Origin of the sequence: Hydrogenophaga intermedia (assembly GCF_023715105.1) — a bacterium.
In the GTDB taxonomy this organism is placed as follows: domain Bacteria; phylum Pseudomonadota; class Gammaproteobacteria; order Burkholderiales; family Burkholderiaceae_C; genus Hydrogenophaga; species Hydrogenophaga intermedia_A.
In genome coordinates, this window is the sequence record NZ_JAMBNO010000004.1 from 169,461 (window position 1) to 219,578 (window position 50,118).

A 50,118-nucleotide genomic window follows, 5' to 3' on the forward strand; every position below is an offset into this window, starting at 1 on the left:
CGACGGCGCGCGCGCTGAGCCAGCCGATGAGAAAGGCCAGCGCGTCGTGAATCGCCACGGCCACGATCACCAGGCCGACGTAGTCGAGGAAGTAGCGCCAGTTGCCCGCGATGGCGCCGATGATGAAACCGATGAGCGCGAGGAAACTGAGGATGCGCACCGGCTTCTTGAAACGCGCGGTGAGCGCGGGGAAGCGGTGTGCCACCCACAGGCCCAGCGCGAACGGCAGGCCGATGATGAGCAGGATGTGGCCCACCATCTGCACCGGGTCGAGCGCGATGGTCTTGAGCAGCACCGACGCCGTGGGGTGCATGCCGCCCCAGAACGCGAAGTTGAGCGGCATGGCGACGATGGCGATGGCGTTGGAGACCGCCGTCATCGACACGCTGAGCGCGACATTGCCGTTGGCGCGGTGCGTGAGGATGTTGCTCACGTTGCCCGGTGGGCAGCAGGCCACCAGGATCATGCCGAGCGCGATGCTCGGCCCCACGCCCAGCAACAGCGTGAGCGCGTAGGTGATGGCGGGCAGGAACAGGAACTGCGCCACGATGCCGACCGTGAAGGCCAACGGCATGCGCGCCACGCGCTTGAAATCCTCGATGCGCGTGTCCAGCGAGATGCCGAACATCAGGAAGGCCAGCACCGCGTTGAGTACCGCGAGCGACGCGGGGTTGAAGTTCAGGCGGATCTCGTCGATGGGCAGCATGATCGTGTTTCCTCGGGGTGATCAGCCGAAGGCCCTGGCGGCTTCGCGCACGGCTTTGCGGTAGGTGTCCTTGTGCACGTAGTACGCCATGCGTTCGAGCTTGAGGTAGCGGTAGCCGCCGGAGAGGTCGGGCCAGGTGCCGGGCCCGCCGGCCTTGGCGGCGCTGAGCGCTGCGGCCTGCGGTGTGCCGGCGTCCAGCGACTTGAAGTAGCGCGCGACCAGTTCGGCCTGCTCGTAGCGGCCCTGCCAGCCCAGGCCGCTGGCCTCCACCATGCCGAGCACGGCCAGGCGGTGAAAACGCGGCGCGAAGATGTTGAGGTACAGCCGCGGCGCCATGCCCTGCCAGTTCAGCAGCGCGTGGTCGATGAAGGGGAAATGCAGCTTGTAGCCAGTGGCCGTGAGGATGAGGTCGTACTCGCCGCTGCGGCCGTCCTTGAAGTACACGGTGCGGCCGTCGAGCCGCGCGATGTCGGCGCGCACGCCCACGTCGCCGTGACCGATGTGGTACAGGATGAGCGAGTTCACCACCGGGTGCGATTCGTACATCCGGTAGTCGGGTTTCGGAAAGCCGAAGCGCACCGGATCGCCGGTGAACCACTTGAGGATGGTGCTGTCGATGCGCTGCTTGAGCCAGGGCGGCAGCGTGATCTTGCCGCCCACCGAATCGGCCGGTTGGCCGAACACGTACTTGGGCACGAAGTAGTAGCCGCGGCGCACCGAGATGTCGATGCTTTTCGCGTGGTGCACCGCATCGACCGCGATGTCGCAACCCGAGTTGCCCGCCCCCACGATGAGCACGCGCTTGCCGGTGAGCTGCGTGGCCGCCTTGTACTGCGCGGTGTGCCAGACCTCGCCGCTGAACGCGCCCTCGAAGCGCGGCCGGTTGGGCTCGGCCAGCGTGCCGTTGGCAATCACCACGCCTTTGTAGAGCGCGGTCTCGGGCGCGGCCTCGCTGGTCTGCGTGGTCACGCGCCACAGGGTGTCGGGCGCGTCGCTCACCGGCTCGGCCTTGAGCACACGCGTGTGGAATCGGTAGTGCGCGCGCAGGCCGAAGTGATCGGCGAAGGCGCGGAAGTAGTCGAGCAGCTCCCGGTGGCTCGGGTAGTCGGCCACCTGCGCGGGCATGGGGAATTCGAGGAACTCCGTCATGCGCTTGCTGGAAATCAGGTGCGCCGATTCGTACACCGTGGAGCGCGGGTTGTCGATGTTCCAGAGGCCGCCCACGTCGCCGTGCGCTTCGAAGCCCTGGAAAGCGACGCCGTGTTTCTGCAGGCAGCGCGCACCTGCCAGGCCCGAGGGGCCGGCGCCGATGAGGGCGATCTGTTGTTCCGTGGGTATGGTCATTTCAAGCCGGGGATGTCGGTCGATCCGGGTTCGCCGGCGCGCGGTTTGCGTGGCTGGCCCAGCAGTAGGCGGTCGTGCAGTGTGCCGGGCAGGAGATTGAGCGCGTGCGAGAGCCAGCCGATGCGACGCGGCAGCACGATGTGTTCGGTGCCCGCGGCGACGCCCGCGAGCAGGCGGCGTGCGGCCTCGTCGGGCTCCAGCAAGCCGGGCATGGCAAAGCGGTTGCCCGCGGTGAGCGCGGTGCGCAGGTAGCCCGGGCTCACGGTGTGCACGGTCAGGCGCGTGCTGCGCAGTTCGGCACGCAGGCTTTGCAGGTAGGCGATGAGACCGGCCTTGCTCGCGCAATACGCGCCGTTACCCGGCATGCCCCGCCAGCCCGCGATGCTGGCCACGCCCACCAGCGCGGCCGGGCGCGCCACTTCCTGCATGGCGGGCAGGAAGGGCGCAAAGGTGGTGGCCACGCCCAGCAGGTTGATCTCCAGCATGCGGCGCATCACGCGCAGGTCTTCCGCACGCGCGGTGTCGAAGCCGCCGGCCACGCCGGCGTTGGCGATCACGAGGTCGGGCACGCCCTGGCGCACGATCCAGTCGCGCGCCATCGCGGCCATGGCGTGCTCGTCGCTCACGTCGGGCGTGTAGGCGATGCAGCGTTCGGGCGCGAGCGCCACCAGCGCGTCCAGCGTGGCGGCGTTCAAACCGACCAGCGCCACCTGTGCCCCGCCCGCGATGAGCTCGCGCGCCAGCGCCTGGCCCAGGCCGCCGCAGGCGCCCGTGATGACGGCGTTGTGGAATCGCAAGAGCGGCTTCTCCTCGTTTTCGTGGTTGGCGGGGACTGTAGGTGGGCCTACATTCCGTCTCGAAAACTTTTGCGGATTTGTCTCGGATTCCGAGATATGAGCGATTCCATCGACAACACCACCCCCGGCCTGCGCCTTATGGACCTGCTCGAGCGCCTGGTGCGCGAGGGCCGGCCGCTGAGCCTGCCCGAGGCGGTGGCCGCCTGCGGCTGGCCCAAGCCCACGGTGCACCGCATGCTGGTGCAGCTGGAGGCAGGCGGCTGGTTGCAGCGCGAACCGGACGGCCGCCGCTACGCGCTGGCGCCGCGCCTGCTGCGCCTGAGCGAAGACACGCTGGGCGCGAGCACGCAGCACGGCGTGCGCCACGCGGTGCTGCGCCAGCTGGTGACCGAGCTGGGCGAGAGCTGCAACCTCACCGCCCTCTCGGGCGCCGAGGTGGTCTATCTGGACCGCGTGGAGTCGGCCTTTCCCTTGCGGCTGGAGCTGCGGCCGGGCACGCGCGTGCCGCTGCACTGCTCGGCCAGCGGCAAGCTGTTCCTCGCGCACCTGGGTGCCGCACGGCGCCAGGCCCTGCTGGACGGCCTGGAACTGAGCCGGCACACCGCCACCACCCTCACGCGGCGCGAGGCGCTGGAGGCCGAGCTCGCGACCATCCGCCGCCAGGGTCACGCCTTCGACGCCGAGGAGTTCGTCGATGGCCTGGTGTGCATTGCGGTGCCGGTGCGCGCGCACGGCGAACGCGGCGTGCGCTGCGCCCTGGCGTTGCAGGCACCGTCGGCCAGGGTGGCGCTGGCCGAACTGCCGCAGTTCCTGCCACGGCTCACGCAGGCCGCGCAGGCGATCGCCCGCACGCTCTGAGGCGCGCCCGGCCCGGTGTCGACCCGCGGTTGCCCCAAAAGCCGACCATCGGTTCATACTGTTTGCACTTGCTGGCGACGAAGCCGCGGGTGCGGTGCCCGGGCCACGCCAGCCGGAGGTGGCAATGATCGACACGCAAGCGTCCATGGTCGGCATCGACTCCCTCATTCACGCCACGGGGCACGCGCTGCCCGGCACACCGCCCCCCGCCGGCGCCGATGTGCAGGCCCTGCGCGACGACGTGCGGGCAGCCATCGTCGAGATCTACTGCGATCACGACGACAAGGCAGCGCGGCGGGTCGAGCATGCGCGCGAACTGGTGCGTGAGGGCGCCGCCGAAGGCAGCGCGCCTTCGATGCATCTGGAAGAAGCCGCCTACCGTTTGCGCCAGCACCAGCCCTGGGAGGCCCTGGGCGCGCTGCGCCAGGCGGGCGATGCGCTGCTGTCGGTGCAGCTCGAACGCAGCGCGCGCAACTGAGGCCGCGCCTCAGCCGTTCAACGCCGCCGCGTGGTGGGCGACGTGCTCGCCCACGAAGCTCTGGATGAAGAAGTAGCCGTGGTCGTAGCCCGCATGGCGACGCAGCGTGAGCGGCTGGCCCGCCGCGGTGCAGGCCGCCTGCAGCCGCTCGGGTGCGAGTTGTTGCGCGAGGAATTGATCGTCCAGCCCCTGGTCGACCAGCAGCTGCGGCGCACGCGCGCCACTCTCGATGAGCTTCACCGCGTCGTGTTGCGCCCAGTGGCTGCGGTCTTCGCCGAGATAGCCCGCGAACGCCTTGTGGCCCCAGGGCACCTCGGTCGGGGCGCAGATCGGCGCGAAGGCCGACACGCTGCGAAAGCGCCCCGGGTGGCGCAACGCCAGCGAGAGAGCGCCGTGCCCGCCCATGGAGTGGCCGGTGATGCCGACGCGATCTGCATGCACAGGAAAGTGCTGCGCCAGCACCGCGGGCAGCTCCTGCATCAGCCAGCTTTCCATGCGCCAGTGCTTCGCGTAGGGCTCGCGCGTCGCGTCCAGATAGAAGCCCGCGCCGTGCCCGAAATCCCAGTGCGCATCGGCCTCGGCCACGCCGGTGCCGCGCGGGCTGGTGTCGGGCGTGACCAGAATGAGGCCGTGCTGCGCCGCGTGCTGCTGCGCACCGGCCTTGATGGCAAACGTTTGTTCGTTGCAGGTGAGGCCGGCCAGGCAGAGCAGCACCGGGCGCGGCCCGGCTTGCGGCGGCGCGAACACGCCGAAGCGCATGGGCAGGCCGATCTCGGCCGAGGCGTGTTCGTAGAAGCCTTGCACGCCGCCGAAGCAGCGGTGTTCTTCGAGCGTCTTGAGTTCACCCATCTCAGAACTCGACCACGCTGCGGATCGACTCGCCGGCCTTCATCAGATCAAAGCCCTTGTTGATGTCCTCGAGCTTGAGCTTGTGCGTGATGAGGTCGTCGATGTTGAGCTTGCCTTCCATGTACCAGTCGACGATCTTCGGCACGTCGGTGCGGCCGCGCGCGCCACCGAAGGCCGAGCCTTCCCACTTGCGCCCGGTGACGAGCTGGAACGGGCGGGTGCTGATCTCGGCGCCGGCCTCGGCCACACCGATGATGATGCTGCGGCCCCAACCCTTGTGCGTGCACTCCAGCGCCTGACGCATCACCTGGGTGTTGCCGATGCACTCGAACGAGTAGTCGGCACCGCCGTCGGTGAGCTGCACGATGGCGTCGACGATGTTGGCGTGCTCCTTCGGGTTGAGGAAGTGCGTCATGCCGAACTTGCGCGCCATGGCTTCGCGCGCCGGGTTCAGGTCGACGCCGATGATCTTGTCGGCACCCACCATCTTCGCGCCCTGGATCACGTTCAGGCCGATGCCGCCGAGGCCAAACACCACCACGTTGGCGCCCGCCTCCACCTTGGCGGTATAGATGACCGCGCCCACACCGGTGGTGACGCCGCAGCCGATGTAGCAGACCTTGTCGAACGGCGCGTCCGGGCGGATCTTCGCCAGCGCGATCTCGGGCGCGACGATGTGGTTGCTGAAGGTGGACGTGCCCATGTAGTGCAGGATGGGCTTGCCACCGAGCGAGAAGCGCGAGGTGCCATCGGGCATCAGGCCCTTGCCCTGCGTGCCGCGGATGAGCTGGCACAGGTTGGTCTTGCGGCTCAGGCAGAACTTGCACTGGCGGCATTCGGGCGTGTAGAGCGGGATCACGTGGTCGCCCGGTTTGAGCGAGGTCACGCCCGCGCCGACCTCGAGCACCACGCCCGCGCCCTCGTGCCCCAGCACCGCGGGGAACAGGCCCTCGGGGTCGGCGCCCGACAGCGTGTAGTAGTCGGTGTGGCAGATGCCCGTGGCCTTGATCTCCACCAACACCTCACCGGCGCGCGGACCCTCCAGGTCCAGTTCTTCGATGGTGAGCGGGGCGCCGGCCTTCCAGGCCACGGCTGCACGGGTTTTCATGGTCTTCTCCTCGGGCAACGGTTCAAAAAAACGGCCCGCGGGGGGCGCACTGAAGTCACCGCCTGCGGGCGCAGCCATCCTAAGGCAAGAGCCCCTGCCGCCCGGAAGCCAGGGGCATTGCTGGCACACTCGCTCGTTCTTCAGAACCGATCGACGCGAGGCCCTCGCCCCGTTCCAGCCACGTGGGCGCTTGCGCCGCCCGCTGCCCAGCATGCCCCCCTCTCCCGCTTCAGCGCCGCCACGCGGCTGGCGCGCTTTTGCGCAGCGCCTGCTCGCTGAACTCGCGCTCTCGCTGCGCGCGCTGTGGCCCGCCGCCTTGAGCATCGATGCGCGAGAAAAATGGCGCGCCTGCATCGGTGCGGGTCTGGGCATCCTTGTGGCAGCGCTGGGTGCGGCGGCGTTCGCGCCCGCAGGCGTGGGTGGTGCGCCGAACGCGCTGGCTGCCGCGCTGGTGGCACCGCTGGGTGCCAGTGCGGTGCTCGTTTTCGCAGTGCCCGCGAGCCCATTGGCGCAACCCTGGTCGGTGCTGGCCGGCAACAACTTGTCGGCGCTGGTGGGCGTGGCCTGCGCAACCTGGGTGCCGCAACCCGCGTTGGCCGCGGCACTGGCGGTGGCGTTGGCCATCGCGCTCATGATGGCGCTGCGCTGCCTGCACCCACCCGGCGGCGCGTCGGCCCTGCTGATGGTGCTCACCGGCAGCCACGATGTGGCTGTGGCGCTGCCGCCGATCGTGCTCGACTCGGCACTCATCGTGCTCGCGGGCCTGGTTTACAACAACCTCACGCGCCGGCGCTGGCCGCATGTGCATCACACGGCGGCGGTGGAGCCCGGCGGTGCGCGCTTCACGCGTGGCGATCTCGACGCGGCGCTGGCGCACTACAACCAGGTGCTCGACATCAGCCGCGAAGACCTGCAGGACCTGCTGCAGCACGCCGAAGCGGCGGCCTACCGTCGCACCATGGGCGAGTTGCGTTGCGCCGATGTGATGACTCCCGACCCGGTGGTGGCGCGCGCCGACATGCCACTGCGCCAGGCCTGGGCGCTGATGCGCAAGCACCGCGTGAAAGCGCTGCCGGTGGTGGACCAGCAGCAGCACCTGCTGGGCATCGTGACGGTGGCCGACTTCATGCGCCAGGTGGACATGGACGTGCACGAGGGCGTGAGCTACCGGCTGCGAGCCCTGTTGCGCCACGCGCGCTCACGCACGCCGATGGCGGTGCACACGGTGGGCGAAATCATGACGCGTCAGGTGCGCGTGGCCAGCAACGATCGACTGCTGATCGACCTCGTGCCGGTGTTCTCCGACGGCGGGCACCGGCACATCCCGATCATCGACACGCAGCGCCGCCTGGTGGGCATCGTCACGCAATCGGACCTGATCAAGGCGATGTACGCCGCGGTGCGGGCATGACACCGCCCCACGGCTTGCGGTCGCTGCAAACGCTCGCTCAGGCTTCCACCGGCTCCAGCAGCGCGTCGATTTGCGCCTCGGCCGCTTGCAGGCCCTTGGCGCGCGGCTCATCGCCCATGGCCAGGCCTTCGGCGTGCACGAACCGCACGTCCGTCATGCCCAGGAAGCCGAGGAAGTTGCGCACGAACGGGGTCTGCGTGTCGTGCGGCAGGCCCTGGTACAGGCCACCGCGCGCGGCGAACACGATCACCTGCTTGCCCTTGACCAGGCCTTCGGGGCCGCTGGCGGTGTAGCGGAAGGTGACGCCGGCGCGCGCCACGTGGTCGAAGTACGCCTTGAGCGTGGACGGGACGCCGAAGTTGTAGAGCGGCAGGCCCAGTGCCACGACATCGGCGCCCTGCAGCTCGGTGATCAGCTCGTCGGACTGTGCGACCAGCACCTGTTGCTCGGGCGTGCGGCGCTCGGCCGGGGTGGAATACGCGCCCACGCGCGCCAGGTCCAGGTGCGGCAGCGGGTTCTCGGCAAGGTCGCGCACGATGACGCGGCCTTCGGGGTGCGCGTTCTGCCAGGCAGCGGCGTAACGGTCGGCCAGGCGGTTGGACTGGCCGTCGCCGAGCAGGATGCTGGAGCGGATGAGAAGCAGGGTTTTCATGGCGGGGTTCCGTGTGGAGGGGATGCGCCATTGAAACATCGGATGAATGGATGAAAAAGCGCAAAATCCTGCTCAAAACCATTCAATCATTCGATCAAACAACCCCCATGGCCCACCCACGCGTCACGCTCGATCAATGGAACGCCCTGGTGGCGGTGGTGGACGCCGGCAGCTACGCGAAGGCGGCCGAACTGCTGCACCGCAGCCAATCCTCCGTCACCTACGCGGTGCAGCAGATCCAGTCGCAACTGGGGGTGCAGGTCTTCACGCTCGAGGGGCGCAAGGCCCGGCTCACGCCGACCGGCGAGCAGCTCTATCGGCGCGCGCGCTACCTGGTGGCCGAGGCCGCCGCGCTTGAGGTGGCCGGCGCCTGCCTCTCGCTCGGCTGGGAGGCCGAGCTGAGGCTGGCGGTGGAGGTGATCTACCCCAACCGGCGCCTGTTCGATTGCCTGGAGCGCTTCGGCCAGAGCGCGGAGCACACGCGCGTGGAGGTGGTGGAGGCGGTGCTGGGCCACCGCAGCACGCTGCTGGAGGAAGGCGCGGTGGATCTGGCCATCTTCGGCACGGTGCCCACGGGCTACGAGGGCCAGCACCTGATGCGCGTGCGCTTCGTGCTGGTGGCGCACCCCGACCACCCGCTGCACCACCTGGGGCGCGCCATCACACTGCGCGACCTGCGCCAGCACCGCCACCTGGTGGTGCGCGAAACCAGCCCGCAGCGCGCCCACGAGCCGGCGGTGCAGACGCCGCGACGCTGGACGGTGAGCCACATGTCGACCTCCATTGAGGCCGCGCGGGGTGGTCACGGCTTCGCGTGGTTGCCCGAAGAGCTCATCCGACGCGACCTGGACGCCGGCACCCTGGCGCCGCTGCCCATGCGCCGCGGTGGCGAGCGCTTCACCGACCTCTACCTCGTCTTCCGCGACCGGGAGGCCGCGGGCCCCGCGGCGCAACGGCTCGCCGACATCCTGATCGCCGACGCGCGCGGCACGGCCTGAACGCGGCTCAGACCAGGGGCTTGTCCGGCACCGGCGCGTGCATGCCCACGCACAGCCGGTTCCAGGTGTTGATCTGCGCGACGGTCCAGGTGAGCTCGACGGCCTCCTGTTCGCTGAAGTGCTCGCGCAGGGTCTCGTACGCGGCGTCGTGGCCGGCGTGGCCATCCGGCAGGCGTGTCAGCAGCTCGGCCCAGGCCAGCGCGGCGCGCTCGCGTTCGCTGTAGAGGACCGTTTCGCGCCAGGTGCACAGGCTGTTCAACCGCTGCCAGCCCTCCCCCAGGTGGCGCAGCTCGCGCGCGTGCATGTCGACGCAGAAGGCGCAGCCATTGATCTGCGACACGCGCAGATCCACCAGCGACATCAGCACCTGGCCGAGCGTGGAGCGTGCGTAGGTGGTCTTGACGGCGGCCATGGCCTGGTAGGTCCTGGGCGCGATCTCGGTCCAGGGAAGTCGGGGAGCGTTCACGGAAATGCCTTTCACGAAGAGAAGGTGAAGAAGAGCCTTCACCCCTCAAGACGTGGAAGCCCCGGGCTTTGTGACGTCGTACTGCGTGACCGAAGGATCGAGCAGCGCGCGGCCGCGCGCCTCGGCGATGCGGCGCAGCTTGTCGGGGTTGCGCTGCACGTGCAGGCCGCGGATGCGTCCGTCATCGATCTGCAGGGACTGCGCCGACTCGAGCGCGCCGTCGATGAAACGCAGCAGCCCCCACTCGCCATTGATCGCGGCCAGCTCGTACTGCACGCGGCCCGCGAAGCGCAGGCTCACGGCCAGGTAGAGCTGGGCGATGCGAGGCCCACCGAGCAGCGGGACCCCGAAGCTGGGCACCTTGCCGCCACCGTCGCTGATGAGCTGCGCATCCTCGGCCAGCGCCGCCTTCAGGCCGGCCATGTCACCACGCGCGGCCGCGCCGGCGAACGCGCGCAGCAGGCGCTGCTGTTCCTGCGGGGTCACCACGTGGCGCGAGCGCCCGCTGTCGATCAGCGTGCGCGCGCGGTGCACCAGCTGGCGGCAGGCCGCTTCGCTCTTGCCCAGTGCCGCCGCCACCTCGCCGTAGTCGGCGTCGAAGATGTCGCGCAGCAGGAAGGCCGCGCGCGCTTCGGGCGCCAGGCGTTCGAGCACCGCGAGGAAGGCCACCGACAACTGGTCGGCGCGCTCCAGCATCTGCTCGGGCGTTTGCGGCGCGTCGGCCTCGGTGAGGATGGGCTCGGGCAGCCAGGTGCCCACGTAGTCTTCGCGCCGCGTCTTGGCCGTGCGCAGGCGATCAATGGCCAGCCGTGTGGTGACCGAGACGAGCCAGGCCTCGGCGTTCGTCACCGCGGTGGTGTCGGCTTCGTGCCAGCGCAGCCAAGCGTCCTGCACCACCTCGTCGGCGTCTGCGGCGCTGCCGAGCATGCGATAGGCGATGCCACGCAGCCGCGGGCGAAGCCGCAAGAAAGGGTCCGGTGCGGGGTCGTGGTTCATGCGCGTGTAGACGCAGGGCGCGCACCGATTGTGACGCGCGGGCGACCAACGGCTTGCCCGATGCAACGAATCGCTTGCCCGATGCAACGAATCGCTTGCCCGATGCTGCAAACGGCTTGCGCACATGACCCCTCGATGCCGTCGCCCTTGCGGCTTGGACGATCATCCCGTCGTTCACGATACCGAGTGGAGAGCCCCTTGCCCACGCCCACCGACGCCCTGCAGGCCATCAACGACGTCATTGCCCGATCCACCGAGACCGATGGCTTGACGCCGACCGCGATCGACCACCTGTTTTTCTCGCGGCAGAGTTCGCCCTCGCTGCCGCTGCACAGCGCCCAGTGGCCGTGCTTCGCGCTGGTCACGCAAGGCAGCAAGCGCCTCACGCTGGGTGAGGAGGTCTACCACTACGGCGCGGGCGACTGCCTGCTCGTGACGCTGGACCTGCCGGTGGTCTCGTGCATCGTCGAGGCCACACCCGAGCGGCCCAAGCTGGCGCTGGGCATGGCGATCGACAGCGCACGCCTGCAGGAGGTGCTCTCGCGCGTGAGCCTGCCGCCCGAGGCGCTGCGCAGCGACAACCCGCGCGGCGTGGCCGTGCACCGTGCGCCGGCCGAATTGCTGGACGCGATGTTGCGTCTGGTGCGGCTGCTCGAACGCCCGCAGGACATCGCGGCCATGGCGCCGCTGATCGAACAGGAGATCCTCTACCGGCTGCTCACCGGGCCGCATGGCCCCGCGCTGCTGCGCATGGCCACCGCCAACAGCCCGGCCAACAAGATCGCGCGCGCCATCGCCTGGCTGCGCCAGCACTACGCGCAGCCGCTGCGCGTGGACGCGCTGGCACAGCACGTGGGCATGAGCACGTCCTCGCTGCACCACCACTTCCAGCAGGTGACGGCCATGTCGCCGCTGCAGTACCAGAAGCGGCTGCGCCTGCAGGAGGCGCGCCGCCTGATGCTGGCCGAGGCGCTGGACGTGGGCAGTGCCGCCTACCGCGTGGGCTACCAGAGCCCGTCGCAGTTCAGCCGGGAGTACAGCCGCCAGTTCGGCCTCTCGCCGCTGCGCGACGTGGAGGCCGCACGCGGCCGCGCCGAGGGCTACGTGCCCCTGACGACGGCCTGAAGCCTCACGCCAGCTTGAACGGCAGGTCGCGCAAGGGCTTGCCGGTCAGATGCGCGATCGCGTTCGCGAACGCGGGCGCCAGTGGCGGCAGGCCGGGCTCGCCCATGCCCTTGGGCGGGTCGGCACTGGGCACGGTGTGCACCGCGAACTGCGGCATCTCGGTGATGCGCGCCACGCGGTAGTCGCCGAAGTTGCTTTGTTCGACCACGCCGTCCTTGAACGTGATGGCGGCGCCCGGCAGGCACATGCCCAGCCCCATGAGGGCCGCGCCCTGCACCTGCGCCTCCACCGTGCGCGGGTTGATCACCAGGTTGCAGTGCACGCCCGCCGTCACGTTGTGCAACACGGGCTCGCCGTCCTTCACCGAGGCCTCGACCACGTAGGCCACCACGGATTCGAAGCTCTCGTGCACCGCCACACCCCAGGCGCGGCCTGCGGGCAGCGTGCGCTTGCCATAACCGCTCTTGTCCACCGCGAGCTGCAGCGCCGCGGTGTGGCGCGGGTGCTTGTCACCGAACATGGCCAGCCGGTAGGCCACCGGGTCCTGCTTCGTCTCTCGCGCAATCTGGTCGATCAGGGTCTCCATCACGAAGGCGGTGTGGGTGGAGCCCACGCTGCGCCACCACAGCACCGGCACGTTCACCTTGGGGTGATGCACCGTGAGTCGCATCGGCACCGCATAGGGTTCGCGCATGCCTTCCACGGCGGTCGCGTCCACGCCGTTTTTCACCATCATGGACTCGAACGGGCTGCCGGCCACGATGGACTGGCCCACGATGACATGGTCCCAGGCCAGCACGCGACCACGTTCGTCAAAGCCGACTTGCGCGCGGTGAACGTGCATCGGGCGGTAGTAGCCGCCCTTGATGTCGTCCTCGCGGCTCCAGACGGTACGCACAGGCGCTTTCAGGCCGGCGGCCTGCGCCGCACGGGCGATGCCGCAGGCCTCGACCACGTAGTCGCTGGTGGGAATCGCGCGTCGGCCGAAACCGCCACCGGCCGATTGCACGTTCACCCGCACCTGCTCGGGCTTCAAGCCCAGCGTGCGGGCGGCGGCCATGCCGTCCAGCCCTGCCATCTGCGAGCCCACCCACAGCGTGGTGCCCTGCTCGCCGAGCTCGACCGTGCAGTTGAGCGGCTCCATCGGCGCGTGCGCCAGGTAGGGGAAGGTGAACTCGGCCTCGATGCGTTTCGGGGCCGATGCCAGCGGCGCCATATCAGCGTCGAAGTGCCTTGCGCCGGGTTGGCGCGCGAGCTCGCGGTATTGCGCGAGCAGGCGTTCGCTGTCGACCTTCTCCACCGCGTCGGTGGCCCATTCGAGCTTGAGCGCATCGCGCGCGGTTTTCGCGGGCCAGTAGCCATCGGCCACCACGGCCACGCCCTCGGCGCCGCGGTCCAGCGGCACGCGCAACACGGCTTTCACACCCTTGACCGCGCGGGCGGCCGTATCGTCCACGCTGCGCAGCTTCGCGCCGAACACCGGCGGACGGGCCACCACCGCGGTCAGCTGACCCGGGCGGCGCACATCGATGCCGAAGTCGTGCCGCCCGCTGCTCTTGGCGCGCGCATCCAGCCGCGTGGTGGGCTTGCCGATCAGTTTGAACTGCTTCGGGTCCTTGAGCACCACCGCCTCGGGCACGGGCAGCTTCATCGCATCGTCGGCCAGCTCACCGTAACCCAGCCTGCGCCCGCCCGGGCCGATCACGTGGCCGGTCTCGGTGCGCAGGCGCGCAGCATCCACCTGCCAGCGCGCCGCCGCGGCCGACACCAGCATGGCGCGGGCGCGCGCACCCAGCTCGCGGTACTGCGTGTAGCTGTGCTTGATGGAGTTGGAGCCACCCGTGAGGTGCATGCCGAACATGGGGTCGGCGTAGGCCATGTCGTTGGTGCCGAGCTGGCTGCGCACCCGGGCCCAGTCGGCGTCGAGCTCCTCGGCCAGGATCAGCGGCAGCGCGGTCTGCACGCCCTGGCCGAATTCGAGCCGGTTGACGGTGACCGTCACGGTGCCGTCGCGCGCAATGGCAACGAAGGCCGCCGGCTGCTGTTGTGGCTTCAGTCCGGGAGGCGCGGTGCCCTGTGCATGCACGTCCAGGGGCGCCACGCCGAGCGCAAAGCCGCCGGCCACGGTCAGTTTGAGGAAGTCGCGCCGCGGCAAGGCGGCGACGTCGGTGTGTTCCCGCGCCAGCATCAGCTGCAGGGCGCGGGGCATGTCGGCAGGGACGGTGGGAAGCAGCATGGTCGGTCTCCGTCGCTCAGACGATGGCGCGCGCGGCGTCGGCCACGGCGGCGCGGATGCGCTGGTAGGTGCCGCAGCGGCACACGTTGCCGGCCATGGCGACATCGATCTCGTCGGCTGTGGGCCGCTTGCCCTTGGGCAGCGACTTCAGAAAGGCGGTGGCACTCATGATCTGGCCGCTCTGGCAGTAGCCGCACTGCGCGACGTCGTGTTTCACCCAGGCCTCGCTCACCGCGCGGCCCACCGGATCGCTGCCTGCGGTCACAGCCTCGATGGTGGTGATGCGTCGGCCCTCGACGCTGCTCACCGGCGTGACGCAGGCGCGCGTGGCCTGTCCATCGACGTGCACGGTGCAGGCGCCGCACAAGGCAGCGCCGCAGCCGAACTTGGTGCCGGAGAGACCCAGCGTGTCACGCAGGGCCCAGAGCACGGGGGTGCCGGGGTCCACGTCGAGCGTGTGGTCGCGGCCGTTGACGTTCAGGCGGGTCATGGGTTCTCCCGATGGGCTTGGGTTGGCAAAGCACGATCCGAAGGCACGAGGCCATCGACGCTGCGCGAGTGTTCCGCGACGCCGTGGGCCAGCGTTAGCCCGATCCTGCGAATGCCTTGCACGATCCTGCAAGCAGCGCCGCGGCCGGACGCGCGCAAAGGCGCGCCGTGGATAGATGGCATACTTACCATCTCTGTCGGGGGCGCGTTCGCACGCGCCCCTTTGTCCTTGAACAACCCTGGAGACTTCCCGACATGGATCGCCGTTCCCTGATCAAGCACGCCGGCATCGCAGGCGTGCTGAGCGCTGGCGTTGCCCCCGCCGTTCACGCCCAGGCCGCTGTGCGCTGGCGCCTGGCCTCGAGCTTCCCGAAATCGCTGCCCACCATCTTCGGCTCGGCCGAGAAGTTCTCCGAGACCGTCAAGGCCCTGTCGGGCGGCAAGTTCGAGGTGTCGATCCATGCGGCCGGCGAGCTGGTGCCCGCCTTCGGCGTGGTGGACGCGCTGCAGGACAACACGGTCGAGATGGCGCAGACCGCCTCCTACTACTTCACCGGCAAGGACCCGATCTTTGCCTTCGGCTGCGCCGTGCCGTTCGGCCTGACCGCGCGCCACATGGACGCCTGGATGGAGCACGGCAATGGCCGCAAGCTCATGGACGAGTTCTATGCGAAGTTCAACATCGTCTCGATGAGCGCGGGCAATACCGGCACCCAGATGGGCGGCTGGTACCGCAAGGAAATCAAGACCGTCAACGACCTCAAGGGCCTGAAGATGCGCCTGGGCGGCGGCCTGTTCGGCGAGTCCATGGCCAAGCTGGGCGTGGTGGCGCAGAACATGCCCGCCGGTGAGGTGTACCAGGCGCTCGAAAAAGGCACGCTGGACGCCACCGAGTTCGTCGGCCCGTTCGACGACGAGCGCCTGGGCTTCAACAAGGTCGCGCCCTTCTACCACTACCCCGGTTGGTGGGAAGGCGGCGCCGAGCTGGAGTTCTTCATCAACAAGAAGGCCTATGACGCGCTGTCGGCCGAGAACAAGGCCATCGTGCGCGCGGCCGGTGCCGTGGCCGCCCGCGACATGACCGCCAAGTACGACGCCCAGAACCCGATCGCCCTCAAGCGCCTGGTGGCCGGTGGCACCAAGCTGGTGGCCTTCCCGAAGGCGGTGATGGACGCCGGCTTCAAGGCCGCGATGGAAGTGTTCGCTGCCCACGAGGCCAAGTCGGCCGACTTCAAGAAGATCCACCAGGACATGCGCGCCTTCCAGCGCGACCAGATCCTGTGGAGCCGCTTCTCGGAGTGGCGCTACGACAGCTACATCACCTCGGCCAAAGTGTGAGCCCCCACGCTCCGCCGCTGCGCGGGTCGCTGCCCCCCAAGGGGGCTGATCCGCCTTGGGGCGTCCCGGCGGCGGATCGTGCCTCGCCCGAAGAAGCCCGCCCCCGGCGGGCTTTTTTCATGGCGCGCCTTCACCGATGATCGGCACATGACCACCGAACGCCTGCTCTCCCCTGCGGCCACCGCCGCCGCGCTGCCCTACCCCGCGCTGGCCGACACCATCGCCACGTTGTTGCGCGACACCTCGGTACGCGTGCCCACGCGCACGGTGCTGCCGCTGCCGCAGGGTGGCAGCTTGTTCCTGATGCCTGCCACCGATGCGCAAGTGGCCATCACCAAGCTCATCACCTACGTGGCCGACAACGCTGGGCGCGGCCTGCCCGCCATCCAGGGCGACGTGGTGGTGTTCGACGCGCGTGACGGGCGGCGCATCGCCTTGCTGGACGGCCCGACGGTGACGGCGCGGCGCACCGCCGCCGTCTCGCTGCTGGCGGCGCGCACACTCGCGCCCCGCACCGATGGGCCCATGCTCATCGCCGGTGCCGGCGTGCAGGGCCGCGCCCACCTGGAGGCCTATGCCGCCGGCCTGGGCGTGCGCCAGGTGCGCGTGGCCTCGCGCAGTGCCGCCAGCGCCGACGCGCTGGTGGCGCATGCGCGATCGATGGGGCTCGATGCCGAGCGTGTCGACGATGCCGACGCCGCGCTCGCCGACTGCCCGCTGGTGGTGAGCGGCACGCCGGCGCAAAGCGTGGCGCTGCGCGGCGCGCCGCGCGACGACGCCTTCGTCGCCGCGGTCGGCGCCTTCACACCGCGCATGGCCGAGTGGGACCCAGCGGTGTGTCGCGACATCGCCGCGCGCGGCACGCTGGTGGTGGACACGCGCGACGCCGACCACGAGGCCGGCGACTTGCTGCAGGCCGGTATCGACGTGACGCGTGTGCCGACGCTGGGCGACATGCTCGATGCGCCACGCCCACGCGGGCCGGTGTTCTTCAAAAGCTGCGGCTGGGCCGGGTGGGACCTGGCGGCCGCGCGCCTGGCGGTGCTGGCGGCGCTGACGGGCTGAGGACTGCCGCCGCTTCACAAGCCCTCCAGGTTGCCCCAGCCGTCGCCGCCGTATCGTTGCGTCCATGTCCAGCAAGCCCGCCCTGCCCTCGGCCCTGGCCCCGTTGAGCCAGCCTGTCTTTCGCATGCTGTGGCTCACCTGGCTGATGGCCAACATGTGCATGTGGATGAACGACGTGGCGGCGGCGTGGATGATGACCTCGCTGACCACCACGCCGCTGTGGGTGGCGCTGGTGCAGACGGCGTCCACGTTGCCGGTGTTCCTGCTCGGCCTGCCCAGCGGCGCATTGGCCGACAACCTGGACCGCCGGCGCTACTACCTCGTCACGCAACTGTGGGTGGCGGTGGTGTCGGTGCTGCTGAGCGTGGTGGTGCTGTTCGGCACGATGACACCGGCACTGCTGCTGGCGCTGACCTTTGCCAACGGCATTGGCCTGGCCATGCGCTGGCCCGTGTTCTCGGCCATCGTGCCCGAACTGGTGCCACGCGCCCAGTTGCCCGCCGCGCTGGCGCTCAATGGCGTGTCGATGAACGCTTCGCGCATCGTCGGCCCGCTGTTGGCCGGGGCGATCATCGCCAGCGCGGGCAGTGCCTGGGTGTTCGTGCTGAACGCGCTGCTGTCGCTGGTGGCGGCGGTCATCATCCTGCGCTGGCGGCGCGAGCACACGCCGAACCCGCTGGGCCGCGAGCGGCTGTTCACTGCCATGCGCGTGGGCTGGCAGTACGTGGCGCAGTCGTACCTGCTGCGTGGCGTGCTGCTGCGCATCGCCATCTTCTTCTTCCACTCCACCGCGCTGCTGGCGCTGTTGGCGCTGCTCGCGCGCGGCATGGACGGCGGCGGGGCCGGCACCTTCACGCTGCTGCTGGCCTGCATGGGCGCGGGGGCCATCGTAGCCACGGTGTTCCTGCCGCGGCTGCGCGAGCGTTATTCGCGCGACGGCCTGGTGCTGCGCGGCGCGCTGCTGCAGGCCATTGCCATGGCGGTGATGGCCTGGACGCACAACCTGTGGCTTGCGGTGCCTGCCATGCTGCTCGGCGGCGCGGCCTGGATCACCACCGCCAACACGCTGAGTGTGTCGATCCAGATGGGCTTGCCCGACTGGGTGCGCGCGCGCGGCATGTCGATCTACCAGATGGCCATCATGGGCGCGAGCGCGGCGGGCGCCGCACTGTGGGGCCAGATCGCCACCTGGACCACCGTGCCCACGGCGCTCGGGATTGCCGCCGTGAGCGGACTCATCGCGATGGCCGCCGCCAACCGCTGGCTGCCCGACGCGGGCCTGGAAGACGACCTCACGCCCAAGCGCATCCTGCCGGCGCCGCGCATCGATTCGCCACCGCCGCAGGGGAACGTGATGGTGACGATCGAGTACCTGATCGACCCGGCCCGCGCCGATGAATTCCGCGAACTCATGTTCAACGAGAGCCGGCGCAGCCGGCTGCGCCATGGCGCACTCTCGTGGGAGCTGCTGCACGACATCGCCGACCCCGGGCGCTTTGTCGAGGTCATCGTCGATGAGTCCTGGATCGACCACCTGCGCCGCTTCGACCGCGTGACCGCGTCGGACGTGGCGCTGCGCGACCGAAAACTTGCCTTCCACCGGGGCGATGCACCGCCGCGCGTGACGCGCAGCCTGATGGAAAGCACGGTGCGCGGGGGCGGTGCCAGCGGGCGCTGATGCCCGTGCCCGCGGGTGAGCGGCACAACGATCGGCGCGCGGCGGGCGTGAACAGGTGCACAGGCCGATCGACAAACGCCGGCCTTGATCGAGAACTCCCGACAGACACCGGGGCGGGCCTTGCCGACCATGGCGACATTGCGCGTGTCCCACAACAATCGGTGCCATATGTCGCTCAACAGGGAAACCAGCATCCTGATCCTCGGCGAAAGCTCGGCCGACACGGAGGTGGTGTCCAGCGTGCTTCGCCTTGAATACCAGAACCTGAGGACCTGCAGCGATCCGGAGGCCTACTGCCCGATCTTCGACAAGGTCCGCCCGCGGGTGCTGGTGCTGACCTTCAAGTCGCTCGACACCTGCGAGAGCGTGTACCTGAACCTGCACCGCCGGTCGGCTGTGTTGCAGGGGCTTGTGCACAAGACCGTCGTGCTGTGCAGCAAGGAGCAGGTGAACCAGGCCTACAAGCTGTGTCACGAGGGAGTGTTCGACGACTACGTGCTGTTCTGGCCCCTGGTGCACGATGTCAAGCGCCTGCCGATGTCGGTGCACCTGGCGCTGACGGCGCTGGAGCACATGCAGGTCGCGCAGCCCTGGGAAGAGATGGCCGCGCTCGCGCGCAAGGCGGAGCAACTTGGCGATCGGCTGGCGGAGCAGATCAACAAGGGACGTGCCTTCACGGAAAGCGCACGCTCGATCGCCACCAGCGCCGAGAGCGCCATGTCCGGGGCACTCAACAAATTCGCGAAAAACTTCGTCGATTCGGTGATCGGCGACGCATCGCTCGTGCAGGATCACGACAGGGCCTCGCGCGAGGTCCGGCGCATTGGCGACGCAGTGATCGCGCCGGCCATGGAGCACCTGCTGGAAGCGCAGAAACCGATCCGCCGCTGGGTGGAGACCATCACGGATGAGCTGCAGGGGCCGCTGGATTCGGCCCGGCAACTGGCGCAATCCGCCAACCGCCTGCGGCAACAGATCCTGCTGGTGGACGATGACGAGTTCGTGCGCAGGATCGTGGCCCACATGCTGCGCCAGGCGAACCTCGAGGTGCACGCGGTGTCCACCATCGAGAGCGCCCGCCAGATGCTCAAGGTGTCGCGGCCCGATCTGGTGCTGCTGGACTACCTGCTGCCCGATGGCACCGGGGTGGACCTGCTCAAGGAGCTCAAGCAATCGGCGCCGCTGAACAAGGTGCCGGTGGTGATGCTGACCGGCCAGAGCGACCGCCAGGTCATCCTCGACTGCCTTTCACACGGCGCCAGCGACTTTGTGGTCAAGCCGGTGCAGCGGAACGCGCTGATCACGAAGGTGCGCGGCTTCGTCGGCCACTGATCGACGGCGCGGCGCCGGCGCGCCGAGGTCGGCTACATTTGCGTCGTCGATCGGGAGAGACCGTCGGGCCGCGGTGCGGCCCCGCGGCGCCGAAGGAGCAACCGCCCCGGAAACTCTCAGGCAAAAGGACCGTTCGATGCGCTTCACACTCTGAAGAGTGGCCAGGTTCGTCACCCGGCCCACCGCAGGAGCAAACCCGCTGCCGCAAGGCGGGTGAATCTCTCAGGTTCCAAACAGAGGGGGTCATGGCCAGCACGTGGTGTGCCGGCCGTGCCCATCCCTGTTTGACGGCACCTCACGAGAGATTCCCATGGCAAACATCATCGTCATCGGCGGCGGCATCACCGGCGTCACGAGCGCTTACGCCCTGGCCCGGCAGGGTCACCAGGTCACCCTGATCGAACGGCACCGCTATGCCGGCATGGAAACCAGCCATGCCAACGGCGGGCAGTTGTCGGCCTCCAATGCCGAAACCTGGACGCACCCGTCCACCCTGATCAAGGGCCTGAAGTGGATGCTTCGGCCCGACGCGCCACTGCTGGTGAACCCACGGCCCACCTGGCACAAGCTGAGCTGGTTCGCGGAGTTCGTCGCCGCGATCCCGAAGTACCGCCACAACACCATCGCCACCGCGCGCCTGGCCATCGAGGCGCGCGATCACCTGTTCTCGTGGGCGCAGGCCGAGGGCGTCGACTTCGATCTCGAGCAGCGCGGCATCCTGCACATCTACCGCGACCGCAATGGCTTCGAGCACGCTCGCGAGGTCTCGAAGCTGCTGGCCGAAGGCGGGTTGCCGCGTCGCGCCGTCACGCCCGATGAAATGCGCGCCATCGAGCCGAGCCTGCAAGGCGAGTACCACGGCGGCTGGTACACCGAGAGCGACAGCACCGGCGACATCCACAAGTTCACCCACGGCCTGAGCCTGGCCTGTGTGCGCCATGGCGTGCGCCTGCTCAACGGTCAGCAGGTCTCTCGCGTGCGCAGCACCGGCACCTCGGCGCAGGTGACGCTGGCCAGTGGCGAGGTGCTGGGCGCCGATGCGGTGGTGGTCTGCGCTGGCGTGCACAGCCGCGCGCTGGCGGCTCAACTGGGCGATCGGCTCAACGTCTATCCGGTCAAGGGCTACTCGATCACCGTGATGCTGCAGGACGCGAGCAGCCAGGCGGCCGCGCCGCGGGTGAGCCTGCTCGACGACGAGACAAAGCTGGTCACGAGCCGCCTCGGCGCGGAGCGCTTTCGCGTCGCCGGCACGGCCGAGTTCAACGGCTTCAACCTCGACATCCGCGCCGACCGTATCCGCCCGCTGGTGGATTGGGTCAACCGCTGTTTCCCGGGCGTGAGCACACGCCGTGTGGAACCCTGGGCCGGCCTGCGGCCCATGATGCCGGACATGATGCCCCGCGTCGGCCCCGGCCGCGCGCCCAACGTGTTCTACAACACGGGCCACGGCCACCTGGGCTGGACCTTGTCGGCCGTGACAGCACACCAGTTGAGCGCACACGTTGCGCGCTGGGATCAGCATCGCGCACCGCTGCGCCTGCGCGTACCGGCAACGGCCTGAGCAGGCACCCCGCCAGTTCAGCGCACGGGCGGGGCGGTGTGCCGCCCCCCTTGGTAGCCCGGGTGGCGACGGCCGCTCGCGGTCAAGGCATCCTCGACCCGATCGATCGCCTGATCGATCCCGAGGGCGCTGGGCAGGCTGTGCCTGAAAACGGGGTCGGCGATCTCACCAGCGCCAATGGCGATGACCGCGTCGCCCTGCGGACCACCGCGCAAGCTCGTGGCGCGGTGGCCGATGTGCATCACACTCGCATCGCCAGGGGGCGGGTTCATCACAGCGCCTGCGTCTCGCCCAGGCGCCGGGCGATGGCGTCGACCACCCGCGCATCGATGGCGTGGGCGAGGCCGGGAAAGCGGTCCAGGCTAGTCCTCGCGCCCAGTGCCCGCAAGTGCCGATCGGCGTCGACCGCCAGTGCCACCGGCATCACCCGGTCCTCGTCTCCATGCATCAGGTGAATGTTGGTCTCGGGTGGCCGTCGGCGCGGCGCTTGTGCAAAGCGTCCGGCGAGCGAGATCACCCGCCCGGCAAGGGCGGCGCCAGCCACCTGCGTGGCTTCCAGCGCCATGATGGCGCCTTGCGAGAAGCCAACCAGGGTTGTGTGCGCTGGATCGGCACCCGCCTCGCGCTGCCAGCAAAGTACCGCCGCCTGGAACGCGGGCATGGCCGCTGCCACGCGTGCCGGGCGGTTCTCTTCCGTCACGCCCAGCACCGAAAACCACTGCCAACCGGCACCCACGTCGGCGGGCGAAGGCGAGCGTACGCTGACGACCCAGTCTTGCGCACGTTGCGCCGCCAGCGCCTCGCCCAACGGGCGCAGATCCTCGGCGCGAGAACCCACGCCGTGAAACAGCAGCACCAGCCCGGCGCTGGGCGCCATCGGGTGCCGCGGCTTGTGGATGACGATGTCGGCCTGCCGGTCGTGCAACATGGTCATGCCGTCACCCCGCCCAGCCCGAAGGCAAACGAGTCCATCGACAGCACGCCATGCACGATGCCGCCTTCGAGCACGTGCACCGGCTGCGTGAGATCGGCTGCACCGGCCGCCACCAGCAGCGGCCAGAAGTGCTCCGCCGTCGGATGGGCGCGTTGCGCATGGGGCGCCTCGTCCAGCGTGCGCAGCAGGCGCGCGGCGTCGCCGCGCTCGACGGCTTCGCGAACCCAGGCTGCGAATTCGGCGGCATAGGCCTCTTCCCGGCCGTGCCCGCTGCGGAACTCGTACAGGTTGTGGGTGAGGCTGCCGGAGCCGACGATGAGCACGCCCTCGTCGGCCAGCGGTGCCAGCGCCTTGCCGAAGGCCCAGGCGCTGCGGGCGTCCAGCCGCGCGGGCAGAGAGACCTGAAACACGGGAATGTCAGCGTCGGGGTACAGGTGCATCAGGGGCACCCAGGCGCCGTGATCCAGCCCACGACCCTCGTCGGCGTGCGCGGCCAAGCCAGCTGCCTGGAGCAACTCGAGCGCGCGTTGCGCCATCGTGGCGTGGCCTTGCGCCGGGTAGTTCAGCCGATACAACTCGGGGGCGAAGCCCCCGAAGTCGTGGATCGTGGCGGGATGCGACGAAACGGCCACCCGCGGCGTGGGCGTCATCCAGTGCGGCGATACCACCAGCACGGCTTGCGGGCGCGGAAGTGCGCGGCCCAGGGCGGTCAGCGCCGGCCCTACACGCCCCGGGTCGAGAGCGAAGCTGGGCGCGCCATGCGATACGAACAAGGTGGGCAAACGTGACATGAGGGGGCTCCCATCGGGCAGTGGGTCCGTAGGCAGCGAACGGCCGGGACAGGGCTCACTTTAAAAGGCCTCGAAAAAGCGATAAATAGTCTTCACTTGAACTATTTATCCCGGTAATCGGGACAATACGGGAATGGACCGATTTCTGGAAATGCGTGCCTTCGTCACAGTCATCGACGCCGGCAGCTTCGTGCGGGCTGCCGACGCGTTGGATTTGTCCAAGACCGCGGTGTCCCGTCTGGTGAGTGACCTGGAAGCGAGGCTGGGCACCCGGCTGCTCCACCGAACCACGCGCCGGCTCTCGCTCACGCCGGAGGGTGAGGTGTTTCTGGAGCGATGCCGGTCATTGCTGGAGGGCGTGGAGTCGGCCGAGGCCGAACTGAGTACCCGAGCCGGGGAGGCTGTGGGACAGTTGCGCGTCAATGTGCCCGTGACCTTCGGTTTGCTGCACCTCGCACCGCTGTGGCCGGCTTTCATGGCGCTGCACCCCAGGGTGGTGCTGGACATCACGCTGTCTGACCGCTTGGTGGATCTGGTGGACGAGGGCTACGACCTCGCGGTGCGCATCGCGCAACTGCAGACATCCTCGCTGGTGAGCCGGCAGCTCACCTCGACACGGTTGGTGCTGTGCGCGTCACCCGACTACCTGCGCCGGCATGGAACGCCGGCGCAGCCTTCCGACATCGCGCAGCATTCGGTCATCAGTTACACCCTGCTGGCCACGGGCGATCAGTGGGCGTTCCAGGGGCCGCAAGGCCCCGTGAGCGTGAAGGTGTCACCTCGCATGCGCACCAACAGCGGCGACACCTGCTGCGCCGCGGCCTTGCAGCACCAGGGCATCGTGCTGCAGCCGACCTTCCTGGTCGGCCCGCACCTGGCCTCGGGGACGCTGGTCGAGATACTGCCCGCGTACCGCTCGCTCGATCTCGGCGTGCACGCGATCTACCCGACGCGCAAACACCTCACGCCCAAGGTGCGCGCGCTGATCGACTTCCTGGTGGATGCGTTTCGCATGCGCGCCTGGCCCGCGTGATGGCCCACGTGATGGCAGGGCATCACGCGGGACACAGGTTCGGCCAGTTCGGGCAGCCGTTCGAGGCGCCATGCAGCCTGGCGAGGCGGGGCTTTTGCAGCCCCGCCGGATCAGAGCGCCTTGGCCTGCGCCAGCAGCGTACCGGCGTCGCTGACCTCGAACTTGCCCGGCGCTTCGATGTTGAGCGTCTTGACCACGCCGTCCTTCACCAGCATGGAGTAACGGTTGCTGCGCAACCCCATGCCACGGGCTGTGAGGTCCAGGGTGAGGCCGGTGGCCTTGGTGTAGTCGGCGCTGCCGTCACCCAGCATGCGCACGATGCCGGCGGACTTCTGCTCGCGCGCCCAGGCGCCCATCACGAACGCGTCGTTCACGCTGACGCACCAGATCTCGTCCACCCCGGCCGCCTTGAAGTCGGCGGCATGCTGCACGAAACCAGGCACATGCTTTGCCGAGCAGGTGGGCGTGAAGGCACCGGGCAGCGCAAAGATCGCAACCGTCTTGCCCGCGCTGGCCTTTTGCACATCCACCGGGTTGGGGCCGATGCTGCAACCGTTGCCCTCGACTTCGCTGTACTCCATCAGCGTACCCGCAGGCAGCTTGTCTCCGACCTTGATCATGGTGACTCCTCGTTGATTGGTGGCTGAAAACAAAAAAGCGACCGGATTGTCGGTCGCTTTTTCGGGGCGCGCTGCGCAAGGTCTGAAAGGGTCTCAGACGATGGCGGCCTTTTGCACCAGGCGGCTGGCCACCCAGTTCTTGCTCTTGGAGATAGGACGGCTCTCGGTGATCTCGATCAGATCGCCCAGCTTGTACTCGCCGTTCTCGTCGTGCGCGTGGTACTTGCTGGACTTGATCACGATCTTGTCGTAGATCGGGTGCTTCACGCGGCGCTCGACCAGGACCGTGACGGTCTTGGCGCGCTTGTCGCTCACCACCTTGCCGACCAGGGTGCGCTTGAGTGCGGTTTTGGCTTCGGTCATGGTTGGCTCCTTACTTGGCGGCTGCGCGCTGCTTCTCGGCCAGGATGGTCTTGGCACGAGCAATGGCGCGGCGGGTGTCGCCCAGCGTGGCGGTGTTGTTGAGTTGTTGCGTGGCCTTCTGCATGCGAAGACCAAAATGGGCCTTCTGCAGCGATTTCACTTCGGCTTCGAGGCCGGCCACATCCTTCTGGCGCAGTTCAGCAGATTTCATTGTGTGTTCTCCTGAATCACTGACCCAGCAGGCGCGTCACGAACGTGGTGCGCAGCGGAAGTTTGGCGGCGGCCAGGGCAAAGGCCTCGCGGGCCAGTTGCTCGGGCACGCCCACGATTTCGTACAGCACCTTGCCGGGCTGGATTTCGGCCACGTAGTACTCGACCGAACCCTTGCCGTTGCCCATGCGGACCTCGGCAGGTTTCTGCGAGATCGGCTTGTCGGGGAACACGCGGATCCAGATGCGGCCGCCACGCTTGACGTGACGGGAGATCGCGCGACGCGCGGCCTCGATCTGGCGGGCCGTCAGGCGGCCGCGGTCGGTGGACTTCAGGCCGAAGTCGCCAAAGGCCACGGTCGCGCCACTGGTGGCGACACCGGTGTTACGGCCCTTGTGCTCCTTGCGGTACTTGCGACGAGCGGGTTGCAACATGTTTATTCTCCTTTGCCGTCCGCAGCTGCAGGTGCGGGAGCGTCTTTGCGAACGCGCTTAACGGCGGGTTTGGAATCACCACCCGTGGCTTCGGCGGGCTTGTCGCTGCCGTCGGCCGGTGCGGTGTTGGTGCCACGGCGCACGGCAGCACGGGCGGCAGGGCCGGCCGGGCGCTCGGTGCGCTCACGGCGCGGGCCACGCGGGCGGCGCTCTTCTTCGGCACGCGGCTCGGCGGCCACGGGCGCATCGTTGCGGCCCAGGGTGTCGCCCTTGTAGACCCAGACCTTGACGCCGATGACGCCGTAGGTGGTCTTGGCTTCCGAGGTGCCGTAGTCGATGTCGGCGCGCAGGGTGTGCAGCGGCACACGGCCCTCGCGGTACCACTCGGTGCGGGCGATCTCGATGCCGTTCAGACGACCGGCGCTCATGATCTTGATGCCCTGGGCACCGAGGCGCATCGCGTTCTGCATCGCGCGCTTCATGGCGCGGCGGAACATGATGCGCTTCTCGAGCTGCTGCGTGATCGAGTCGGCGATCAGCTTGGCATCGATCTCGGGCTTGCGCACTTCCTCGATGTTGACGGCCACCGGCACGCCCAGTTTGGCGGCCAGGTCCTTCTTCAGCTTCTCGATGTCCTCGCCCTTCTTGCCGATCACCACGCCCGGACGCGCCGAGTAGATGGTGATGCGGGCGTTCTTGGCGGGGCGCTCGATGACCACGCGCGAGACGGCGGCGTTCTTCAGCTTGCCCTTGAGGTACTCACGCACCTTGATGTCTTCGGCCAGCATGCCCGCGAAGTCGCGGTTGCTGGCGTACCAACGGCTGGCCCAGTTGCGCGAGACGGCCAGGCGGAAGCCGGTCGGGTTGATTTTTTGTCCCATGTTCCTGTGCCTCTCAGTTGCCGACCGTCACGTAGATGTGACACGTGGGTTTGCTGATGCGGTTGCCACGGCCTTTGGCGCGGGCTTCGAAACGCTTGAGCGTCGTGCCTTGTTCGACGTAGATCGTCTTCACGCGCAGTTCGTCGATGTCGGCACCGTCGTTGTGCTCGGCATTGGCGATCGCGGACTCCAGGGCCTTCTTCACGATGCCTGCGGCCTTCTTCTGGGTGAAGGTCAGGATGTTGAGAGCCTGATCGACCTTCTTGCCACGAATCAGGTCGGCCACGAGGCGGCCTTTGTCCACCGACAGGCGCACGCCACGGACGACAGAGCGGGTTTCCGTACTCATGGTGTTTCCTTACTTCTTGGCTTTCTTGTCACCCGGATGGCCCTTGAAGGTGCGCGTCAGGGAGAACTCGCCGAGTTTGTGACCGACCATCTGGTCGGTGATGTACACCGGCACGTGCTGCTTGCCGTTGTGCACGGCGATCGTCAGGCCGATGAACTCGGGCAGGACCATCGAGCGGCGCGACCAGGTCTTGACCGGCTTCTTGTCCTTGTTGGCCTGGGCCTTCTCGACCTTGGCCATCAGGTGGTGGTCCACGAAGGGACCTTTTTTGAGCGAACGAGTCATGTGGTCAACCCCTTACTTCTTGCGACGCGAGACGATCATCGACTGCGTGCGGCGGTTGTTGCGGGTACGGTAACCCTTGGTGAGGTTGCCCCACGGATCCACCGGTGCGCGGCCTTCGCCGGTCTTGCCCTCACCACCACCGTGCGGGTGGTCGATCGGGTTCATCGCGGTACCGCGAACGGTCGGGCGAATGCCCATGTGACGCTTCACACCGGCCTTGCCGATCTGGCGCAGGCTGTGCTCGGTGTTGGACACCTCGCCGATGGTGGCGCGGCAGTCCACGTGGATCTTGCGCACCTCGCCCGAGCGCATGCGCACCTGGGCGTAGATGCCTTCGCGGGCCAGCAGCACGGCCGAGGCACCGGCCGAGCGCGCGATCTGCGCGCCCTTGCCAACCTGCAGCTCGATGCAGTGGATCGTCGAACCGACGGGGATGTTGCGGATCGGCAGCGTGTTGCCCACACGGATGGGCGACTCCGAACCCGACAGCAGGGTCGCACCGACTTCAACGCCACGCGGGGCGATGATGTAGCGGCGCTCGCCATCGGCGTAGCACAGCAGCGCAATGTGCGCCGTGCGGTTCGGGTCGTACTCGATGCGCTCGACCTTGGCCGGAATGTTGTCCTTGTTGCGACGGAAGTCGACCACGCGGTAGTGGTGCTTGGCACCGCCGCCCTTGTGGCGCGTGGTGATGTGGCCGTTGTTGTTGCGGCCCGACTTCTGGTGCTGGGGTTCCAGCAGCGGCGCGAAGCCCGCACCCTTGTGCAGGGTTTCGCGCGTGACCTTCACCATGCCGCGACGGCCTGGTGAAGTCGGTTTCATCTTGATCACAGCCATGATTACGCGGCCTCCCCACCGAAGTTGAGTTCCTGGCCCGGCATCAGCGTCACGTAGGCCTTGCGAACGTGGTCGCGGCGGCCGACGGTCTTGCCGAAGCGCTTGGTCTTGCCCTTCTGGTTCACGACCGACACGCCCTTGACCTGCACCTTGAACATCAGCTCAACGGCGGCCTTGATCTCGGGCTTGGTGGCGTCGCGCAGCACCTTGAACAGCACGGCATTGGATTTTTCGGCAGCCATGGTGGCCTTCTCGGACACGATCGGTGCCACGAGGACCTGCATCAGGCGACCTTCGTCGAATTGGATGGCGCTCATGCGAACATCTCCTTGAGCTGGTCGATCGCCGCCTTGGTGACGATCACTTGCTTGTAATGCACCAGCGACAACGGGTCGGCGTAACGCGGCTCGACCACGAGCACGTTCACCAGGTTGCGCGAGGCCAGGTACAGGTTCTCATCGACCTCGTCGGCGATCACGAGGATCGACGACTTGAGATTCATCGCCTTGAACTTGTCGGCCAGCTGTTTGGTCTTGGGCGAATCGACCTTCATCGACTCGACCACCGACAGGCGGCCTTCACGCACCAGCTGCGAGAAGATGGACGCCATGCCGGCGCGGTACATCTTCTTGTTGATCTTCTGGGTGAAGTTTTCGTCCGGGCTGTTCGGGAAGATGCGACCGCCCCCGCGCCACAGAGGCGAGGACGTCATACCGGCGCGAGCGCGACCGGTGCCCTTCTGTTTGAACGGCTTCTTGGTCGAGTGCTTGACCATCTGACGGTCTTTTTGTGCACGCGTACCTTGACGGGCGTTCGCCTGATAAGCCACCACGAGTTGGTGGATCAGGGCTTCGTTGTAATCGCGACCGAAGACGGTCTCGGGCACATCCAGCTTGGACGCGGCCTGACCCTGGTCATTGAGGAGTTCGACTTGCATCAGTTCGCTCCTTTGGCGGCCGCAGCCTTGATGGCGGGACGCACCGTGACAAAGCCACCCTTGGAGCCCGGAACGGCACCCTTGATGAGCAGCAGTTGACGCGCCTCGTCCACGCGAACGATGTCGAGGTTCTGGGTGGTGACGGTCTCGTCGCCCATGTGCCCGGTCATTTTCTTGCCCGGGAACACACGGCCCGGATCCTGGGCCATGGAGATCGAGCCCGGCACGTTGTGCGAACGGCTGTTGCCGTGCGAAGCGCGCTGCGACGCGAAGTTGTGGCGCTTGATGGTGCCGGCGAAGCCCTTGCCGATCGAGGTGCCCTGCACATCGACCTTCTGGCCAGCGGCAAACAGCGCATTGGCCGCCACGACGGCACCCGGCTGATACTGGGCAGCCACGTCGGCGGTGACGCGGAATTCCTGGATGATTTCACCGGCTTCGACGCCGGCCTTGGCCAGGTGACCGGCCACCGGCTTGGTGACACGGGAGGCACGACGCTTGCCGAAGGTGACTTGCAGCGCGTCGTAACCGTCGCTGGCCTGGGTTTTGACCTGGGTGACGCGGTTGTTCGACACGTCGATCACCGTGACGGGCACGGCGTCCCCGTCGTCGGTGAACAGGCGCATCATGCCCACCTTGCGGCCCAACAACCCGAGGGAGTTGCTCAGACTCATTGTTTTCTCCGTTCCCGACTGCAATTGGCCGGGGCTGATGGTGCGAAACCGGGGTCTCGCGCTACGGGCCTTTGCCGATCCAGGGATCGGCTGGCACCACGAAATCTCCGGCCAGAAGCCGGAAAGCCCGCCAGTATATCCGGCGGGCTTCTTTGCTGCAAGCGCCGCCGGGCAAATGCCCGGCGAAGCGGCCGGCGGGCCTTATTGCAGCTTGATCTCCACGTCCACGCCCGCGGGCAGGTCGAGCTTCATGAGCGCGTCGACCGTCTTGTCGGTCGGGTCGACGATGTCCATGAGGCGCTGGTGGGTGCGGATCTCGAACTGGTCGCGGCTGGTCTTGTTGACGTGCGGCGAGCGCAGGATGTCGAAACGCTTCATGCGCGTGGGCAGGGGCACGGGGCCCTTGACGATGGCACCGGTGCGCTTGGCGGTCTCGACGATCTCGGCAGCGGAGGTGTCGATCAGCTTGTAGTCAAACGCCTTGAGGCGGATGCGGATCTTCTGTTTGGTGGCAGCCATGAAACCGCTCCTTACTCGATGATCTTGGCCACGACGCCGGCGCCGACGGTGCGGCCGCCTTCGCGGATGGCAAAGCGCAGGCCTTCTTCCATGGCGATCGGCGCGATCAGCTTGACGGTGATCGAGACGTTGTCGCCCGGCATCACCATCTCTTTGTCCTTGGGCAGCTCGATCGCACCCGTCACGTCCGTCGTGCGGAAGTAGAACTGCGGGCGGTAGTTGTTGAAGAACGGCGTGTGACGGCCGCCCTCGTCCTTGCTCAGCACGTACACCTCACCGGTGAAGTGCGTGTGCGGCTTGATCGAGCCGGGCTTGCACAGCACCTGGCCGCGCTGCACTTCTTCGCGCTTGGTGCCGCGCAGCAGGATACCCACGTTGTCACCGGCCTGGCCCTGGTCGAGCAGCTTGCGGAACATCTCCACGCCCGTGCAGGTGGTCTTTTGCGTGGCAGCAATGCCCACAATCTCGATTTCCTCGCCAACCTTGATGATGCCGCGCTCGATACGGCCGGTCACCACGGTGCCGCGACCCGAGATCGAGAACACGTCTTCCACCGGCATCAGGAAGGCACCGTCCACCGCGCGCTCGGGCGTGGGGATGTAGCTGTCCAGCGCATCGGCCAGGCGCATGATCGCCTGCTCGCCCAGATCGCCCTTGTCGCCTTCGAGCGCCAGCTTGGCCGAGCCCTTGATGATCGGCGTGTCGTCGCCCGGGAATTCGTACTTGGAGAGCAGCTCGCGCACCTCCATCTCGACGAGCTCGAGCAGCTCGGCATCGTCCACCATGTCGCACTTGTTCAGGAACACGATGATGTAGGGCACGCCCACCTGGCGCGCCAGCAGGATGTGCTCGCGCGTCTGGGGCATCGGGCCGTCAGCGGCCGAGCACACCAGAATGGCGCCGTCCATCTGGGCAGCACCGGTGATCATGTTCTTGACGTAGTCGGCGTGGCCCGGGCAGTCCACGTGCGCGTAGTGGCGGTTGGCCGTCTCGTACTCAACGTGTGCGGTGTTGATCGTGATGCCACGCGCTTTTTCTTCCGGAGCCGCGTCGATCTGGTCGTACGCCTTGGCCTGGCCGCCGAACTTCGTCGCCAGCACCGTCGTGATCGCCGCCGTCAGCGTCGTCTTGCCGTGGTCAACGTGACCAATGGTGCCCACGTTCACGTGCGGCTTGGTCCGCTCGAATTTCTCTTTTGCCATGTCGATTCCTTCAAAAAGAACAACGCCCGTGTTGCGGTTTTAGGTCTGCACGCTGCTGCTGGATCACCCCGCACGGGCACAGGGCGGCGCGGCGTCGCAGACCGACTGAAAACAAGGGCCACTCCGCAGGGAGCGGCCCGCTGAACTTACTTCGCGCGCGCGGCGACGATGGCTTCGGACACGTTGCGCGGGGCTTCCGCGTAGTGCTTGAATTCCATCGTGTAGGTCGCACGACCCTGCGACATCGAGCGCAGCGTGGTCGAGTAGCCGAACATCTCGGACAGCGGCACCTCGGCCTTGATGGCCTTGCCGCCACCGACCATGTCTTCCATGCCCTGCACCATGCCGCGACGGGACGACAGGTCGCCCATCACGTTACCGGCGTAGTCCTCGGGCGTCTCGACTTCCACGGCCATCATGGGCTCGAGGATGACGGGGTTGGCTTTCTTGCAGCCTTCCTTGAAACCGAAGATGGCAGCCATCTTGAACGCCTGCTCGGACGAGTCCACATCGTGGTACGAACCGAAGTGCAGGGTGACCTTGACGTCCACCACCGGGAAGCCGGCCAGCACGCCGGTGTTGAGGGCTTCGATCACGCCCTTCTCCACCGCCGGGATGTACTCGCGCGGCACCACGCCGCCCTTGATGGCGTCCACGAACTCGAAGCCCTTGCCGGCTTCGTTGGGTTCGATCTTGAACACCACGTGGCCGTACTGGCCCTTGCCGCCGGACTGGCGCACGAACTTGCCTTCGGCTTCTTCCACGCTCTTGCGGATGGTCTCGCGGTAAGCCACCTGCGGCTTGCCCACGTTGGCTTCCACGCCGAATTCGCGCTTCATGCGGTCGACGATGATCTCCAGGTGCAGCTCGCCCATGCCGGAGATGATGGTCTGGCCGGACTCTTCGTCGGTCTTGACGCGGAAGGAAGGGTCTTCCGAGGCCAGACGCTGCAGCGCGATGCCCATCTTTTCCTGGTCAGCCTTGGTCTTGGGCTCCACGGCCTGTGCAATCACGGGCTCGGGGAAGACCATGCGCTCCAGGGTGATGACGGCATCGGGATCGCACAGCGTCTCACCGGTGGTCACTTCCTTCAGGCCCACGCAGGCAGCAATGTCACCAGCGCGGATCTCTTCGACTTCCTGGCGGTTGTTGGCGTGCATCTGAACGATACGGCCGATGCGCTCCTTCTTGCCCTTGACCGGGTTGAAGACGGTGTCGCCCTTCTTGAGCACGCCCGAATAGACGCGCACGAAGGTGAGCTGGCCCACGTAGGGGTCGGTCATGAGCTTGAAGGCCAGCGCCGACAGCTTCTCACCGTCGTCGGCCTTGCGGGTGGCGGGCTCTTCCTTCTCGTCGGTGCCGGCAACAGGCGGGATGTCCACCGGCGAGGGCAGGAAGTCGATCACCGCGTCGAGCATGCGCTGCACGCCCTTGTTCTTGAAGGCGGTGCCGCACAGCATGGGCTGGATCTCGGTGGAGATGGTGCGCGTGCGCAGGCCGAGCTTGATCTCTTCCTCGGTGAGGTCGCCCTCCTCGAGGTATTTGTTCATCAGCTCTTCGCTGGCTTCGGCGGCGGCCTCGACCATCTTCTCGCGCCACTCCTTCGCGGAGGCAACGAGTTCCGCCGGCACCTCGTGGTACTCGAACTTCATGCCTTGCGAAGCCTCGTCCCAGATGATGGCTTTCATCTTGAGCAGGTCGACCACGCCCTTGAAGTTCTCTTCCGAGCCGATGGGGATCACGACCGGCACGGGGTTGGCCTTCAGGCGCAGGCGCATCTGGTCGTAGACCTTGAAGAAGTTGGCACCGGTGCGGTCCATCTTGTTCACGAAAGCCAGGCGCGGCACCTTGTACTTGTTGGCCTGGCGCCAGACGGTTTCCGACTGCGGCTGCACGCCACCCACGGCGCAATAGACCATGCAGGCGCCGTCGAGCACGCGCATGGAGCGCTCGACCTCGATGGTGAAGTCCACGTGGCCGGGGGTGTCGATGATGTTGAAGCGGTGCTCCGGATAGGACAGATCCATGCCCTTCCAGAAGCAGGTGGTGGCGGCGGAGGTGATCGTGATGCCGCGCTCCTGCTCCTGCTCCATCCAGTCCATCGTGGCGGCGCCGTCGTGCACTTCACCGATCTTGTGGTTCACGCCGGTGTAGAACAGGATGCGCTCGGTCGTGGTGGTCTTGCCAGCATCGATGTGCGCGGAAATGCCGATGTTGCGGTAACGCTCGAGGGGCGTGGTGCGGGCCATGGAAATACTCCGGAAAGGGTTCGAGCCCGCCACCCCGGATGGGGGCTTGCGGGCTCTCGGGTCAGGTTGATCGGAAGGGGTTCGTCCGGATCAGAAGCGGAAGTGGCTGAAGGCCTTGTTGGCCTCGGCCATGCGGTGCACCTCGTCGCGGCGCTTCATGGCGCCGCCGCGGCCTTCGGTGGCCTCGATCAGTTCGTTGGCCAGGCGCATGGCCATGGACTTCTCGCTGCGCTTCTTGGCCGCCTCCTTGATCCAGCGCATGGAGAGCGCCAGACGACGGACGGGGCGCACTTCCACGGGCACCTGGTAGTTGGCGCCACCCACACGGCGGCTCTTGACTTCCACCATGGGTTTGACGTTGTTGATGGCCGTCGAGAAGATTTCCAGCGGGTCCTTGCCCGACTTCTTCTCGATCTGCTCGAACGCACCATAGATGATGCGCTCGGCCACGGCCTTTTTGCCGCCTTGCATGATCACGTTCATGAACTTGGCGACTTCGACGTTGCCGAACTTGGGATCCGGCAGGATTTCACGTTTAGGGACTTCGCGACGACGGGGCATGATTCACCTCTTGCTTCAGTTGATGTCCGGACGTCCTGTCTGATCCGAACACCCCGCAGACCCATCGGGAGCCTGCACTTACTCGGCCTTTGTTCAAGGCCACTACGCCGTTCCAGCTCGTCAAAACCGGGCGGCACCGAAATTCAGAAAACCGGTCAGGCCTTCTTGGGACGCTTGGCGCCGTACTTGGAACGCGCCTGCTTGCGGTCTTTCACGCCTTGCAGGTCGAGCGAGCCACGCACGATGTGGTAGCGAACACCCGGCAGATCCTTGACACGACCGCCGCGAACCAGCACCACGCTGTGTTCCTGCAGGTTGTGGCCTTCACCGCCAATGTAGGAAATGACTTCAAAGCCGTTGGTCAGGCGGACCTTGGCGACCTTGCGAAGGGCCGAGTTCGGCTTCTTCGGCGTCGTGGTGTACACACGGGTGCACACGCCGCGGCGCTGCGGCGAGTTTTCCATGGCCGGGCTCTTGGATTTGGTCTTTTCGACCTCCCGGCCTTGGCGCACGAGTTGGTTGATGGTTGGCATTGAAAACGTCCCTAAACGTTTGAAAATAGCAAAGCCTTCCGGAAAATTCCGAAAAGCCCGCTAGTGTAGCACTGGCGCGGCGGCGGCGCCAAGCCGCGCAAGCGGCTCAGCACCCGCTCACTGGATCCAGAGGCGGATCGCGTCCCAGGCGCGGCCGAAAATGCCCGCTTCCTCGACGGTTTCGAGAACCGTCAGCGGCACTTCCACCACGGGCTGCCCGGCGGCCGTGGTCACCCGCAGGGTGCCGATTGCCTGCCCTTTCTGCAGCGGGGCGACCAGCGGCTCGGGTCGCACCACCTCGGACTTCAGCCGCGCACCTTCGCCGGCCGGCACCGACACCACGACCCCTTCGACGCGGCCCAGCTTGGCCGTTTCGGCCTTGCCTTTCCAGACGCGGGGTTCGGCCGCGGGTTGATCGGCGGCCAGCAGGCGAACGGTATCAAAGGCCGTGTAGCCCCAGTTGAGCAATTTCTGGGTCTCGGCCGCGCGCGCGTTCTCGCTGGCAGCCCCGAGCATCACCGACAGCAGACGGCGCTGCCCCGCCGGCCCATCGCCCAGGCCGGGCACCGGGCGGCGCGCGGTGGCCACCAGACAGTAGCCTGCGGCGTTGGTGTGGCCGGTCTTCAGGCCGTCCACCGTCGGGTCACGGAACAGCAACAGGTTGCGGTTGGTGTCGTTGCTGGCGGGCGTGCCGGGGTAGCGGTAGCGCTGGATGGCGTAGTAGCCGACGTACTGCGGAAAGTCATTCATGAGGCGCGTCGCCAGCGTGGCCAGGTCGCGCGCCGTGGTGGTGTGGCCGGCTTCGGTCAACCCCTCGGGGTTGCGGTAGCTCGTGGCGTTCATGCCCAGCGCCTTGGCCTGCTGGTTCATCAGCTCGACAAAACGCTCCACCGAGCCGGCCACGCCTTCGGCCAGGGCCACGGTGGCGTCGTTGCCCGACTGCACGATCATGCCCTTGATGAGGTCCTCGACCGACACCTGCATCTTGGGGTCGATGAACATGCGCGAACCGGGCATCTTCCAGGCGCGCTCGCTCACACCGAAGGTCTGCGTGAGGCTGATCTTGCCGGCACGCAAGGCGTCGAACACGATGTAGGCGCTCATGAGCTTGGTGAGCGATGCCGGCTCGACCGGCGCGTCCGGCTCCTTGCTGGCAAGCACCTGGCCGGTGGTCACATCGAGCAGCAGGTAGGCCCGGGCCGCAATCTCTGGCGGCTGGGGCATCTGGGCTGCCGCGCCTGGGTGGAGGCCCAGGCCGAGCATCAGGGAGAAGGTGACAAACAGGGAGCGCAAAAACAGAAACAAAACAGGATCCTCGGTTCAAGAAATCGCGGCCACAGGACGCAGGTCAGCTGCGCAGGTGTCGCCAGACCAACTCGCGCAACAGCGGCAACTGGCCATGAAAGAAGTGACCGCCACCAGGCACCACCGTGACCGGCAGCACCTGGGGACGGGCCCAGTCCATCACGGCCGACAAGGGCACGGTGTCGTCGAGTTCGCCATGCACGACCAGGGTGCGCGCATGGAGTTCCTCGGGCAGTGGTGCCAGATTGAAACGGCTGGCCGCCGGCCCGACCAGCACCACCCGGCTCAGGTCCCGGCCCCGGGCATGCAGTTGCTGCACGGCGTGGCTCACCACGAAACCACCGAACGAGAAGCCAGCCAGCACGAGCGGGCCCTCGGGTGCTTCGGCCTGCACCACGGCCATCAGGTCACCGAGTTCGCCCCGCCCCTCGTCGTAGACGCCTTCGCTGCGACCCACACCGCGAAAATTGAAGCGCACCGCCTTCAAGCCGGCCAGCACCGCGGCTCGCGCCAGCGTCTGTACCACCTTGTTGGTCAGGGTGCCGCCGTGCAGCGGATGCGGATGGGCGATCACGGCGCATCCGCTCGCCGGCGCTTCGGGGCGATCGATCGCCACCTCGAGGGCGCCCGATGGCCCCGCCAGCAAATGCAGTTCGGTCTGCGCGTTCACCTCAGCGGCCCACGTCGGGCGGCGTGAGCAGCCGCTCGACCACCACACCATCTCGCAGGTGGGACTGCACGATCTCGTCGATGTCGTGCTGGTCCACATAGCTGTACCAGACGGCCTCGGGGTAGACGACCGCGATCGGCCCGCCTGCGCAGCGATCCAGGCAACCCGCGCGGTTGACGCGCACGCCACCGGGGCCCAGCAGGCCAAGCGCCTTGGCTTGCGACTTGCATCGCGCAAAGGCCGCTTCGGCCTGGTGATCAGCGCAGCAGGCCTCGCCGCCTTCGCGCTGGTTGAGACAAAAGAAGATGTGGCGCCGGTAGTAGGACTTCGGCGCGGGCGTGGCGGACTCGGACATGCCCCCGATTCTAGGACCGCCCCTCGTCGCGGGGCGAAGGGCGCGCTACCGCGTACAGGCCGAACGCAATGGCCGCGTAGGGCCACAGCCACCCCAGCCATTGGGATACGCCATGAAAGCGGATGAAACGGCCCTGCTCCCAGACCTCGATCGCCTGCGCGAAATAGGGCACTTCCGGTGCGCGGTTGAGCAGCGACAGCGACACCCCGAGGCACAGCAGCATCAGCGCGTGGCACAGCCGCCGGGTGAGCGGCGCGCACAACGCGGCCAGCAGCGCCGCCCCGACCAAGCCCGCCACCACGGGCTCGGTGGCCCAGGACCAGGCGTGCACCGGACCGTAGGTGAGCGCGCCGGACAGTCCGCCCACCATCCAGGCCGCCGCGAGGAAGACGGCCGCAAACACGATCCGACGCCACCAGCCACGCATGTCGCCGTAGGCCATCAGCAGCGGGGCCAGCAGGCTCAGCGCGACACAGAACGCCTCGGTCAACGGGCTGAGGGGCGCATCAGGCAACCCGGGCGCCGGCAGCCAGGCGATGAAAGGCGTGTCCCACCACCATTCGGCCAACGCCTGGGCCAGTGGCTCCCAGGCCTGGCCCAGGCCGAAGGGCACCGACAACGGATAGAGCAGGGCCAACGGCCAGATCGCCAGCAGAACGAGGCTGCCGTGCGCCCCCGGGGCGAACCACGCCTCGCGCCAGCGTCCCCAGTGCTGCAAGGCCCCGCCACGGCCCACCAGCCAGCCCAGCGCGGCGCCCACCAGACCGCCCAGCGTGTTGAGCGCAAAGTCCACGTTCGACGGCACGCGCACCAGCAGGTAGGTCTGCGCGCTCTCGATGCCGGCCGACAACAACATCGGCAACCCCGCGCCCAGCCACCACACGCCCTGGCGCCAGCCCAGGCGCAGCGCAGCCACCGCCATCAGGAAGCCGAGCGGCACATAGCCGAGGAAATTGGCGTAGAGGTCGAAGGCTGTCCAGTACTGGGGCCAGGGGGCATCCAGCCAGGACCAGGCCTGCACACCCTGCACCCGCCAGCCCGTGAATGGGTAGAGGCTGGCGTAGAGGATGAGCCCGGCATAAAGCAGGGCCAGTGGCCAGGCGGACGTGCGCATCGACCTGCCTCCACCCGCCTCAGAAAGGCTTCACCACCACCAGCACCACGGCGATCACGAGCAGCAGCACGGGCAGCTCGTTGAACCAGCGGTACCAGACGTGTGAACGTCGGCTCTGACCCGCCACGAACCGACGCAGCATCCCCGCGCAGGCATGGTGGTAGCCCACCGCCAGCAACACCACCAGCAGCTTGGCGTGCATCCACCCGTTGCCCGGACCGCGGCCGATGCCGTAACCCCACCACAGCCACAGCCCGAGCGCGATGGCGGGCACAGCCAGCAAGGTGGTGAAGCGCAGCAGCTTGCGCGCCATCAACAGCAGGCGCTCGCGCTCGGCCACGCTCTCAGGCGGCACCATGGCGAGGTTGACGAAGATGCGTGGCAGGTAGAACAAGCCGGCAAACCAGCTCGCCACGAAGACGATGTGAAAGGCTTTGACCCAGAGCATGGGGGCAGTGTATGGCCATGCTTGCGCACACGCGCCCTGGTTGCGCACAGGCAAAAAAAACCCGGCCATGGGCCGGGTTGGGAAGCCTTTTTGCTGTCACACACTAAGGCACCCGCTCAGGGAGGAAAAGCGGGGGGAACCTTGCGGCTCCCGCCTGAAGTCTATCCCACTTTTCAGCGTCAAACAAAGCGCCCCTGTCAGTATTGACAGGGGCGCGTCAGGCAAACGGCCGAGGTCAGACGGCCTAGGCGGGGGCCCCGCGAGGGGGTCGTGGGTGATCGGTCGACGCGCGCGCCGCCGGGAGTTTCGTGGTGGATGGGCGCTGTGGATCAGCGCGGTGATCAAGGCTGACGATTCAGCGCGCCGCCAGGGCGCGCAGGCGGCTGAGCGCCTCATCAAAACCGCAGTGTTCGTGCGTTCCCTGACGCAGATAGGCCAGGATGGCCTCGCGGCTGTCGATGGCCTGATCGGCCACACGGTCGGCGCCCTTCTTGTATTCGCCCACCTTGAGCAGGAGCTCGATCTCTTCGTACTTGGCGAGCAATTCGCGAACGCGGCCGGCGGCGGCCTTGTGTTCCGGGGTCACCAGTGCGCCCATGACGCGCGACGCTGAGGCCAGCACGTCGATCGCGGGATAGTGGTTCATGGCGCCAAGCTTGCGCGACAGCACGATGTGGCCATCGAGAATCGAGCGCGTCTCATCGGCCACCGGCTCGGTCATGTCATCGCCCTCCACGAGAACCGTATATGTGATCACCACCTCGGGCGAGCGAATCGCGCCCGGCGGTCAGATCGACGGGAAAGTGTTGACAGCCATCGGTGCGCAGGAAGTGGTGTTTGCCGACGGACTGCGTGTCCGTTTCCATCCCTGAGGAGAACGCATGAGGACATTCCAGCTCTCGCTGACGCCTGAACAGCACGACGTGCTGGCCGCCTGGCTGCCCGACGACCACGAGGCCAGTCTGGCCTTGCTGGGGCGCTTGAAGGAACACGCCCGATGGGGCCAGCAGCGGCCGCAGGACAAGGACACGTTCGCGCAACTGCGCGCCATGGAAACCGCCGCGACCGCTGCACTGTGGGTGCTGCAACGGCTGCCACCGACCATGCACCAGAAATCACAGCTCGACACCGCGGTGCGTGTCGACAAAACCAGCATGCGCCCACCGCACCCCGCTTCGGCGCATCCACACCTTCCCCCACAGACGTCCTAACACCCAGGAGGCACCATGCCAGGACTCAGTCTCGGAGAACTGTTCGACAACGTCAGCCCCGTCATGGAAGCGTCGGAGCTGGAGTTGCGCGACAACATGTCCGTCATCGCCAAAGGTGACGAGGTCTCGAACACGGACCTGCTCATGTACCAATATCAATTGGGCATCAACAGCCTGACCGCGTCCATCGCCAGCTCGGTGTGCAAGGAGCGGCTGGATACGCTCAAGGCCGTGGTGCAGAAGTTCTAGGGCGCCGTGGTTCGAGGGCTTGTCTGCACCGGAAGCAACGGTTACAGACACCCATCGTGCTGCGCACGGAGCGGGCAGCCCCGCCCGCACGGGCCTTCAGGTGCGGTGCGGCGATCGGGCCTGCGTCACCGCAGCGATCGCGGCGGTGCGGCTGCTGACCTGCAGCGCGGAAAAGATGGCCGCGAGATGGCTCTTGACCGTTCCCATGGCCATGCCCAGTTCGCGGCAGATCAGCTTGTTGCTGTTGCCCTTCATGAGCTGCGCCAGTACTTCCTGCTGGCGCGCCGTCAGGCGGCTGGTGAGCTCGTTGCGTTGGCCGACATGGAGCGCCGCCGGAGCTGCGGCTCGGCGCAGGTCGGCGGCGGACTCGGCCATGAAGATGGCATCGGGCGAAACATACGTGCCGCCATCGAGCACCAGTTGCAGCGCGCTGGTCAGCAGGCGGCTGCTCACCTTCTTCGACAGATAGCCATTGACCCCATGGCGAAGCGCTTCGCGCATGGAAGAACCGCTCTCGCGGTTGCTCACCATGACGATCTTCAACTCGGGCTGACGCCGCCTGAGCGTCGCAAAATCGTCGGCGCTCCATGACGGCAGGAGATCCTCGTCGAGCAATATCAGGTCGAGGTGGCTGGCCTCTTGGCAACGCGCCGCAACGCGCTCCCAGCATTCGGCCTCTTCGACCTGCAGGGACCTGCCCAGAAGCTTCAAGGTCGTCTTGAGCCCTTCGCGGATGAGGGCGGTTTCGTCGACGATCAACACGCGCAGCGGTTGATCGTCCGGTGCGTCATTGGGCGCGGGCCGAGCGCTCATCAGGGCGCTCAAGGCGGGGGAAACATCCAGTGCCATGTAGATCTCCTGGGCAACACGCTCCCTGTGCAGGTGAAATTCTTGTTTTGCAGCGAGGTGATTCTTGAAGTGAACGCCTGTTCGCCGAATACGCTGGCTGCAGTAATTCCTAGTCCCGAAGGACGATGAGCGGTTGCCTCCGCCGAAAGTCGGTCAGACGTGTAGCGCAGGTGACAGCCGATGCCCCAGGCGGCGTGGCGCCGTGCGGATCAACAGCGGGATCGATCCGCGCAGGCAGGTTGCGCAGGTGGCCCTCTGTCCGTCAGCGCAGCCGCTGCACCTGCAGCGCGCTGACGCCACCAGCGCCATTGCCCCAGGCCTGTCGCACGTGGCTGGCCACGGCGGCGATCTCGTCGTCGCTGAGCTGGCTGCGAAACGGCGGCATGCCCCAAGGGCGCGGGTGCGCCGTGGTGGTGGGGCCATAGCCACCGTCGAGCACCCAGCGCACCAGGTTCACCGGCGACGCCTGCGTGACGGCGCGGTTGCCCGCCAGTGGCGGGAAGGCCCAGGGGCCGTCCAACGGCGCGCCCTCGGCCCACGCGCCCTCGCCCTGCTTGCCGTGGCATTGCGCGCAGTGCTGCTCGTACACGCGCGCGCCCTGCAGCAGCACGCGCGGCTCGGCAGGCACGTCATCGCGCGGCTGCGGCACCACGGGCAGATCCTTCAGGTAAGCGGCGATGGCGCGCAGTTCGGCCTCGGGCAGGTGCTGCGTGCCGTGACGAACGACCTCGGCCATCGGGCCGCTCACGGCGGCCCGGTCGGTGCGACCGTCGCGCAGCAGGCGCACGATGTCCTCCGTGGACCAGGCTTGCACGCCAGCCTCGCCCGGGTCGAGCAGCGACGGTGCCCACCACGCGCCATCGGGCATGGGGCCGCCCGCCAGCGCCTCACCAGGGCCTTCGAGAACGCCCGGCGCGCGGTGGCAAGCCGCGCAGTGCGCCACGCCCTGCACCCACCAGGCGCCGCGGTTCAACTCGGCGCTGCGCGTCGGCTCGTCGCGCTGCTCGCCGGGCGCGAAGTGCAGCACGCGCCAGGCCGCCAGCGCCAGCGGCTGGTCGTACGGGAAGCGCAGGCGGTGCGGCTCGCGCGCGCGCTCCACCGGTGCCAGCGTTCCCAGGTAAGCAAACAGCGCGTCGGTGTCGGCGCGCGCCAGGCGCGTGGTGTGCAGGTAGGGAAACGCGGGGTAGAGCAGGCGGCCGTCGCGCGACTGGCCGTGGTGCAGGGCGCGGTGGAACTCGGCAGCGCTCCAGCCGCCCAGGCCGCTGGCGTGCGGGGTGAGGTTGCTGCTCACGATGGCGCCAAAGCGCGTCTGCACCGCGTGTCCACCGGCCCAGGGCTCGCCGCCTTTCGCGGTGTGGCAGGCCATGCAGTTGCCGGCGCGGGCGAGTAGTTCACCGCGCGCAATCAACGCCGGTGTGGGGGTCAGTTCGGGCGCCTGCACCAGCGGCACGGGGCGCAACTCGCGCCACACGGCCCACGCAAACGCCAGGCCCGCGAGCAAGATCAAACCCAGCGCGATCGACAGCAGGCGGCGCGTCATCGCACGCCCCCGAGGTCGCTGCCGCAAGCGATGGGCAAGGGCGCCGGCAGGCGCTCGGCAGGCTTCGGATCGACCGGCAGCGGCTGCGCGGCGAGCCAGCTCGCCACCGCACTCACGTCCTCGCCGCTGAGCTTCTTCGCCACCTCGGCCATGCAATCGGGCATGCTGGCCTGGCGCAGTCCGGTCTGCCAGCCGCCGAGCTGGCCGATGAGGTAGTCGCGCGGCAGGCCGAGCAGACCGGGGATGGCGGGCTGCACGCCGGTCATGCGCTCGCCGTGGCAGCTGTTGCACGACGGCAGGTTCTTCGCCGGATCGCCCACGCGCACCAGCTGTTCGCCGCGCGCGCGCTGCGCCGCCGTGCCCTGCGCGGGCGCCGGTGGCGGGTAAGGCAGATCGAGCCCGGCGAAATGCGCCGCCATCTCGCGCAGGTAGGCGTCGTCCAGGTGATCGAGCAGGGACGCCATGCCCACGGCCTGGCGCCGTCCGGCCTGAAAATGGCGCAGCTGGTTGTGCAGGTAGGCCGCGGGCTTGCCCGCAATGCGCGGGAAGTAGCCGTCGGGCGTGGCGCGGCCCTGTTCGCCGTGGCAGGCGGTGCAGGCCAGCAGGCGCTGCGCCATGGTGTCGGGCACCCGAACGGGGGTGGGAGATGGGCTCTGGGCAGCGGCGGCAGCGGCCCACAGCGCTGCGGCGACAATGGCAAGGCGGATCACGTGCCGACCGTATCACAGTGCACCCCGCTGCCGCCCATGACCGAGCCCATGCCCCTGCCCGTCGACGCCACGCGCTGCCCGCTGTGCGGCAGTGACAACCGGTGCGCCATGGAAATGCAAAAGGCCACCGGCGAGCCACAGCCGCCCTGCTGGTGCGTGAGCGAAACCTTCACGCCCGAACTGCTGGCACGCATACCCGAAGCGGCCCGCGGCACAGCCTGCCTGTGCCCGGCGTGCGTGAAATCGGCCCTTGCCGCGCCGCGATGAGCGACGCCGCACAAGACCCGAACGGACTGCCCGCGCTGCGCGAGCGCTACGGCCCGCGCTACCGATGGCTGCTGCTGCTCGCGGTGATGGTGGGCACCATGGCCTCGATCATGTCGTCGACGATCGTGAACGTGGCCATTCCCGACATGAGCCAGCACTTCACGCTGGGCCAGGAGCGCGCGCAGTGGGTGTCCTCCGCCTTCATGGCGGCCATGACGGTCTCGATGCTGACCACGCCCTGGCTGCTGGCGCGCTATGGCTACCGGCGAACTTACGAGGGGTGCATGTGGCTGCTGCTGGTCGGTGGCGTGGCCGGCGGCCTGGCAAACGATTACCCGCTGGTGCTGGCCGCGCGCGTGGCCGAGGGCCTGGCGGCGGGCGTGGTGCAGCCGATCCCGGCCATCATCATCCTGCGCGCTTTTGATTCCACCGAACAAGGCCGCGCCAGCGGCATCTTCGGCATGGGCGTGGTGCTGGCGCCGGCGCTGGGCCCCAGCATCGGCGGCGTGCTGGTCGACTGGTTCGGCTGGCGCTCGATCTTCTTCATGGTGGTGCCGCTGTGCGTGGTCTCGCTGTGGCTGGCGAAGAAGCTGATCCCCACCACCGCACCTGGCGGGGGCGCCGCCAACCGGGACGGTGCCGGGCTCGACTGGCGCGGCCTGCTGATCGCCTCCCTGGGCACGCTGTGCCTGCTCAACGGCCTGGTGGAGCTGCAGGGCGGCACCGCGGCCACCGCGCTCACGCTGCTGGCGGCCGCCGTCGGCCTGCTGGTCGCCTTCATCTGGCTCGAGCGGCGCACGCTGCAGCAGCGCCGGCGCCACCCCAGCCAGGGCGTGGACCCGCTGCTGGACCTCACGTTGTTTCGGGACCGGCGTTTCGCCATGGGCAGCATCGTGGCCTTCATCTACGGCATCGCGCTGTTCGGCTCCACCTACCTGCTGCCGGTGTACATGCAGATGGGGTTGCGCCTCTCGCCCTCGGTCGTGGGCACGGTGCTGCTGCCGGCGGGCTTCGTGCTGGCCGTCACCATCGCCGTGGTGGGCCGGCTGGCCGACCGCCAACCCACGCACCGCCTGGTGAGCATCGGCCTGCTGATGCTGGCAGCCTCGTTCGCGCTGATGGTGACGATCCGCCTAGACCACGCGGGACTGATCATTCCGCTGCTCATCCTCTGGGCCATTCTGGGTCGCATCGGGCTGGGCTTCGTCCTGCCCTCACTCAACATCGGCGCCATGCGCGGGCTCGACCGCAGCCACATCCCGCAAGGCTCCAGCGCCATCAATTTCTTGCGCATGCTGGGTGGCGCCGCGGGCGTGAGCCTGTGCGGCATCTTCCTGGAGTGGCGGCTCGCGGCGCACGGCCAGGTGCTGGACAGCGCCAGCCGCGCACCAGACCGGCTGGCCGCCTTCAACGAAACCTTCATCCTGCTGGCCGTCATCTGCGGCGTGGCGCTCATCGCCGCGCTGCGGCTCAAGGCCGACAGCCGCACACAATAGCCGCCACCATGTGCCAGCTGCTCGGCCTGAACTGCGCCACCCCCACCGACGCCACCTTCAGCTTCACCGGCTTTCGCGAGCGCGGCGGCAACACCGACCATCACGCCGATGGCTGGGGCATCGCCTTCTTCGAGGGCAAGGGCCTGCGCCTGTTCCTTGACCACCAGAGCGCAGCGCATTCGCCGATGGCGCAGTTCCTGCAGGCTTATCCGCTCAAGAGCCGCAACATCATTGCCCACGTGCGCAAGGCCACGATCGGCGAAGTGGCGCTGGAGAACGCCCACCCCTTCGTGCGCGAACTCTGGGGCCGCCAATGGGTGTTCGCCCACAACGGCGACCTCAAGGACTACGCCCCGCCGCTGCACAGCCACTTCCGCCCGGTGGGCAGCACCGACAGCGAACGCGCCTTCTGCTGGCTGATGCAGGAGCTGCACAAATCGCACGCGGGCCTGCCCAGCGTGCACGAGCTCACCCACACGCTGCGCGAGCTGATTCCGCAGGTCACGCGGTTTGGCAGCTTCAACTTCCTGCTCTCCAACGGCGAGGCGCTGTGGGCCCACTGCAGCACCAACCTGCATTGGCTGGTACGCCAGCACCCGTTCGCACAGGCCACGCTCAAGGACTGCGACTGGACGGTGGACTTCGCCACCGTGAACCAGCCCGGCGACCGCGCCGCGGTGATCGTGACGACACCGCTTACCAGCAACGAGGCCTGGACCGCGTTCACACCCGACGAGCTCAAGGTGTTCGTGGACGGCCTGCCGATCGGGTGACACGGGCACAGGGTCAACCCTGATGTCCGCGTGTCCCGTGCGGACACCCCCTCGGCCTATCATCCTTCGGTGCTTCGCACCCCCTGCGGGCGTGCGCCTTTCCCATCCGCACCCAGGAGACAAACCATGCAACGACGCCACTTCATCGCCAGCGGCATTGCCGCCGCCAGCTTGCCGAACCTCAGCTTCGCGCAGGGCATCGAGAAGCCCAAGTGCACCATCGCCGTGGGCGGCAAGAACCTCTTCTACTACCTGCCACTGACCATCGCCGAGCAACTGGGCTACTTCAAGGACGAAGGCCTGGACCTCACCATCGTTGACTTCGCGGGCGGCTCGCGTGCATTGCAGGCCGTGGTGGGCGGCAGCGCGGACGTCGTTTCCGGCGCGTTCGAGCACACGATCAACATGCAGTTCAAGGGCCAGCCCATGCGGGCCTTCGTGCTGCAGGGCCTGGCGCCGCAGATCGTGCTCGGCATCAACCCCAAGACCATGCCCAACTTCAAGGACGTGGCTGAACTCAAGGGCAAGAAGATCGGGGTGACCGCACCGGGCAGCTCGACCAACGTGCTGGTGAACTTCGTGCTCGCCAAGGCGGGCTTGAAGCCGAGCGACGTGAGCATCGTGGGCGTGGGTGCCAGCAACGGCGCGGTGGCGGCCATGCGCGCCGGGCAGATCGACGCGATCAGCAACCTCGACCCGGTGATCACGCTGCTGCAGCGCTCGGGCGATCTGAAGATCGTCACCGACACGCGCATCGTGAGCGAGGCCGAGCGCGTGTTCGGCGGCCCGATGCCGGCCGGTTGCCTGTACTGCCCGCAGCCCTTCCTCGATCGCAACCCCAACACCGCGCAGGCCATGGCCAACGCCATGGTGCGCGCCAACAAGTGGATCCAGAAGGCCGGCCCGGGCGACATCATCAAGGTGGTGCCCGAGAGCTACCTGCTGGGTGACCGCGCGATCTACATCGACGGCTTCCTGGCCGCCCAGAAGGCGCTCTCGCCCGACGGCTTGATCCCGGCCAAGGGCTCCGAGACTGCCTTCAAGGCACTGGGCAGCGTGGACGCCGAGCTCGCCAAGGCGAAGCTCGACCTGAACGCGGTCTACACCAACGCGTTCGCACAGAAGGCCAACGCCAAGTACCCGAAGGGATGACATGACGGCAGCGGCGATCGAATTGCAGGACGTCGCCTGCACCTTCATCAGCAAGGACGCCCCCGGCCAGCGCTACACCGCGGTCGAGGGCGTGAACCTCACGGTGGGGGCGGGCGAGTTCGTGAGCGTGGTGGGCCCCACGGGCTGCGGCAAGAGCACCCTGCTCAACGTGGCGGCCGGCCTGCTCGAACCCAGCAAGGGCAGCGCGCGCATCTTCGGCGAGACCCTGCAGGGCATCAACGCGCGCGCTGGCTACATGTTCCAGAGCGAGAGCCTCATGCCCTGGCGCACCGGCCTGCAAAACGTGATGGCCGGGCTGCAGTTCCGCGGCGTGGCCGACGCCGACGCGCGGGCCCAGGCCGACGACTGGCTGCGCCGCGTGGGCCTGGGTGGCTTCGGTGACCGCTACCCGCACCAGATGAGCGGCGGCATGCGCAAGCGCACCTCGCTCGCGCAGACGCTGGTGCTCGACCCCGACATCATCCTGATGGACGAACCGTTCTCGGCGCTTGACATCCAGACGCGGCAGCTGATGGAGAACGAGGTGCTGCAACTCTGGGCGGCAAAGAAAAAGGCGGTGCTGTTCATCACGCACGACCTCGACGAAGCCATCGCCATGAGCGATCGCGTGGTCATCATGTCCGCCGGCCCGGCCAGCCACATCATCGGTGACTTCCGCATCGACATCGAGCGCCCGCGCGATGTGGCCGAGGTCAAGACGATGCCGCGCTTCCTCGAACTGCACGCGGCCATCTGGGCCGTGCTGCGCGACGAGGTGCTCAAGGGTTACCAGCAACAACTGCAGAAGGCCGCCTGAGCGCGGCACCGTCAACGCATGTGGAAGTTCCTCAAACCCCGCCCGGGCAACCTGCGCCTGTGGCAACTCGGCCTGCTCGCGCTCCTGTTCCTGTTCTGGCACGTCATGACCAAGCCCGGTCTGGTGCCGACCTTCATGTTCGACAACGACCGGCAGGCTGCGTTCTTCTTCGGTGAACCGCTGAAGATCTTCACGCGCATCTGGGTCTGGTTCGTGCGCGACGCCGACATCTACGTTCACCTGTGGGTCACGCTGGCCGAAACGCTCATGGCCTTTGGCATCGGCGCCGTGACCGGGCTGGCTGGCGGGCTGTGGCTGGCGCTCTCGCCCATGGCATCGGCCATCCTCGAGCCCTACATCAAGGCGCTCAACTCCATGCCACGCATCATCCTCGCGCCCATCTTCGCGGTGTGGTTCGGGCTGGGCATGGCCTCCAAGGTGGCTCTGGGCGTCACGCTGGTGTTCTTCATCGTGTTCTTCAACGTCTACCAGGGCGTCAAGGAAGTGAGCCCGGTGGTGCTGGCCAACGCGCGCATGCTGGGCGCGAGCCAGAAGCAGCTGCTGCGCCACGTCTACCTGCCCAGCGCCACCAGCTGGGTGTTCAGCTCGCTGCACACCAGCGTCGGCCTGGCCTTCGTGGGCGCGGTGGTGGGCGAGTACCTCGGCTCGTCGCAGGGCGTGGGCTACCTCATCCTGCAGGCCGAGGGCCAGTTCGACATCAACACCGTGATGGCCGGCATCCTGGTGCTCACCAGCTTCGCGCTGGTGCTGGACGCGGCGGTGGGCCGCATCGAGAAACGCCTGATGAAATGGCAGCCCAAGGCGGGCGAGACGGAAAAACTCTGAGCCCGGCACCCGGATGGCCACGCGCGCGCGGGCCACGGGACAATGCACCGCATGCACAGTCCCAGCCCGCCCCGGCAACCCGGTCGCCCACCGGTGCAGCAACTGCCGGCGGAGCTGGCCGCGCGCTGGCAGCCCGGCGCCTGGATGGCGACGCCGCGCCGCCGCGCCGGCACCGCGTGGGGGCTGTCGCTGGCGGTGCACGTGCTGCTGCTGGGCCTGACCTTCGGCGGCGAGGGGCTCGGGCTGCCCGGTTTCGGCCTGCCCTGGCAGGAGCGGCGTGCCGAGGCACCCGGGCGACACGCTCAGCCCGCACCGCAGCCCAGCATGGTCGCGGCGAACGCCCCTGAACCCGCTGCAGAGGCCCACACGGCACCGGCCGAGGCAGCCGGCACGTCAAGCACCCCGCCAACGACGCCCACCGCCATCCCTGCACCTGCGCTCACAGTGCTGGACTACGGCACGCTGCAGACGGCGCGCGCGGCCGAAGCGGCCCGCCTCGAAGCGGCCCGCCGGGCCGCCGCGCAGGCCCTGTCCGAACGCCAGGCCGCCGCGCGCGAGCGCGCTGCGCGCCAGGAGTCTGCCCGGCAGGCGGCCATCCAGCAGGCCGCTGCACGGCGCGAGACTGCCCGGCAGGAAGCCGCGCGACAGCAGGCGGCAAGAGAGCAAGCCGCACGAGAACAACAAGCTGCGCGCGAACGGGCCACGCAGGCATCGGCCACACGCCCGCCCGACGCCGAACGCACCGAGCCCGCACGGGCCGAGCCCGAGCGGTTGGCGTCCGACGCGCCCGCACCCACCGTAACGCCCGCGCCGCCACCGGACCCCACGCCGGCGCCGATCACCGCGCCACCACCCGCGCCGCCAGTGCTCGCACAGCAGGACGCGACACTGCCCGAGGTGCAAGCGCCCAAAGCGCAGCAGGACGACCCGGCGCAGCAAGCAGCGGCAGCGAGCCGGGAGACCACGCTCCTGCAGGCTCTGCGGGCCGAAGCCGATCGGCAAGCCGCCGCGCAGGCACTGGCCGCGCGGGAGGCCGCTGTACAGGCCGAGGCGGTGCGACTGGCGCAGGAACAGGCCGAGGCACAGCAACGCCAGGCCCAGCAGCAGGAAGCCGAGCGCCGGCAAGCAGCCCAGGCCCAGGCGGCGCGTGAGGCCGCAGCGCGGGCCGAGGCCGCGCAGCAAGCGGCCGAACGCGAACAGGCCGAACAACGGGAGGCCGCACGCGCCGAGGCAGCGCGCCAGGCTGCGGCCGAGCGGGCGCAAGCCGAACGCGAGGCCGCAGCGCGAGAAGCCGCAGCGCGAGAAGCCGCAGCGCGAGAAGCCGCAGCGCGAGAAGCCGCAGCGCGAGAAGCCGCAGCGCGAGAAGCCGCAGCGCGAGAAGCCGCAGCGCGAGAAGCCGCAGCGCGAGAAGCCGCAG

The 50,118-nt window shown here is 67.9% G+C and carries 58 protein-coding genes, 1 pseudogene and 2 riboswitches (1 of these 61 cut by a window edge); of the genes and pseudogenes, 21 read left to right on the forward strand and 38 right to left on the reverse strand.

The genetic code is table 11. From position 1 onward, the window contains the following. The 3 genes in view from M3149_RS05490 to M3149_RS05500 are tightly spaced (at most 21 nt apart) and all read right to left on the reverse strand, a layout consistent with a single transcriptional unit that may run on beyond the window. Window positions 1–706 carry the 5' portion of a bile acid:sodium symporter family protein gene (locus M3149_RS05490; protein WP_251708323.1) on the reverse strand. 221 nt of this gene lie to the left of the window's left edge, so 706 of the gene's 927 nt are visible here — the first part of the coding sequence; it begins with the start codon at window positions 704–706; the stop codon falls past the left edge of the window. 21 nt (window positions 707–727) lie between these two features. After that, window positions 728–2,050, reverse strand: a complete 1,323-nt coding sequence (locus M3149_RS05495) for a flavin-containing monooxygenase (protein ID WP_251708324.1) — start codon at window positions 2,048–2,050, stop codon at window positions 728–730. Further along, window positions 2,047–2,847 carry an SDR family oxidoreductase gene (locus M3149_RS05500; protein WP_251708325.1) on the reverse strand — a complete coding sequence of 267 codons (801 nt, stop codon included), beginning with the start codon at window positions 2,845–2,847 and terminating at the stop codon, window positions 2,047–2,049. Before M3149_RS05500 ends, M3149_RS05495 begins: the two co-directional genes overlap by 4 nt. A 96-nt stretch (window positions 2,848–2,943) precedes the next feature. Between M3149_RS05500 and M3149_RS05505 the strand changes: the two genes are divergently transcribed. Both M3149_RS05505 and M3149_RS05510 read left to right on the forward strand, forming a co-directional pair. Then, window positions 2,944–3,705, forward strand: a complete 762-nt coding sequence (locus tag M3149_RS05505) for an IclR family transcriptional regulator (protein ID WP_251708326.1) — start codon at window positions 2,944–2,946, stop codon at window positions 3,703–3,705. A 124-nt stretch (window positions 3,706–3,829) separates the two neighbouring features. After that, window positions 3,830–4,183 (forward strand): hypothetical protein, encoded by a 354-nt coding sequence (locus M3149_RS05510; protein ID WP_251708327.1) that lies wholly within the window; start codon window positions 3,830–3,832, stop codon window positions 4,181–4,183. Between the two features lie 9 nt (window positions 4,184–4,192). Here M3149_RS05510 and fghA read toward each other — a convergent pair whose 3' ends face one another. Both fghA and M3149_RS05520 read right to left on the reverse strand, forming a co-directional pair. Next, window positions 4,193–5,032 carry an S-formylglutathione hydrolase gene (gene fghA, locus M3149_RS05515; RefSeq protein WP_251708328.1) on the reverse strand — a complete coding sequence of 280 codons (840 nt, stop codon included), beginning with the start codon at window positions 5,030–5,032 and terminating at the stop codon, window positions 4,193–4,195. A 1-nt stretch (window position 5,033) separates the two neighbouring features. Beyond that, complete coding sequence (locus tag M3149_RS05520) at window positions 5,034–6,140, reverse strand: S-(hydroxymethyl)glutathione dehydrogenase/class III alcohol dehydrogenase (RefSeq protein WP_251708329.1); 1,107 nt, start codon at window positions 6,138–6,140, stop codon at window positions 5,034–5,036. 211 nt (window positions 6,141–6,351) lie between these two features. Here M3149_RS05520 and M3149_RS05525 point away from each other — a divergent pair, with 211 nt between their 5' ends. Beyond that, window positions 6,352–7,551: an HPP family protein gene (locus tag M3149_RS05525; protein ID WP_251708330.1), complete on the forward strand. Its 1,200-nt coding sequence runs from the start codon at window positions 6,352–6,354 to the stop codon at window positions 7,549–7,551. 37 nt (window positions 7,552–7,588) lie between these two features. On the opposite strand, the gene M3149_RS05530 is transcribed toward M3149_RS05525, so the two are convergent. Next, window positions 7,589–8,203: an FMN-dependent NADH-azoreductase gene (locus tag M3149_RS05530; protein ID WP_251708331.1), complete on the reverse strand. Its 615-nt coding sequence runs from the start codon at window positions 8,201–8,203 to the stop codon at window positions 7,589–7,591. A gap of 107 nt (window positions 8,204–8,310) precedes the next feature. On the opposite strand from M3149_RS05530, the gene M3149_RS05535 reads away from it, so the two are divergent. Beyond that, the gene (locus M3149_RS05535) at window positions 8,311–9,201 is read left to right on the forward strand and encodes a LysR family transcriptional regulator (RefSeq protein ID WP_251708332.1); all 891 of its coding nucleotides are present in this window, start codon (window positions 8,311–8,313) and stop codon (window positions 9,199–9,201) included. Window positions 9,202–9,208: 7 nt separating this feature from the next. Here the strand turns inward: M3149_RS05535 and M3149_RS05540 are convergent, their stop codons facing one another. Further along, a complete protein-coding gene (locus tag M3149_RS05540) occupies window positions 9,209–9,667 on the reverse strand; it encodes a carboxymuconolactone decarboxylase family protein (RefSeq protein ID WP_251708333.1) in 459 nt (152 codons plus the stop codon). Between the two features lie 45 nt (window positions 9,668–9,712). After that, window positions 9,713–10,663, reverse strand: coding sequence for an RNA polymerase sigma-70 factor (locus M3149_RS05545; RefSeq protein WP_251708334.1), 951 nt, complete (start codon window positions 10,661–10,663; stop codon window positions 9,713–9,715). Window positions 10,664–10,861: 198 nt separating this feature from the next. Here M3149_RS05545 and M3149_RS05550 point away from each other — a divergent pair, with 198 nt between their 5' ends. Then, entirely contained in the window at window positions 10,862–11,788 is a 927-nt protein-coding gene (locus M3149_RS05550) for an AraC family transcriptional regulator (protein ID WP_251708335.1), read from the forward strand. Window positions 11,789–11,792: 4 nt separating this feature from the next. Here the strand turns inward: M3149_RS05550 and M3149_RS05555 are convergent, their stop codons facing one another. Continuing rightward, complete coding sequence (locus M3149_RS05555; protein ID WP_251708336.1) at window positions 11,793–14,024, reverse strand: xanthine dehydrogenase family protein molybdopterin-binding subunit; 2,232 nt, start codon at window positions 14,022–14,024, stop codon at window positions 11,793–11,795. 16 nt (window positions 14,025–14,040) lie between these two features. Then, window positions 14,041–14,514, reverse strand: a complete 474-nt coding sequence (locus M3149_RS05560; protein WP_251708337.1) for a (2Fe-2S)-binding protein — start codon at window positions 14,512–14,514, stop codon at window positions 14,041–14,043. A gap of 254 nt (window positions 14,515–14,768) precedes the next feature. On the opposite strand from M3149_RS05560, the gene M3149_RS05565 reads away from it, so the two are divergent. From M3149_RS05565 to M3149_RS05585, 5 genes are all read left to right on the forward strand, one after another. Continuing rightward, entirely contained in the window at window positions 14,769–15,851 is a 1,083-nt protein-coding gene (locus M3149_RS05565; protein WP_251708338.1) for a TRAP transporter substrate-binding protein, read from the forward strand. A gap of 147 nt (window positions 15,852–15,998) precedes the next feature. Further along, entirely contained in the window at window positions 15,999–16,916 is a 918-nt protein-coding gene (locus M3149_RS05570) for a delta(1)-pyrroline-2-carboxylate reductase family protein (protein ID WP_251708339.1), read from the forward strand. A gap of 64 nt (window positions 16,917–16,980) precedes the next feature. Then, on the forward strand, window positions 16,981–18,594 hold the full coding sequence (locus M3149_RS05575) for an MFS transporter (RefSeq protein WP_251708340.1): 1,614 nt from the start codon (window positions 16,981–16,983) through the stop codon (window positions 18,592–18,594). A 168-nt stretch (window positions 18,595–18,762) separates the two neighbouring features. Beyond that, window positions 18,763–19,926: a response regulator gene (locus M3149_RS05580; RefSeq protein WP_251708341.1), complete on the forward strand. Its 1,164-nt coding sequence runs from the start codon at window positions 18,763–18,765 to the stop codon at window positions 19,924–19,926. Between the two features lie 41 nt (window positions 19,927–19,967). Continuing rightward, window positions 19,968–20,068: riboswitch (glycine riboswitch) on the forward strand. Beyond that, window positions 20,069–20,173: riboswitch (glycine riboswitch) on the forward strand. A 63-nt stretch (window positions 20,174–20,236) separates the two neighbouring features. After that, window positions 20,237–21,487, forward strand: coding sequence for a D-amino acid dehydrogenase (locus M3149_RS05585; RefSeq protein WP_251708342.1), 1,251 nt, complete (start codon window positions 20,237–20,239; stop codon window positions 21,485–21,487). A gap of 17 nt (window positions 21,488–21,504) precedes the next feature. Here the strand turns inward: M3149_RS05585 and M3149_RS05590 are convergent, their stop codons facing one another. The 3 genes from M3149_RS05590 to M3149_RS05600 are packed head-to-tail and all read right to left on the reverse strand — an operon-like array spanning window position 21,505 to window position 23,212. After that, the gene (locus M3149_RS05590; protein ID WP_251708343.1) at window positions 21,505–21,759 is read right to left on the reverse strand and encodes a hypothetical protein; all 255 of its coding nucleotides are present in this window, start codon (window positions 21,757–21,759) and stop codon (window positions 21,505–21,507) included. Beyond that, a complete protein-coding gene (gene ypfH / locus M3149_RS05595; protein ID WP_251708344.1) occupies window positions 21,759–22,421 on the reverse strand; it encodes an esterase in 663 nt (220 codons plus the stop codon). The genes M3149_RS05590 and ypfH overlap by 1 nt, the downstream gene beginning before the upstream one ends. Beyond that, entirely contained in the window at window positions 22,418–23,212 is a 795-nt protein-coding gene (locus tag M3149_RS05600; protein ID WP_251708345.1) for a dioxygenase family protein, read from the reverse strand. Before M3149_RS05600 ends, ypfH begins: the two co-directional genes overlap by 4 nt. 133 nt (window positions 23,213–23,345) lie before the next feature. Here M3149_RS05600 and M3149_RS05605 point away from each other — a divergent pair, with 133 nt between their 5' ends. Further along, on the forward strand, window positions 23,346–24,245 hold the full coding sequence (locus tag M3149_RS05605; RefSeq protein WP_251708346.1) for a LysR family transcriptional regulator: 900 nt from the start codon (window positions 23,346–23,348) through the stop codon (window positions 24,243–24,245). A 110-nt stretch (window positions 24,246–24,355) separates the two neighbouring features. On the opposite strand, the gene M3149_RS05610 is transcribed toward M3149_RS05605, so the two are convergent. The 22 genes from M3149_RS05610 to M3149_RS05715 all read right to left on the reverse strand — a co-directional run bounded on the left by M3149_RS05610 (window position 24,356) and on the right by M3149_RS05715 (window position 39,512). Beyond that, window positions 24,356–24,865: a peroxiredoxin gene (locus tag M3149_RS05610; RefSeq protein WP_251708347.1), complete on the reverse strand. Its 510-nt coding sequence runs from the start codon at window positions 24,863–24,865 to the stop codon at window positions 24,356–24,358. Between the two features lie 93 nt (window positions 24,866–24,958). Beyond that, window positions 24,959–25,228, reverse strand: a complete 270-nt coding sequence (rpsQ, locus tag M3149_RS05615; protein WP_251708348.1) for a 30S ribosomal protein S17 — start codon at window positions 25,226–25,228, stop codon at window positions 24,959–24,961. 10 nt (window positions 25,229–25,238) lie between these two features. Continuing rightward, on the reverse strand, window positions 25,239–25,439 hold the full coding sequence (gene rpmC, locus M3149_RS05620) for a 50S ribosomal protein L29 (protein WP_166228691.1): 201 nt from the start codon (window positions 25,437–25,439) through the stop codon (window positions 25,239–25,241). Window positions 25,440–25,455: 16 nt separating this feature from the next. Next, on the reverse strand, window positions 25,456–25,872 hold the full coding sequence (gene rplP / locus M3149_RS05625) for a 50S ribosomal protein L16 (protein ID WP_251708349.1): 417 nt from the start codon (window positions 25,870–25,872) through the stop codon (window positions 25,456–25,458). A 2-nt stretch (window positions 25,873–25,874) separates the two neighbouring features. After that, window positions 25,875–26,753: a 30S ribosomal protein S3 gene (gene rpsC / locus M3149_RS05630; RefSeq protein ID WP_251708350.1), complete on the reverse strand. Its 879-nt coding sequence runs from the start codon at window positions 26,751–26,753 to the stop codon at window positions 25,875–25,877. Between the two features lie 13 nt (window positions 26,754–26,766). Further along, window positions 26,767–27,102, reverse strand: a complete 336-nt coding sequence (rplV, locus tag M3149_RS05635) for a 50S ribosomal protein L22 (protein WP_009519300.1) — start codon at window positions 27,100–27,102, stop codon at window positions 26,767–26,769. A 9-nt stretch (window positions 27,103–27,111) separates the two neighbouring features. After that, the gene (gene rpsS, locus M3149_RS05640; protein ID WP_251708351.1) at window positions 27,112–27,387 is read right to left on the reverse strand and encodes a 30S ribosomal protein S19; all 276 of its coding nucleotides are present in this window, start codon (window positions 27,385–27,387) and stop codon (window positions 27,112–27,114) included. A 12-nt stretch (window positions 27,388–27,399) separates the two neighbouring features. Then, entirely contained in the window at window positions 27,400–28,224 is an 825-nt protein-coding gene (gene rplB, locus M3149_RS05645; RefSeq protein ID WP_251708352.1) for a 50S ribosomal protein L2, read from the reverse strand. Between the two features lie 2 nt (window positions 28,225–28,226). Next, window positions 28,227–28,541: a 50S ribosomal protein L23 gene (gene rplW / locus M3149_RS05650; RefSeq protein ID WP_166228703.1), complete on the reverse strand. Its 315-nt coding sequence runs from the start codon at window positions 28,539–28,541 to the stop codon at window positions 28,227–28,229. Then, window positions 28,538–29,161: a 50S ribosomal protein L4 gene (gene rplD / locus M3149_RS05655; RefSeq protein ID WP_251708353.1), complete on the reverse strand. Its 624-nt coding sequence runs from the start codon at window positions 29,159–29,161 to the stop codon at window positions 28,538–28,540. The genes rplW and rplD overlap by 4 nt, the downstream gene beginning before the upstream one ends. Then, window positions 29,161–29,835 (reverse strand): 50S ribosomal protein L3, encoded by a 675-nt coding sequence (gene rplC / locus M3149_RS05660; RefSeq protein ID WP_251708354.1) that lies wholly within the window; start codon window positions 29,833–29,835, stop codon window positions 29,161–29,163. The genes rplD and rplC overlap by 1 nt, the downstream gene beginning before the upstream one ends. Before the next feature lie 201 nt (window positions 29,836–30,036). Next, window positions 30,037–30,354, reverse strand: a complete 318-nt coding sequence (gene rpsJ / locus M3149_RS05665) for a 30S ribosomal protein S10 (RefSeq protein WP_251708355.1) — start codon at window positions 30,352–30,354, stop codon at window positions 30,037–30,039. 11 nt (window positions 30,355–30,365) lie between these two features. Further along, window positions 30,366–31,556 carry an elongation factor Tu gene (gene tuf, locus M3149_RS05670; protein WP_251708356.1) on the reverse strand — a complete coding sequence of 397 codons (1,191 nt, stop codon included), beginning with the start codon at window positions 31,554–31,556 and terminating at the stop codon, window positions 30,366–30,368. 146 nt (window positions 31,557–31,702) lie between these two features. After that, window positions 31,703–33,805 (reverse strand): elongation factor G, encoded by a 2,103-nt coding sequence (gene fusA, locus M3149_RS05675; protein WP_251708357.1) that lies wholly within the window; start codon window positions 33,803–33,805, stop codon window positions 31,703–31,705. 90 nt (window positions 33,806–33,895) lie between these two features. Next, window positions 33,896–34,366 (reverse strand): 30S ribosomal protein S7, encoded by a 471-nt coding sequence (gene rpsG / locus M3149_RS05680; RefSeq protein WP_166228715.1) that lies wholly within the window; start codon window positions 34,364–34,366, stop codon window positions 33,896–33,898. Between the two features lie 155 nt (window positions 34,367–34,521). Further along, on the reverse strand, window positions 34,522–34,899 hold the full coding sequence (gene rpsL, locus M3149_RS05685) for a 30S ribosomal protein S12 (RefSeq protein WP_166228717.1): 378 nt from the start codon (window positions 34,897–34,899) through the stop codon (window positions 34,522–34,524). 117 nt (window positions 34,900–35,016) lie between these two features. Further along, entirely contained in the window at window positions 35,017–36,162 is a 1,146-nt protein-coding gene (locus tag M3149_RS05690; protein ID WP_251708380.1) for a D-alanyl-D-alanine carboxypeptidase family protein, read from the reverse strand. 85 nt (window positions 36,163–36,247) lie between these two features. Next, window positions 36,248–36,874 (reverse strand): alpha/beta hydrolase, encoded by a 627-nt coding sequence (locus tag M3149_RS05695; protein ID WP_251708358.1) that lies wholly within the window; start codon window positions 36,872–36,874, stop codon window positions 36,248–36,250. 1 nt (window position 36,875) lies between these two features. Next, complete coding sequence (locus M3149_RS05700) at window positions 36,876–37,229, reverse strand: (2Fe-2S) ferredoxin domain-containing protein (RefSeq protein WP_251708359.1); 354 nt, start codon at window positions 37,227–37,229, stop codon at window positions 36,876–36,878. 10 nt (window positions 37,230–37,239) lie between these two features. Continuing rightward, window positions 37,240–38,343 carry a VanZ family protein gene (locus M3149_RS05705; RefSeq protein ID WP_251708360.1) on the reverse strand — a complete coding sequence of 368 codons (1,104 nt, stop codon included), beginning with the start codon at window positions 38,341–38,343 and terminating at the stop codon, window positions 37,240–37,242. A gap of 19 nt (window positions 38,344–38,362) precedes the next feature. Next, on the reverse strand, window positions 38,363–38,791 hold the full coding sequence (locus M3149_RS05710; RefSeq protein WP_251708361.1) for a CopD family protein: 429 nt from the start codon (window positions 38,789–38,791) through the stop codon (window positions 38,363–38,365). Window positions 38,792–39,146: 355 nt separating this feature from the next. Further along, on the reverse strand, window positions 39,147–39,512 hold the full coding sequence (locus M3149_RS05715; RefSeq protein ID WP_285886553.1) for an ATP synthase: 366 nt from the start codon (window positions 39,510–39,512) through the stop codon (window positions 39,147–39,149). Window positions 39,513–39,540: 28 nt separating this feature from the next. Here M3149_RS05715 and M3149_RS23005 point away from each other — a divergent pair, with 28 nt between their 5' ends. From M3149_RS23005 to M3149_RS05725, 3 genes are read left to right on the forward strand one after another with little or no spacing between them, the layout of a single operon-like run. Next, window positions 39,541–39,663, forward strand: coding sequence for a hypothetical protein (locus M3149_RS23005; RefSeq protein ID WP_285886555.1), 123 nt, complete (start codon window positions 39,541–39,543; stop codon window positions 39,661–39,663). A gap of 9 nt (window positions 39,664–39,672) precedes the next feature. Next, a complete protein-coding gene (locus M3149_RS05720) occupies window positions 39,673–40,002 on the forward strand; it encodes a hypothetical protein (protein WP_251708362.1) in 330 nt (109 codons plus the stop codon). A gap of 15 nt (window positions 40,003–40,017) precedes the next feature. Next, a complete protein-coding gene (locus M3149_RS05725) occupies window positions 40,018–40,251 on the forward strand; it encodes a hypothetical protein (protein WP_251708363.1) in 234 nt (77 codons plus the stop codon). Between the two features lie 96 nt (window positions 40,252–40,347). On the opposite strand, the gene M3149_RS05730 is transcribed toward M3149_RS05725, so the two are convergent. The 3 genes from M3149_RS05730 to M3149_RS05740 all read right to left on the reverse strand — a co-directional run bounded on the left by M3149_RS05730 (window position 40,348) and on the right by M3149_RS05740 (window position 43,350). Continuing rightward, entirely contained in the window at window positions 40,348–41,010 is a 663-nt protein-coding gene (locus M3149_RS05730) for a LuxR C-terminal-related transcriptional regulator (RefSeq protein ID WP_251708364.1), read from the reverse strand. Window positions 41,011–41,362: 352 nt separating this feature from the next. After that, window positions 41,363–42,640 (reverse strand): c-type cytochrome, encoded by a 1,278-nt coding sequence (locus tag M3149_RS05735; protein WP_251708365.1) that lies wholly within the window; start codon window positions 42,638–42,640, stop codon window positions 41,363–41,365. Then, window positions 42,637–43,350, reverse strand: coding sequence for a c-type cytochrome (locus tag M3149_RS05740; protein ID WP_251708366.1), 714 nt, complete (start codon window positions 43,348–43,350; stop codon window positions 42,637–42,639). Before M3149_RS05740 ends, M3149_RS05735 begins: the two co-directional genes overlap by 4 nt. Window positions 43,351–43,398: 48 nt before the next feature. Here M3149_RS05740 and M3149_RS05745 point away from each other — a divergent pair, with 48 nt between their 5' ends. The 7 genes and pseudogenes from M3149_RS05745 to M3149_RS05775 form a co-directional block, all read left to right on the forward strand. Then, window positions 43,399–43,617 (forward strand): cysteine-rich CWC family protein, encoded by a 219-nt coding sequence (locus M3149_RS05745; RefSeq protein ID WP_251708367.1) that lies wholly within the window; start codon window positions 43,399–43,401, stop codon window positions 43,615–43,617. Then, the gene (locus M3149_RS05750; RefSeq protein WP_251708368.1) at window positions 43,614–45,113 is read left to right on the forward strand and encodes an MFS transporter; all 1,500 of its coding nucleotides are present in this window, start codon (window positions 43,614–43,616) and stop codon (window positions 45,111–45,113) included. Before M3149_RS05745 ends, M3149_RS05750 begins: the two co-directional genes overlap by 4 nt. Before the next feature lie 8 nt (window positions 45,114–45,121). Further along, entirely contained in the window at window positions 45,122–45,886 is a 765-nt protein-coding gene (locus M3149_RS05755; protein ID WP_251708369.1) for a class II glutamine amidotransferase, read from the forward strand. Between the two features lie 126 nt (window positions 45,887–46,012). Continuing rightward, a complete protein-coding gene (locus tag M3149_RS05760; protein WP_251708370.1) occupies window positions 46,013–47,038 on the forward strand; it encodes an ABC transporter substrate-binding protein in 1,026 nt (341 codons plus the stop codon). A gap of 1 nt (window position 47,039) precedes the next feature. After that, a complete protein-coding gene (locus M3149_RS05765; RefSeq protein ID WP_251708371.1) occupies window positions 47,040–47,855 on the forward strand; it encodes an ABC transporter ATP-binding protein in 816 nt (271 codons plus the stop codon). A gap of 18 nt (window positions 47,856–47,873) precedes the next feature. Then, window positions 47,874–48,701, forward strand: a complete 828-nt coding sequence (locus M3149_RS05770; protein ID WP_251708372.1) for an ABC transporter permease — start codon at window positions 47,874–47,876, stop codon at window positions 48,699–48,701. 51 nt (window positions 48,702–48,752) lie between these two features. Beyond that, a pseudogene (locus M3149_RS05775) lies at window positions 48,753–50,118 on the forward strand (hypothetical protein); the annotation flags it as partial.

Coding starts and splice junctions, on each gene's coding strand:
- M3149_RS05755 (WP_251708369.1), top strand. CDS start 45,122: ATGTGCCAGCTGCTCGGCCTGAACTGCGCCACCCCCACCGACGCCACC.
- M3149_RS05530 (WP_251708331.1), bottom strand. CDS start 8,203: ATGAAAACCCTGCTTCTCATCCGCTCCAGCATCCTGCTCGGCGACGGC.
- M3149_RS05605 (WP_251708346.1), top strand. CDS start 23,346: ATGGACCGATTTCTGGAAATGCGTGCCTTCGTCACAGTCATCGACGCC.
- M3149_RS05735 (WP_251708365.1), bottom strand. CDS start 42,640: ATGACGCGCCGCCTGCTGTCGATCGCGCTGGGTTTGATCTTGCTCGCG.
- rpsG (WP_166228715.1), bottom strand. CDS start 34,366: ATGCCCCGTCGTCGCGAAGTCCCTAAACGTGAAATCCTGCCGGATCCC.
- M3149_RS05610 (WP_251708347.1), bottom strand. CDS start 24,865: ATGATCAAGGTCGGAGACAAGCTGCCTGCGGGTACGCTGATGGAGTAC.
- rpsJ (WP_251708355.1), bottom strand. CDS start 30,354: ATGGCTGCCACCAAACAGAAGATCCGCATCCGCCTCAAGGCGTTTGAC.
- tuf (WP_251708356.1), bottom strand. CDS start 31,556: ATGGCAAAAGAGAAATTCGAGCGGACCAAGCCGCACGTGAACGTGGGC.
- M3149_RS05690 (WP_251708380.1), bottom strand. CDS start 36,162: ATGCTCGGCCTGGGCCTCCACCCAGGCGCGGCAGCCCAGATGCCCCAG.
- rpsL (WP_166228717.1), bottom strand. CDS start 34,899: ATGCCAACCATCAACCAACTCGTGCGCCAAGGCCGGGAGGTCGAAAAG.
- M3149_RS05710 (WP_251708361.1), bottom strand. CDS start 38,791: ATGCTCTGGGTCAAAGCCTTTCACATCGTCTTCGTGGCGAGCTGGTTT.
- M3149_RS05720 (WP_251708362.1), top strand. CDS start 39,673: ATGAGGACATTCCAGCTCTCGCTGACGCCTGAACAGCACGACGTGCTG.
- M3149_RS05715 (WP_285886553.1), bottom strand. CDS start 39,512: ATGACCGAGCCGGTGGCCGATGAGACGCGCTCGATTCTCGATGGCCAC.
- rplC (WP_251708354.1), bottom strand. CDS start 29,835: ATGAGTCTGAGCAACTCCCTCGGGTTGTTGGGCCGCAAGGTGGGCATG.
- M3149_RS05545 (WP_251708334.1), bottom strand. CDS start 10,663: ATGAACCACGACCCCGCACCGGACCCTTTCTTGCGGCTTCGCCCGCGG.
- rplD (WP_251708353.1), bottom strand. CDS start 29,161: ATGCAAGTCGAACTCCTCAATGACCAGGGTCAGGCCGCGTCCAAGCTG.
- M3149_RS05760 (WP_251708370.1), top strand. CDS start 46,013: ATGCAACGACGCCACTTCATCGCCAGCGGCATTGCCGCCGCCAGCTTG.
- M3149_RS05585 (WP_251708342.1), top strand. CDS start 20,237: ATGGCAAACATCATCGTCATCGGCGGCGGCATCACCGGCGTCACGAGC.
- M3149_RS05570 (WP_251708339.1), top strand. CDS start 15,999: ATGACCACCGAACGCCTGCTCTCCCCTGCGGCCACCGCCGCCGCGCTG.
- M3149_RS05495 (WP_251708324.1), bottom strand. CDS start 2,050: ATGACCATACCCACGGAACAACAGATCGCCCTCATCGGCGCCGGCCCC.
- M3149_RS05555 (WP_251708336.1), bottom strand. CDS start 14,024: ATGCTGCTTCCCACCGTCCCTGCCGACATGCCCCGCGCCCTGCAGCTG.
- rpsQ (WP_251708348.1), bottom strand. CDS start 25,228: ATGACCGAAGCCAAAACCGCACTCAAGCGCACCCTGGTCGGCAAGGTG.
- rpsS (WP_251708351.1), bottom strand. CDS start 27,387: ATGACTCGTTCGCTCAAAAAAGGTCCCTTCGTGGACCACCACCTGATG.
- M3149_RS05505 (WP_251708326.1), top strand. CDS start 2,944: ATGAGCGATTCCATCGACAACACCACCCCCGGCCTGCGCCTTATGGAC.
- rplP (WP_251708349.1), bottom strand. CDS start 25,872: ATGTTGCAACCCGCTCGTCGCAAGTACCGCAAGGAGCACAAGGGCCGT.
- fusA (WP_251708357.1), bottom strand. CDS start 33,805: ATGGCCCGCACCACGCCCCTCGAGCGTTACCGCAACATCGGCATTTCC.
- M3149_RS05575 (WP_251708340.1), top strand. CDS start 16,981: ATGTCCAGCAAGCCCGCCCTGCCCTCGGCCCTGGCCCCGTTGAGCCAG.
- M3149_RS05600 (WP_251708345.1), bottom strand. CDS start 23,212: ATGTCACGTTTGCCCACCTTGTTCGTATCGCATGGCGCGCCCAGCTTC.
- rpmC (WP_166228691.1), bottom strand. CDS start 25,439: ATGAAATCTGCTGAACTGCGCCAGAAGGATGTGGCCGGCCTCGAAGCC.
- M3149_RS05770 (WP_251708372.1), top strand. CDS start 47,874: ATGTGGAAGTTCCTCAAACCCCGCCCGGGCAACCTGCGCCTGTGGCAA.
- fghA (WP_251708328.1), bottom strand. CDS start 5,032: ATGGGTGAACTCAAGACGCTCGAAGAACACCGCTGCTTCGGCGGCGTG.
- M3149_RS05745 (WP_251708367.1), top strand. CDS start 43,399: ATGCCCCTGCCCGTCGACGCCACGCGCTGCCCGCTGTGCGGCAGTGAC.
- M3149_RS05725 (WP_251708363.1), top strand. CDS start 40,018: ATGCCAGGACTCAGTCTCGGAGAACTGTTCGACAACGTCAGCCCCGTC.
- rplB (WP_251708352.1), bottom strand. CDS start 28,224: ATGGCTGTGATCAAGATGAAACCGACTTCACCAGGCCGTCGCGGCATG.
- M3149_RS05510 (WP_251708327.1), top strand. CDS start 3,830: ATGATCGACACGCAAGCGTCCATGGTCGGCATCGACTCCCTCATTCAC.
- M3149_RS05520 (WP_251708329.1), bottom strand. CDS start 6,140: ATGAAAACCCGTGCAGCCGTGGCCTGGAAGGCCGGCGCCCCGCTCACC.
- rplW (WP_166228703.1), bottom strand. CDS start 28,541: ATGAGCGCCATCCAATTCGACGAAGGTCGCCTGATGCAGGTCCTCGTG.
- M3149_RS05565 (WP_251708338.1), top strand. CDS start 14,769: ATGGATCGCCGTTCCCTGATCAAGCACGCCGGCATCGCAGGCGTGCTG.
- M3149_RS05705 (WP_251708360.1), bottom strand. CDS start 38,343: ATGCGCACGTCCGCCTGGCCACTGGCCCTGCTTTATGCCGGGCTCATC.
- M3149_RS05700 (WP_251708359.1), bottom strand. CDS start 37,229: ATGTCCGAGTCCGCCACGCCCGCGCCGAAGTCCTACTACCGGCGCCAC.
- M3149_RS05765 (WP_251708371.1), top strand. CDS start 47,040: ATGACGGCAGCGGCGATCGAATTGCAGGACGTCGCCTGCACCTTCATC.
- M3149_RS05750 (WP_251708368.1), top strand. CDS start 43,614: ATGAGCGACGCCGCACAAGACCCGAACGGACTGCCCGCGCTGCGCGAG.
- ypfH (WP_251708344.1), bottom strand. CDS start 22,421: ATGACCATGTTGCACGACCGGCAGGCCGACATCGTCATCCACAAGCCG.
- rpsC (WP_251708350.1), bottom strand. CDS start 26,753: ATGGGACAAAAAATCAACCCGACCGGCTTCCGCCTGGCCGTCTCGCGC.
- rplV (WP_009519300.1), bottom strand. CDS start 27,102: ATGAGTACGGAAACCCGCTCTGTCGTCCGTGGCGTGCGCCTGTCGGTG.
- M3149_RS05525 (WP_251708330.1), top strand. CDS start 6,352: ATGCCCCCCTCTCCCGCTTCAGCGCCGCCACGCGGCTGGCGCGCTTTT.
- M3149_RS05560 (WP_251708337.1), bottom strand. CDS start 14,514: ATGACCCGCCTGAACGTCAACGGCCGCGACCACACGCTCGACGTGGAC.
- M3149_RS05580 (WP_251708341.1), top strand. CDS start 18,763: ATGTCGCTCAACAGGGAAACCAGCATCCTGATCCTCGGCGAAAGCTCG.
- M3149_RS05535 (WP_251708332.1), top strand. CDS start 8,311: ATGGCCCACCCACGCGTCACGCTCGATCAATGGAACGCCCTGGTGGCG.
- M3149_RS05590 (WP_251708343.1), bottom strand. CDS start 21,759: ATGAACCCGCCCCCTGGCGATGCGAGTGTGATGCACATCGGCCACCGC.